This is a genomic window from Congregibacter sp., from assembly GCF_047617445.1.
Taxonomy (GTDB): Bacteria; Pseudomonadota; Gammaproteobacteria; order Pseudomonadales; family Halieaceae; genus Congregibacter.
In genome coordinates this window covers 1-45236 of sequence record NZ_JBLGBE010000023.1, presented here as the reverse complement: position 1 = coordinate 45236, position 45236 = coordinate 1, and the positions used below count along the sequence as shown (strand labels likewise).

Here is a 45236-nt window from a genome sequence, read left to right as displayed (position 1 = left end):
CGCTAGGAAAGCTCCTAAGGCATCGAGGAAACGTCGCGATCATTAACCGTACTGCAGGCACCCTTATGATTGCCGTGGGGCTTTGGCTCATTTTGCAGGGGCGCTGACTGCGCAAAATCCTGGGTGATTGTAAAAATCACGGCTGACATTACGCTATGGCATGCAGTATGTTGCTCTGTAGTTTGATGGATTCCGCAGGAGCAAGCACATGAGCGATATTCGTGACCGCGCAAAAGAGCATTTCCCTTCGGTGCTGTTAACTCTACTCAGTATGGTTCAGGCCCTGGCGCTGGAATTGCTTTGGGCACGACTGCATGAAAACGCTTACCCATTCGAGCTTAGCTGGCCCGCAATAATCGCCTGGATGCAAGTCGCTGCGACGGTTCTCGGCCTGGTAGTGATCTGGGTCGTGTACGCAAGCAACGCGATGCGGTTTCGCTGGGTGCCAAGTACGAGTGATTCCCTATACCCGTTCTTTATTGGCTTTATGCAATTCTTATTGATCGACAACATGCGTTCAGACAGGACAGGATGGTGGTTGATTTGCATGGCGGTCATTTTTGGATTGATGGTTTGGGTCTCTCACTCAACCATGCGGCGGGCCCGGTTGGACGGCAGTAACGACGACTACTTCAAGAACTCCGCACCCGCAAAACGACGTGACTTTTATCCGCAATTTACGTTAATCGGCGCACTTTTTCTTGGTGGCGGATATTTGATTAGCAGCATTGACCAAGGGTTGATTGCATTCTCAATGATGTTGTTCGTCCTAATACTATTGGCCTGGCAACTCTACGGCGCAGCCCGCTTCTGGGAGAAATCCGTGGCTGTACTAACTGACTAACGGGTCTTTGACCACCCAGGAGCAGGCTTAGCTTGGGTCTAAGCGATCGAATCCTGACTGAACATGATGTTTCAATTTAGTGACATACTCCCAGCCCGACAGGCGTAGCGACAGACTGTCGAACGAACACAATTTTTTAAAAGGATCTCTTCCATGCAATCTCCAGTCTCGAGCTATACCCACTCCTTGCGCAGTCTGGCCGCCATACTAAAGACCGCCGCGACCCACTGTGATGATCGGAGCATTGATCCCGACATTTTGCTCAACGCACGACTCTTTCCCGATATGCTGAACTTAATCCGCAACGTCTTGATTGCCTGCGATACAGCAAAGGGCCTTGCAGCGCGACTATCCCAGACTGAAAACCCGGTGTTTGAGGATACCGAGACCACCTTCGACGAACTTCAGGAACGCATCAGCAAAAGCATTGAGTTCATGGAGTCAGTTCCAGAGGCCGGGTTTGAGGGGGCGGAGGAACGAGAGGTCGTTCTAAAGTTCGGACCTGAGGAAGCAAGGTTTATGGGTTCTACCTATCTCAGTAACTTTGCAGCACCGAACTTCTATTTTCATATGTCCACCGCCTATAACATTCTGCGTCATAACGGCGTAGAAATTGGCAAGCGAGACTTTCTCGGGGCAGCCTAAGTGGGACCGTCGCGCGGTTTGTCGGCAGGGCACTAGGAAGCGATAGCTAAGCAATGGCTGATACCTTTGTTTTTGAGGCGCCCAGAGATTGTCCTGCGCTGCCTCTTGTATTCGACTCTCCCCACAGCGGGCAGCTATTTCCACCAGACTTTGTGTCCAGCGTTCAACCAGAACAATTACGTACCGGTTGCGACTTGTTTGTGGATGATCTGTGGGGAGCGGTGCCGAGCATGGGCGGGCAGCTGCTGCACGCGCTTTACTCGCGCATGTATATCGATCTAAATCGCGCGCCTGACGATATCGATCTTTTACTACTGAAGGGCCCGGTGGGCGAGGTTAATCCTACCGCCTACAGCGAGCGCGGCATGGGATTGATACGGCGACTCGCCCTGCCCGACCTGCCCATGTATGAGTCTCGATTTTCACTTTTTGAGATACGCGCTCGGATTCAGCAGTATCACAGTCCCTACCACCAGAAACTCAAATCAACTCTGGACGCACTACATCAGCGATTTTCTGGCGTGTGGCATATTGATTGTCACTCCATGAAATCCCGCGGCAACCTCATGAATATTGATAGCGGCGCGCTACGCCCCGATGTGGTGCTTGGCGATAACGATGGCCGCAGCGCGGGAGCAGACTTCGTTGACGTGATTGAGCAAGGATTTGTGCGTCTTGGCTACAGTGTGGTTCGCAACTCGCCCTACAAAGGCGGCTACCTCGTGCGCCATTATGGCGATCCAGAAAACAACCGTCATAGCACGCAGATAGAAATTAATCGCGCGCTTTACATGGATGAACAGCTCTTTTCACCCAATCAGAATTACGCGGCGTTCAAGAAAGACTTGTGTACGATAAGCCAACAAATCGCTGACTTTGTCGGATGTGCAGTTGCCTAAACCCGGTGGATTTAGCATAGAGTCATAAAAAGTAGAACGACTTATGGAACAGCTCAAAGACGACAAGAAACCCCTCAACCCCATCATCATATTGCTTGGCATTCTGCTCCTCGCAATGGGGCTAAGCTACGTCGTGGACTCCGGCGAGTTCGAGAGAAATGGTCGACTCGTTGTGCCCGGCAGCTATAAGCTGCTCGAGAAAGATATTTCTCCTAAGGCGCTTTTTGATAGTAGCGTCGAAACCGCAGGCCTCTCCGCAAAACCGGTAAGCCTCTCGGGGGTGCTTTTATCAATTCCCGAGGGATTGGAGAGAGGTTCCGGACTCATTTTCATGGTCTTGATCATTGGAGGGATGTTCGGGATTTTGCGAGATTCGGGCACCATTGATGCCGGACTCGAACGTTTGCTTGGCCTGGTTAAGGGCAATGTCTACGTTCTCGTGATATTGCTGATGACTGTCTTCTCAGCGGGCAGCTCCTTTTTGGGGCTCGCATCCGAGTATTTGTTGGTGATTCCGCTGATGGTCGCCATGGCTAAAAGGCTGGGGCTCTCGCCTATCATTGGCTTTGCCATTGTTACCATATCGGTGAAGGCAGGCTATTTGGCCTCGGTAACTAACCCATTGCCGTTAACCATCGCTCAGCCCTTGGTCGATCTGCCAATTTTCAGTGGCGCGCTGGTGCGCTTCTATTTCTATCTGGTTTTTCTCGCTCTTGGAATTGGTTTTCTCTGCTACGTCATTCGCAAGCATGCCCGGTCAACGGATGTTGATTTAGGGTTTTCGGGGTCCGCGCTGAGCGCGCGGCATTTATCGATGCTGTTGATTCTGTTGGCTGGTATCGGTGGACTGGTATTCGCCTCGACGCAGTGGGGTTGGAAACATCAGTCACTCAGCGCGTACTACATCGGCTTATGCATGATCCTCGCAGCCTGTAGCGGTTTGGGCCTCAATGGGTCGGCTGACGCTTTTGTCTCAGGCATGAAAAAAGTTTTGCTGGCCAGCTTTCTGATTGGTGTGGCGTCGGCAGTTGCAATAACCTTAGAGAAGGGCAAGATTCTCGATTCAGTCGTGCATAACTTGGTATTAATGATTGGTCAGGACAACCCCAGTATCTCCGCCTTAGGCATGTTTTTTTGCCAGCTAATGCTGGACTTCCTAATCCCCTCCACCTCGGGTCAGGCGGCGGTCAGCATGCCGATCATGGGACCTATCGGTCAGCTCTCGGGAGTTTCAGCGCAAACAACGGTAGTGGCCTTTTTGTTTGGTAACGGCATAACCAATATGCTCACCCCCACGTCCGGCACATTACTGGCTTACCTGGCCACAGCCGAGGTGAGCTGGAGCAGTTGGGCAAAGTTCATTTTACCGCTGTGGGCGATCTACATAGTGACGGCGATGGTCTTGTTGTTGCTCTGCGTCGAGTTGGGTTACTAGCCTGTAAACATGAGCTCTTGTCTTAGTTACAGGTCCCCAAATCGCCGGACCCAAGGTTGAAAATTGGCAACACGCGGTCTATCTTTATCTGCCTCGACCCGCATGGCGTAGCTCCCGTAAAGCACCAGATACTGGCCAGTGTCGCCCTTGCGTCGCCGCTGCACGCTTGCCTTGCCGGCCAGTGAATGCTGGTCGATAAAAGATAAGGCTGAATCCTTCGTACTAAACGCCCCCAGTTGTAAGGTGAAGTATTCCGGAGGCTGGGCCGTCGGACCGTTTCCTCCCGATGCTTTAGTTCTTTTTGAGGACCCACGACTCGCGGTAGCAGATCCGCTAAGGTCGCCTCCAAGGCAGTGCGACACCGCTAGTTCGTCGCCAGCCGCCACCTGCTGGTACTTTTCCCAAAACGCGGCATCGACCTTTTTGCCATAGGCGGACGCTTCGTCGCTGCGATAACGCGATGTTTTGCTGGGACCGCCGTTGTAAGCAGAATAGCTAGCTCGCGCGAGATTGACGGCGCCACCGGGTTGTTTGTGCTCTCCCCGGCGGATGGCGTACTTTAGCAAATAGTCGATCAAAACCTCTGCACCTGCAGCGCTGTTATAGCCAATATCCCAGCGCAGCTGCTGCTGACTATAGAACCCTCGCCACACCCGCTCATTGATCTGCATTAGTCCAACATCGCCCGTACCTGAGCGCAGCGGTACCAGCTTTCTGTCGTCACTCACCACGTAATGCCGCCAACAACTCTCCTGCCATGCGGTGGTAAGCACCAAGCGCCGAAACAGCTCCTCGTACGCCGGGTCAAGATTCCTTTTGGCCATTGCTGTACTGGCCGACGCCTCTAGTAGCTCAGCCACCTGCGGAAGGTACTCTGACAGATCCTCGCGCTTCGGCGCCCAACTGTTAAGACTGTTTGGAGTGGCCGCCATCGCCTTCGGGAACAGTGAAAAATCCAGCCTCCAGGCTGACGGTGGCGCAGTGGCCTTGACGCTTCCTTCCAGCAAGTCCCGCAGCTGGGGATCAACCTCATCGGAGTACTGCAGCAGCTCATCACCCGCTTCACTATTAATCATTCTTGCCAGCCGTCGCAAACCATCTGCCGATATGTCCAAACCGATACTCGGCCCGAGTTGATCAAGCGCTGTCAATGCGTCGGTCGAGGCAACAACGCTGAACAGCAGAAGAGGCTCCTGGCCCTGCTGCTCCAGACCGATGCGTCTGATAACCGGAGCAAGCGCTTGCCAGCTTTGCAAAAACCAATCGCGCACGGCATCACCCTCTGCATCGGGCGACTCAATAAGTGCGTCGCGAAGTCGATAGCGGCTTTCTATGAGCACATCCAGGAGCGCGTCGCGCAGCTCCTGTAGCTGCGTCGCGGCGGCATAATGCTTTACGGTCAACACCAGCACTGAGTCCATCAATTGCCAGCGCTCTTCCCAACGGGCAAGTTCTGCATCGTTAAGCGCATGCTCCACAGGCAAAGCCTCGGATGCAGGCTCGACAACAAACACAATATTTGCTTCCAGTGCTTCGTCGCTCGCCCGCAGATCGCTCAGGCGCAGCGTGTCCAGCAGAGCCTGTATTTGCTGGCGGGAATGTCGCGGCAAGGCCTCTGGGAGCAAGTCCTTAACCGACTGTAATTGTGGAGTAAGATCGACGGTAAAGCGGCTGAACAATGTCCGCACGCTGCTCTCCGCCATCTCCTGCATTCGATCATTACTAATACGCACACCCGCCTGATTCATTAGCCATACCTGCTCTGGCACAAAACCCAACACGGTGCCGTTGCTCTGCGTCTCGGGCATCCCAGCTACGCCAACGCGGCCCTCCCAGCTAAAGAGCGTTGCGCAAGCACCCGGGGCACCCACACCCACGCGGGCACGAAGATCAGCAAGCACCTGCAACTGCAAATCTTTAGGTGACAGCACTGGCTGACTCACAACAACTTCACTGCAGGTACTCGGGTCGTTAAGAAGCTCCCTGCTCTGCCCGGGGCCCTGAAATAGCCCCGCAACAAGCAGCTGCTGCAGCAGTGGATAATCAAAGCGAAGGGGAACAGCCACCTCAGTGGTCTGAACCGGCGGCGCAGCGGAGTCCGGTGCCATAGATTCATCGGCATTCTTCTTGCCAGAGATACCGATGTGGCGGACCGCATCCAATCCCGACTCCGGATCGATGACGCGGCCATGATTAATAGCCAGGGTGTAGTCTCCAGCCACGGCAGGGTGGGCGGTAAAGAGCAAGATACAAAATAGCGCGCGATGAATTATTTCCATTGTTATAGGCGTTACTTCTATTTATGGGCGACAAGCAGTATCCCGTATAAATTCGGATTGTGCAGTAGCGAGATTCTCTCGGTGGTGGGGGTCGGTGCCTGCGCTATCATAGCCGCGGCTTACTGAATCGTCCGACAAGGTTGGTTTAAAAATGCGACTGCCCACGGCGCTCGCAATGCAAAGGGAAACACGACATGCACACACCGAAGACAAAGAATCTGGCCCGCGCGATAGCCCTTTGCGGGACCCTGTACGGGACCTTAAGCGGAACAACGGCACTCGCCGAAGCAACTGCCGATTGGGCACACTTCGGTGGAGATATTGGTGACACGAAGTATTCTGCGCTTGATCAAATTAATGCCAAAAATATTGATCGCCTAAAAGTTGTCTGGCGCGCGCCCGCCCTGGACCCTGCATTACTTGCAGAGAACCCAAGCCTCCGGCCGTCTAACAACTACCGAAATGCGCCGCTTGTGGTCGACGGCGTTATGTACATGAGCAACCAGATTGGACAAGTCGAGGCCCGCAACCCGGGTAGCGGCGAGCTCATTTGGCGTCAGACCAATGCCGTTGGCGAGTCTACGCCCAGACGAGCCAGCGCGAGCCGTGCCATCACACTTTGGGGCAGCCGTGATGCGGCCCGTGTAGTCACCATTCGCGGCTCCTACCTTTATCTGCTGGTCGCCAAAAATGGCGCTGTGGTCACCGATTTTGGCGACAACGGTCGTGTGGATCTTCGGGAAAATCCCAAGAATGTATTTGCCTGGAATGCGCCGGCACCCATCGTCGTCAACGATGTCATCGTGGTCGGCGGCCAGCCCATCGCCACAGGCACCGGCGACATCAACAAGGCATCGCTTGCCGGTGACGTGCGCGGCTATGACGCACACACGGGCACGCTTTTGTGGACCTTCCACACCGTTCCTCGGGAAGGCGAACCCGGTACAGAAACCTGGGAAAACGAATCCTGGCGTCAAGGCGGCAAGACCAAGGTCTGGTCCGCGTTCAGCGCTGACGAAGAACTAGGCTACGTATACCTGCCTCTGAGTGCGCCCTCAAACGACTATTACGGTGTGGCGCGTCCCGGCGACAACCTCTATTCCGACTCCATCGTCGCCCTTGATGCAAAGACCGGCAAGAAGGTCTGGCACTTTCAAACCGTTCACCACGACCTGTGGGATTATGATCTGCCAACGCCGCCAATGCTGGCGGACATCAAGGTCAACGGCGAGCTACGCAAAGCGGCTATTCAGGTCACCAAGATGGGCTACGTCTTTGCCTTTGATCGAGCCACCGGCGAAGCACTGTTTCCAATCATCGAAACGCCCGTGCAAGCATCCAGCATGCCCGGCGAAAAGGCGTCGCCAACGCAACCTATCCCCGTAAAGCCTAAGCCCTTTGATCGCCAAGGCATGAATGAGGATCAGTTGATCGACTTTACACCACAGCTGCGTGCCGAAGCTGTCGAGATCCTCAGTCGCTACGTGCATGGAGAGATATACACACCACCCTCTGTCGCGGGAGGAGCGGACGGCAAGCTAGGCACACTCTACCTACCCGGCTGGGTTGGGGGAGCGAACTGGACCGGTGCAGCGCTCGATCCACAAACAGGCGTGGCCTACATCCCCTCGGTCACGGTGCCCTGGGTTGGCAGAGACAACTATCGTCGCCCTGCCGAAGACAAGCTGTATTTAGAAGGCCCGAAAGGACTGCCCATAGTCAAACCGCCCTATGGCAGGATTACGGCCATCGACATGAACAGCGGCGAACATCTATGGATGGTTCCCAACGGCGATGGACCCCGGGACCACCCACTGCTCAAGGATCTCGACCTCCCGCCCCTCGGTCAGGCGGGCCGCGCTGCGCCCCTGCTGACCAAGTCCTTCCTGTTCCTGGGTGAGGGATCCCCGGTGGGCATCAGCATGCCCAAGTTTAGTGGCGGCAACATGTTTCGCGCCTATGACAAACAGACGGGCAAAGTGGTTTGGGAGACCGATCTCGGTGCGGGTACGACATCCCCTCCAATCAGCTATATGTTCGAAGGAAAGCAATATATTGTCGTGGGTGTCGGCGGCGTGGATCATCCCGCAGAACTTGTCGCAATGAGCATCGACTAAGCAGACAGCGCCGAGCGATCACAGCCGCCAGCGCAACACCCAATTTACGGAGCAGACATGATCTCTAGGCTTTCCTTCACCATTGCTGTTGCAACTTTGGCAACGATGCCCCTTGCCAGCATCGCCCAAACTGTCGACACCCCGGGCGTGACATCACCGCTCACCGAGGCCCAGATCGCCCGCGCCTATCCACAGGACGCGCTTACCGGTGCGGCGGTCGACGGGCCGGTACTTCTCAAGAGCAAAGGCGGTATGTCTCTTCGGGTCGTCAAACTGGCCGAGGGTCTGTCGCATCCAGACGGATTGGTGTTTCTGCCGGATGGTCGCAGCATGCTGATCACCGAGCGCCCCGGGCGTTTGCGAGTCGTGACCGACGGCGTGCTCGACCCGGTGCCTGTCGCTGGTCTGCCCGCCTTAAACAACGTTGGACTGGGCGGTCTGCACGATATCGTTCTGCACCCCGACTTTGCGAACAACCAGCTTCTTTACATCTCCTACACAAAGGACAGAGAGCCGCAAACGGGAACAACGCTGGCGGTTTTGCGCGCTCGCTTTGATCAAGGAAGATTAAGCGACGTTGAGGACATTCTTGTGGCTGATGCCTGGGAAAGCCCGCTGGGCACCTACGGCGGACGCATGGTCTTTGGACCCGACGGTATGCTTTATATCAGTGTCGGTGATCGCGATGGCACAACCTCGAGCGACCAATCCAGCGCACGGCCCCAGGCGCAAAACCTGAACAATCACATTGGTACAATTCTGCGCGTGCGTGCAGATGGTTCCGTTCCACCTGATAACCCCTTTGTGAACGACCCCAACGCAAAGGACGAGATCTACAGCTACGGCCATCGCAATGTGTACGGCATTGACTGGGATCCAAAAACGGGAGACATGTGGGCCTCCGAATTCGGCCCCGCAGGTGGCGACGAAATCAATCGTGTGATCCCAGGGCACAATTATGGATGGCCCCTTGTGTCTTTGGGCAGGCACTACTCCGGCAGCCTCGTCTCCGATCAGCCCTGGCACCGCGACGGTATGGACGATCCACTGTTTTTTTGGAACCCACCCTTCAACCCCGAAAACATGTTCTTTTATACCGGCGACAAGTTCCCTCGCCTGAAAGGCAGTTTGATGGTGGCGGGCGCGGGCTCCAAAACAGTTGCGCAGATGGTCATCCGAGGCGACTTTATTAAGCAGGGCGATACGATGCTGAACGAGCTAAACCTGCGCTTTCGTGACATTCGCCAGGGCCCGAACGGCTACATCTACGTCCTGACCGAAGGGCGACTGCGGGGACCCAAAGACACCGACGGCATGTTGCTGCGGCTTGAGCCTCCAGCGCTAGCGGTCGCCCCCTCCGTTAGCTCCACAGCTATGACCAACAGCATGACGCTACCCGAGGCACCGGGCCGAGAGCAGACCATGGAAGCATGCACTCGCTGCCACGGCATCGACCTCACTCTTGCCCAGCGACGCTCACCCGATGAATGGATGCAGGTTGTCAGCGTAATGGTCGGCAACGGCATGGCACTCACGGACGCGGATTACACAACGATCGTGAGCTACCTGTCGGAGAATCTGTCCGACCTGACAGCCAGCCCACATTAAATAAGAGCGGGATTCTTATCATGAAAAAGACCATAGCTGATCTGGTGAACTTCGCAGCTAGCGCCGCGCCCAACGAAACCTACCCAACTCCCGCAGAGAAGTGTGTTCAGGGGTCGCCCATGCAAAACGCCACTACGCACTACGCGGTAGATGACAAGTTCGCTGCGGGCGAATGGGAATCAGAAGTAGGCCGCTGGCGCGTGGACTACAGCGAGCATGAGTACTTCGAGATTCTCAGCGGCCATTCAGTACTCTATGACGATGCCGGCAACAGCATGGAACTCAAAGCCGGCGATCGTGTTTGCGTGCCCGCAGGGTTTAGTGGCGAATGGGAGGTGATCGAGCCGACGCGCAAAGTGTTCGTTATCTATGAACCGTGAATTTTCGAACAATGTCGTTAAACGTGGCTGGGGCGATCTCTTACTCTGGCCTGTAGTCACTCATCGTTGGACCCTGGACCACCGACGCTATTTGCAGCACCAATAATAAATAGAAGGACGTACCCATGAGCAACGAATCCCCTTCAATAACTATCCAGCCATTACAAAAATCTTTTGGCGCCGTAGTGACCGGTGTTCGACTCACGGAGCTTGATGACAATCGCTTTGATGAAATCTATCAAGCCTGGCTGAAATATGCCTTGTTGATATTCCCGGAGCAGCACCTTAGCGACGAGGATCAAACAAGCTTTGCCCGACGTTTTGGCAATCTGATCGAAGGTCTGGAAGCCGCTGAGATTAGTAACGTTTTAGCTGATGGAAGCATGCGCGATGCACCCGATGACGACATGATGAAAATCATTCGTGGCAATTTACATTGGCATCAAGACAACACTTACATGCCCATACAAGCCAAGGGCGCCGTTTTTAGCGCTAAGGTCGTCCCCAAGGCACAGGGTGATACAGCGTTTGCAGACATGCGCGCAGCCTGGGATGCACTGGACGAGACAACGCGTGATCGTCTCTCCTGTCTATCGGCCCATCACTCTCTTGCTCGCAGCCAGAAGGCTCTCGGCGAGGAAACAAAAAGCAAGGACAGCGAGTACATGGGTTATGGCCTTATCGTGGAGGACATTCCCCGTCGACCGCTTCTAAAAATTCACCCGGAAACCGGACGTAAAACACTGGCCGTAGGGCGACACGCTTTTGGTGTTACCGGTCTTTCTCAGGAGGAGTCAGCTTCGCTGCTCGATAAGCTTATCGAGTTTTCCGCGAGTGACGATAGGCGCTGCTATCAGCACCGCTGGACCCAAGGCGATGTCGTGGTATGGGACAACCGCTGCCTGATGCATCGTGGCTGTGCTTGGGACTATTCAGAACCGCGAGTCATGCTGCATTCGCGCATCGCTGGAGATCCGATGACAGAAAGCGCCGAACAAGCATAAAGCTACTATCGAACTGTGCGACATCGCTACAACCGGTTACTGTCATCCGTACAAAAATTTCCTGTGGCATACCGCTGAGTATGGTCTACCTTAGAGAGGATGCTTCAATTCGTCGCATCATTCCGCGAAGCCTTCGAAAAGGCCCGCTACTCAATAACAGGAAAACAATAATGAAAAAAATCTTTGTCGGCGCTATTGGCGCACTCGCGACGTCCGCTGCCCTTGTTGCCCATGCAGATACTGTGAAGGTCAATAGCACCGCTCACTGGGTACAAATGGACGCCGGACAGCCGGTAGAGATGCCGAACGGTGCTAAAGGTAGAACCACAATGAGAGCCCATGCCACTGTAATGCAGGCCGATGGCAGCTTGAGCAGCCAATGGTGTACGGGGCACCAAGGCGTCGGTCCATCTGGCGAAGCCGGCGGAGCCGGCTATTGCACAGCATTCTCCGACAACGGAGACATGCTCTATATTTCCTACGTTCTCGGCGGACCTGATCAAGGCGGAAAGTGGATGGTCATGGGGGGCACTGGCTCATACGCAGGCGCCACGGGCAGCGGAACCACAAAAGTGGTGTCGCGCAGATCCGACGGCCAAGCCTGGACCAGTCAGTCCATGGGAAGCATCATGACTCCGTAGTAAGCCCCATCGATAGTGAGCCCCATCGATCAAAGGCGTCTTCGGGCGCCTTTTTTATCCCCGTAGTAAAGGCGACGATCAGTTGGATTCATCTCTCTCACTAGCAAAGCGCGTTTTGCTAACCTCAGATAGTTCCCAGTGGTACCGAATCCTTGCTTGGGCTATCTTCTATATGCTGAAAATCAATGAGCATAAGTTGTGAGTCTTCTCGGTGAGTTAAAACGTCGTAATGTATTTCGCATAGCTGGCGTTTACTCCGTCGTAGGCTGGCTGCTGGTACAGGTTGCTGCCTCGTTAGAAGAGGCCGTAGGCCTGCCAGCCTGGTTCGACGGCTTTGTCGTGTCACTCCTGGCCATTGGTTTTCCCGTTGCTCTGGTGATTGCCTGGGCCTTTGAGTTGACCCCCGACGGCATAAAACGCACGGTATCGATCGATGCGGATGAAAGCATCACCGCACAAACCGGCAGCAAGCTGGATATCGTATTAGTGCTTGCGCTGCTGCTTTTCACTGGCGCAATGCTTGTTCCCAAGTTATTCAATTCTGAGCAATTACCGGGACTGGTTGCAGGCTCCGCCGCTGCGGAGGCCTCCATTGCCGTACTCCCCTTTGCCGACCTGTCACCCGGTGGTGACCAGGAGTACTTTGCTGACGGCATCTCCGAGGAATTACTCAACGTTCTTGCCAAAGTCAGCGGCATGAAAGTCGCAGGCCGGACCTCGTCCTTTGCCTTTAAAGGCCGCAACGAGGATCTGCGGGAGATAGGCCGCGTGCTGGACGTTGCGCACATTCTCGAAGGCTCCGTGCGCTCCCAGGGCAACAAAGTGCGTGTGACTGCACAGCTGATTCAAGTGAGCGATGGGTTTCATTTATGGTCCGAAACCTATGACGGTGACCTGAGCGATATTTTTGCCGTGCAGGACGATATAGCCAATCGAATACTGGTGGCCATGAAGAGCCAGCTACAAGTCGAAGAGGCTCCTACCCTGGCACCGGTGCAGCGTACTGATGTAACCGCCTACGGCCTGTTTTTGGAAGCGCGAGACCTGATATTTACCCGAGACCCTGCGGGTATGGAACGCGCCCTTGATCTGCTTAATCGAGCCATCGAAATCGACCCAAGCTACGCGCCGGCCTACGCATCCCGGGCAAAAGCCCTGGTGCTGTTATCTGATCGGCCCGGCTCTTACGGCAAGCTGCCAGCAAAGGAGTCATTCGTGCAGGCCAAGACAGACGTGGAGCAAGCGCTTGGGTTAGATGCGGATCTCGCCGATGCCTACGCCGTGCGCGGCCTTATCAATAGCGATACGGGTCGCGCAGACTACGCGATTACCGCGCTACGTCGTGCGATTGAGCTAAGCCCGAATTCCCTGGATGCGCGAAACTGGCTGGCTTTGGCACTGGCAAACGACGGGCGGCTCCGTGATGTGGCAGCCCAACTCAAGGCGCTGGTAGATATTGACCCGCTGTACAAGCCAGGGGTTAACAACGCGATTCTATACAGTATTGATATTGGCGACCTGGACACAGCACGCCGCGTGGGCGAACGCTTTATTGCCGCCACGCGGGACGAGACCGAAAAAGTCATTACGCGCAGCACGCTGCTTTACCTCATCGATGGAAAGATTGCCGAGTCGATCAAACTGCGTGAAACCGTATCGGAAGTCGTGGTGAACAGTCTGGATAATTCCAGCTTGCGATCGGCGTACTATGATTTGGGCGTGATCGAAGAGTATTCCGGATCCGCAGAGATACTCTCGATCTTCAAGCCTTGGGAGTCGGTGCGTCGTGGAGACCCGCAGACGGGCAAAGAACTCGCGCTTGCTACTGTGGAAGAGAACCCTGATTACTATGCGGCGCATGCTGTATACATTGGAATTCTCGCTCAGCTAGGCCAAGACCGCGAATTGGTCGACTACTTTGAGCGCGAGTATCGAGGCAGCCTTGAGGCCTACGCCACGCGCCTTCGCCCTGGAGTAAACGCTGATCCACCTCCCTATCTGGAATTGGCCATGGCGCTCCGTGAGGTGGGAGAGCAGCGTTTGTACGAAGAAGCGATGCAGCGCATGCGCTTTGCCATCGACATATTCAGGGCAGGCGGTGACGTGTCTGTGGGCCGCGACATGGATGAGGCCCAGTACTGGGCAATTGTAGGCGCCAATGACAAGGCCCTGGGGTTCCTCGAGCAGGCCTTTGCCAAAGCTTCGCTTCTCAATATTTTCGACTTTGTCACGCGCCCCTTTGAACCCTTGCTGCAAGAGCCGCGTTTTATCTCGCTGCGCGAAGCCAATATCAAACGGATCAACGAGGAGCGTAACATCCTTGGCTACAAACCTTTGACCACTGCATTCTATGACCGGTATGCGTCCATGCTTTGAGCGTTACCCTTTGAGCTGAGTCACCGCTGATCTCACTCAATAGCCGGAAAGCCTTTAGGCGGCCGCCGATGCTTCGTAGCCTGCTCGTAAGCATAGGCCAGCGAGAACAGCAGTCCTTCGCTGTAGGGCCGACCCAAAATCTGCAATCCCGCGGGCAATCCACCGTGGCTGTATCCCATGGGCACGGTCACTGCGGGCAGTCCGGTAGCCGGGGCAAGCAGTTGACTGTTATCACCCAGGTACTCCTCAATGGCATTCGCCAGACGCGCCGGTGGGTTGGTCCAAGTTGGATAGACGATGACATCTACCTGCGCTGCATCCATGGACGCAACGACGTCCTCAAGATAAGCCTGCCTCCCGGGATGGTTGGGGAATTCCGGGCAGGGCGGATCGAGCTTCGCGGGGGGAATATTGCGCGGATACTTGCCAAAGTAATCGAGTCGACCCTCGATGTACGGCGAATACTCCCCGCTGCTTCTCACCTCCATCACATCTTTAATCGGCGCCCACTCTCCCAATGACTCCAGATACACATGCATGTCGTAACGAAAACGCGAACAAAAATAATCACCCTCTAGGTGTTCGTCAAGATTGCGAACGGCAAATGGATCGACCAGCACAGCACCCTGCGCGACAAGATCATCCAGCGCGTGCTCGAATACAGCAATGACCTCAGGATCAGCATCTTCTGTATCGACCAGCGCACGCAACACAGCGATGCGTTTGCCACGCAGGGCATTTGGATTCAGAAACGTGGTGTAATCGGCCTCGCGCCGCCCTTTGCCCAGTTCAGTAAGACGATCTGCAGCATCAAATCCTGCAATGACATTAAAGACCTTAGCGGCATCTTCCACCGTTCTCGTCATGGGTCCTGCAATGTCTCGATCAAACGCCAGGGGAATCACACCGTCGCGACTGGTGAGTCCCATCGTCGAGCGAATACCAAAAAGCGCTAGGTGCGAGGAAGGCCCACGAATAGAGTTGCCGGTATCCGTGCCCATGCCGACGACGCCAAAACTTGCCGCGGTAGCCGAGGCCGTCCCGCCACTGGAGCCTGCGGGCACCCGATTGAGGGCATAGGCGTTTGCTGTAATGCCGTAGCTAGAACTCACCGTTTGCTTGGGGCTGAACGCCCATTCGGCCATATTGGTTTTTGCGATCACGATAGCGTCAGCCGCCCGCAGCTTCTTGACCATAAAGGCATCGTCCGGCGGCACGCTGTTCTTGAGCGCCACAGAGCCTCCGCTGGTGGGCATATCGTGGGTATCAAAATTGTCTTTTAGCAAAACCGGTATGCAGAACAACGGCCCGAGGCTGTCGCCCGATGTAAGTCGCGCATCGATACTCGCTGCTTTTTTTATCGCGGCTGGGTTAGTGAAAATTACAGCATTGAGCCCCGAGGGTTGGTCATATTGCTCGATACGCCGAAGGTAGCCAGTTACAAGATCTACACAGCTCATATCACCACCTTGCAACGCACGGTGCACATCATTAATGCTAGCTTCGACGAACCGAAAGTCGCCGCTGACACGGTCATCACTGTTTTTATCAACGCCGTGTGCAGCGCAAATAGCGAGCGTAAAACTCATAGCGACAATGAGGCGTCTAATGAAGAACCCTGAATTCACAACGGCAGTCCTCTATTACTACTTGCTTGTTGGGATGTGTTTTTTTCGGCCAATAAAATAATTTTTTGGGCCAATAAAATAAATAGTCACTGTGATAAATGTCCAACGAGAACATCTAGCTTACTATGTCTGACCTGATGACTCTTATGACTCTTATGACACTTTCATGCAAGCAACCGCGGACGGCGTAACACAATGCAACATGTGATTTTTGGTGCCGGACTCATTGGTGGATATCTTGCCGGTGCAATGCTCGACAAGGGCTTGGATGTCAGCCTGGTTGCCCGGCCGTCGGTACAAGACAATCTAGCGAATGGTTTACGCCTCACCGATTACCAAGAGAATACCGCGTCCATTCGTGAAGTTACGTTTATCGCAGATGAAGACTTACGCGATGCACCGCAATCGCAGTGCTGTGACTATTTATGGCTAACGGTTAAGTGCACCGCTGTCGAAAGTGCGCTCGAGGACCTACCCGCTCTGGTGGGGCCTGACACGGTGATCTTTTGCGTACAGAATGGCCTGGGATCAGATAGCGTAGTTAAGCAAAAATTTCCGCGCAACAAGGTCATGCGCGCAATGGTTGTGTTTAATGTAGCGGAGCCCCGCGCGGGTCACTTACACCGAGGCTCCGAGGGCCATCTGTGGATCGAAGAACTGCCTGAATGCCCGGACATCGCACGCAATCTCGCCGACACGATCGACTCTCCCTTACTACCGACAAAGAGCTGTGACCATATGCAGGCTCTGCTCTGGGCAAAACTGCAGTTGAACTTGGCGAATGCGGTAAACGCCCTGGCCGATATTCCGGTGAAGCAAATGTTGGAAGATAGAGACTATCGTCGTGTGATCGCCTTACTTATGCGCGAGCTGCTAGCGGTGTGCAAAGCCAAAAACATCCAGTTACCGGCTGTCGCGAATTTGCCCGGACAGCTAATCCCTTTCTTTATTGAACTGCCGGACTTTGTGTTTAAACGACTGGGACAAAAAATGATCGCCATTGACCCGACCGTTCGTGCATCCATGTGGTGGGATTTAAGTGCGGGGAAGATAACTGAAATAGATTATCTAAACAGTGCTGTGGTCAACGAAGGCGACGCACTCGGTTTACACAGCCCGGCCAATAAAACACTGACGGCAATGATCCATGACGCAGAGCAAGGCAAAGTAGCTCAAGGTATCAGCGGTAAAGACCTACTGGCATTGTTAGTTCATAGCAGTTCGCAGCAAAGCGGATGACACTACCCCATAGCGGTGATTTGACTCGCCCTATACTTCAGTCGACGTGCTACTTAGAATAGGCCGAAGAAAAATTACTGATCACACCGAAAAGCCCCGGATTTTGATGCTTATGAGCCACAGTTCAACGCGCTTACGCGCGACCTGCTTTTTGGTGGGGGGTCGCCTGTGCGCCAGTCGGTTGCCAACGTCGTTTAGATCCCCATATCGCCTATCACCCCTGGGTTGGCTGCGAGACCCTGAGCCTTGGCCCAGGACTTCGGCTGGCTGCCCGACAACGTTGTTACAACGATGAATATAGAGCAGCAGTTTCAAGCCTACGCCGCGGACTTTGAGCTAGCCTATGTCGATGATGACTGGTCCCGGGTGGCAGATCACTTTACGAAGGACGCAAGCTACGATTCCGGAGACGGTTCTGATGCAGCCTTGGGGCGTGATGCGATAATGCTGAAATTGAAGGGTGCCGTGGATGGCTTGGACCGACAAATGGAGCAACGGGAATTACAACTACACAGCCTTTCAAGCAGCGGTGATGTAGTCACAGCAGAATGGACTATTCGCTTTATAAGGAAAGACCTTCCAACCCTAGAGATCTCGGGCAGTGAAGTGGCGCGTTTTTCCGGGATTCAAATAACTGAATTGCGAAGCGTCATTAAGGACGAATCCCTAGTGACCTTTGCTGCATGGATGGAAGCCCACGGCGCACATCTGTAGGGCGACATCCGGACTCACCCTGCACAGGCCAGCGATCCTCAGACGGATGCAGTCGATAGCTGTGGCGCCGCTCTTAACGAAGCGCTAGCATCAACGACCTCTTCCACACGGACGGTATCAATGATCACTCTGCATGGCTTTGCCTACAGCAACTACTACAACATCCCCAAACATGTGCTCCTGCACAAGGGCGTGCCATTCACCGAAGACCTTGTCTACGCCAGCGCCGAAGGCTATGAACGCCTGAACCCCGCCCGGAAAGTGCCGTCGATGACGACCTCAGATGGACAGTACCTTGCCGAGGCTTCGGTCCTGTGTGAATACATCGAAGACATGTTTCCCGAGCCAGCTCTGCTCCCCGCCGACCCTTACGCCCGCAGTCACGTGCGACGGATCATGCGTTGCGCCGAGCTCTATCTGGAACTGCCCTGCCGACGTCTGCTGCCGTTTGTGTTCACAAGAGAAACACCGCCCGAGTCGCTGTGCGAAGAAGTGAACGCTATGGTCGACCGGGGCGTAGCGAGCCTGGCTGGCTTGTGTTCTATAGACCCGTTCCTAACCGGGAGCGACTTCAGCATGGCCGACATCTACGTTCGCTATGTGCTCTCTGTGGTGGATGCCGGATCTGCCGTCTTACAACGTGATGTGGTCTCCGAAGTGGACGGACTCAAGGCTTGGCGGGCACGCTTGGCGGAGGACACGGTGTCCAAACAAGTCGATGCCGATACCGAGGCGAACAAGGATGACTTCTTTGCCTACATCGCGTCGCGGAGCTGATCTGTAAACGTCGCGGCGAAGGAGACGCCGTCGCGTCGAGCTACCCCGAGTTATCGACGGCATCCTGCCACGCGAATGCATTGATCACCCGCTCAAACCCAAAGCCGGGTTGGGCGGAGAGGCGCAGCAATTTACCCGTGATCGGATGCTCAAACTCAAGACCGGTACAAGCCAACAATAAACGCGCGCAGTCAAAACGCCGTGCAAAATAGCGGTTATGCACCCCCTTGCCATGGGTTGCGTCGCCGATGATTGGATGCGCAATGTGCTTCATATGCCGACGTAGTTGATGCTTGCGACCTGTACGCGGCCGCAGCTCTACCAGTGAGTATCTTGCTTGAGGGTAACGATCCACTGCCTCGGGCCACTCTACCTCGGCGAGTTTTCGGTAGTGTGTAAGCGCATCCTGTGGCGCTTTATCCAATCTAGCTTGCCGGTCGACGATGCGGTCGTGTTTTTCTTTGAGCGCGTGATCAATTTCGCCTGCCTCGGGACAATGGCCTCGAACCACTGCGAGATATCGCTTGGCAATCTCACGATTCGCGAACTGCTGTGTCAACAACCTTGCTACATCGCTTGATAGCGCAAACACCAATAAGCCAGAGGTAGGCTTATCAAGGCGGTGTACAGGAAACACATGTTGGCCTAATTGGTCCCTCAGCATTTGCAGGGCAAATCGTGTTTCGTGGCGATCAATGTTACTGCGATGCACGAGCAAGCCAGGCGGCTTGTCGACGACTACGACGTCACTGTCCTGAAAAATGATATCCAGCATGGGCTCAATCAAGACTTTGGAAGCAAAGCAGCACTACCCGGTCGAGCGAATTACCGCAGGTGATAGGTCAGCGCTGCGTCCCCAAAAATTCGGCAATAGCGTGCATCACCATCGGCGTTTCGCTATCAACACGGTCGTTCTCCGCGTCCGGGTCTGAGCTTTGCTTGACGATCACCACATCATGTTCAGAATTTATATAAATAAACTGTCCGTGGACCCCCAATGCGGCCACCGCGTCAACGCCGGCATAACTCCACCACTGATCGTGGTAGCCCTGAGCGACACTGCCGTACCATGCGTCCTGATAGTAGCGATTGAAGGTGGCTTGATTGCGCGGGGTCTTGATTCGCTGCGCAATGTCGGCAGACAACACTTGCTCACCGTTGGCCTGGCCATCGTCAAGAATCATCTGACCAAAACGTGCCGCATCGCGCAGGGTCATCGACAAGCCGCCACCGGCCATTTCGACACCCGTGGGATCTACCCAATAATGGGCTTCGAACTCTGTACCGAGCTTCGACCATAAGCGTTGGTATATAACATCGGCCAGCGTCTGGCCCTCGATACGCCTGATAATCCAACCGAGCACCTCGGGGTCAGGTGTTACGTAGTGAAAAGCTTCGCCGTGCTCAAATCCAAGCTGCTTGCTTGTAAGACTCTGCAAATGAGAATAAAGGCCTTCCCCGCCCAGATACATTGATGTAAGGAAGTTGGCGATATCTGAATTAGGATCATCATAGGTTTCGTCGTAGGCAATAGAATTCGTCATATCCATCACCTGCTGCACAGTCGCGTCCCCAAAGGCAGTCTGACTCAACTCCGGCACATAGGACGCCACAGTTTTCGTTCCATCGATCGCACCCTGCTCCATCAGCTGTAAAATCATGGCACCCGTAAAAGACTTTGTGACTGAGAACATCAGGTGCTGAGTTGATGGCGTCTGGCTATTCTCGTATTGCTCATGCACGACAGTGCCGCGATCCAAAACAATAAATCCGTCGGTGTAAGCGGATGCCAGCCACGTCCCCACCGTCATTGAACGCCCCTCGTCAAAATCGACCACAACATCAGCAAAATCGATGGCTTTTGACGGCAAAATCCAGGGGGAGTGAGAGGCCGGCACAGCCCGGGTGGGAAACAGTTCACGAAGGTGTTGAAAGCTCCAGCGGTTATAGGGCGGGATCACAAAATTCTCTGCCGTCACAAGCTTATCTGCTGTCGGAGGCGCACCCATCATCAAGCCGAGTTCGCTGGCCGTTGGAGGCACTGCTGCATTTATGCGAATCGAGACCGCAAGACTCAGTCCACCCACGATTAGCAGTGTCGTTTGCTTCCACATATCTAAAGACTCCCTTGGTCTGATCGCTAGCGGAGCTTAGCGTATTCCGCAGGAGAGAAGGATGGCTCTGCGATACCAACATTATGCGCCCAAAAGCATGCTCCGGATAAAACACCGCGGTCATTTCTGGCCATGTGCCTCTTAGCGTGCATGCGCATCGGAAGGGTCTACAATAAAAGTAGAGGGCGTATGATTGGTTACGTTGTTCTGGGCACTAACGATCTTGCTAAATCATCGGCGTTTTACGATGCACTGCTGGGGTCGATTGGTGTGGCGCGCATGGTGGACTTCGGCGATCGGGGTTACGCCTGGGGCGCCAATATGGAAAGTCTCATGCTCTGCATTATGACGCCGCACAACGGCGAATCTGTCACGGTGGGAAACGGCACTATGGCGGCGAGCTCTGTCGACAGCCGTGAAAATGTCGATCGCACCCATGCCAAGGCAATGGAGTTAAGTGGGTGCGATGAGGGCGCACCGGGATTGCGCGCCGAGGGCGGAGAGGGATTTTATGCCGCGTATTTTCGCGATCTCGAAGGCCATAAACTTGACGTGTTCGGCTACGGGTAGCTGGGGGAAAATGCGATGGTCACAAGCTTAAGCCTGGGCGTTCTCAATCCGACGGATCGGCGCTCCCAAAGTAAATCATATTGGGTGCATCCGATCGCGCTACAACGATGTCCATAAAGCCATCACCGTCCAAGTCGTTCACGGCAAAACCATAGGCCGTACCTTTGGCTTCGCCGAAGGACACGGGTGTGAAACCGCGCAGGCCCTCGTTAAACCAAACTACAGGGCGAGCCTCGACGTGGCCCACAACCAGATCGATTCGGCCATCACCATCCACATCTTTGGCAAGAATAGAGTAAGGGCGCTCTGCCGATTCACTCAGGAGCGTAAGACTCTCAAAGCCCGCATCGGATCTTCCGTAGAAAACCCCCCTACGAGGCGCGGCAATCACGCCACTGCCACCATCCGGGCCCTGGGTTTCAATTCCAGTGCGTGAACCCGGGGCAATAACGGCAATATCCATAAGACCATCGCCATCGAAGTCTGCGACGGCAGCAGACCGATACCCAACGCCCTTGGGCCCGAACGTCTCTCGCTCCATAAACGCGCCTTCGCCGTTGTTCAGCCGCAGCTCACTTTGGCCACCATCTCGGTGTGGAATCACCAGATCGAGATCGCCATCCGCATCCATGTCTGCGGGTGTGATAGTAGTCGCTGATCCCCGATACACAACGGTACAGGGATTTTGAAGCAGCCCGCTGGCGACACCAAAGCAAACAAAGCTCTCGGTACCCATGGGACCGCCGCGATTCGCAGCGATTACGTCCGGACGCCCGTCGCCATTCAAATCTGCCACGGACACATGGCGGGTATTCCAGTCTGGGGTGCCGAACTGCTGAACCTCGGTGAAGCTGCCGTTGCCATCATTGTGTAACACCCGCTTGGGATCCGGCGAGTCGTTGCTCACGATCATGTCCAGGTCTCCGTCCCCATCCAGATCAACAAGCGCCCCGGTGTAGGACCGATCCGGGCCCGGCCCTACGGATGCAGCCGCGGTAAAGACACCTTTGCCGTCACCCAGTCGGACTTGATTTTGAAGCGGCCAGTGACGGCCTTTCACAAGAATCACATCTAGATGACCATCACCATTCACATCCCCCAAACTGACGTTAGCCGAGGTATAGGCGGCATCCTCCAAGGCCAAACTCCGGTTAAAGGATCGCGCGCCAGCCTTCTCGGCTGCGATCACCCCCGAAATGTCATAGGCCGTGACTAGCATGACGGCAAATGCCAGCGTGAAAACAGCAGGTATACGAATTTGTCTCATGGGCTTTAGTATAAGCTGCCAGTAAACCAGACACATTCCTTGGCGAACTGTGCGCCTCATATGGACAAAAGGAAGAAGGCATGGACGACTCTATAATCCTGCACCACTACGAAAGCTCCCCTTATGCGGAGAAGATACGCCTGATGTTCGGCTTCACAAATAGTAGTTGGTGCTCTCTCATCTCTCCGGCCTGGCCACCCCGGCCCAATGTGGACCCCCTGTCCGGGGGCTACCGCCGGATTCCTATTGCGCAACTTGGCGCTGATATCTTCTGTGACTCGGCGTTGATCGCACAGGAGATTGCCACAGCGACCCAGAACCCGTCCCTGGACCCCTACCGTGCAAGTGGCTCCTCTCTTGAGCTCATGAAAAGAGCAGAGGGCGATGGGTTTTTTGCGGCCATTATGTCAGTGCCGAGACTAAGTCTTCTTGGCACCATGCTTCGAGGCTTTGGACCACTGGGCGCCTATCGTTTCGTAAAGGATCGCAGCGGTCTTTTAAAAGGAGGCACGAGCAAACCCAAAGCCGCCGCCGATGCGAAAGACATCATGCTCGGTATCTTTGAAACCCTCGAGGGCATTCTGGCCACACAAACCTGGATCGGCGGCGACACACCCAGCGTCGCTGACTTCGCTGTGTACCACCCCATCTGGTTGCACCTAAGCTGCAGCGGAGACCTGCCGCCATCAGCCACAAAAGTCCGCCACTGGTACGAGCAACTGGGCCAGTTTGGTCACGGAGACCGGCACGAGATCACCCAAGACGACGCCTTCGAAAGGGCCCAAAGCTCAGCTCCACGCCCTTTGCCCACAAGTGACGCCATCGATGACCTGGAACTTGGTCAGTTTATTGAGATTCAGCCTGAAGATTACGGTGTGGTTGCGGTGAGCGGCACGTTGGTGGCGGTCACGACTGACCGGGTCATCATTGCTCGTGAAACAGAGATGTTCGGCGAACTGCATGTACATTTTCCACGCAGCGGTTATGCGCTACAGGCCGCCATTAAAACGTAGTGGTGCCACTCAAAGCTGCGCTGAGCAACGCCATTTTGTCGCTAGCTCGGCCCGGCTAAGGCTCCTTAACAGGAGACTGGAGCAATTGATCCAGCACGGCTCGAACTTCGCTCGCCCATATCTGGGACACTTTTTTTCCCGCTGGCAGGTTCGTGCTGCGACGGCGGTAAGCAATATTGCCGCTTCCGTCCACCACCAAAAGACCGGGGATAAAGTCGATGGCCCAGGCGTCCCCGATGGCATCGGCATCAGCAATCGCAGTTAGCGGAAACCCCAGAGACTTGGCGTAAGCCGCTGCATCACCGTAGCCGCGTTCTTTATGATTCAGACCGATAATCTTTACCCCCGCCTCTGCATACTCCGCCTGAATCTCCTGGGCCCGGGGCATAAATGCCTTGCAATAGGGGCACCAGGTAGCCCAGAACAATATCACCGCCGGCTTTCCCTCCAGCACTTCGGGGAACACCACGGTATCGCCCGTAATCAGGTCCTTGCCTGACCAGGTAGGTGCAACGTCACCTTGGTTGACGGCGAGAGTTTGACCGGCCAGCAGCATCAGCAGGGCCAGGGTGAGAAATCGTTTCATGAGCTGTTACCTGATTGCTCTTTAGCGATGATCCTAAACCATCCTCAGATTATTATCGCTGCTTATGGCAACAGGTGTAGAGCCACGCTGATACTGCGCAACAATCTGCACGCGCATTTACTCTTGAATGCCATCAAAGATGACACGCGCCACCTTAACTCTGGGTGTATCACTGATGTCCGTCCACGACACATAGACGGTGTTTTCGACGCTCTCGATAACCGGAAAGCCACTGCGGCGAGAGGCGCTGGTCAAAGCAACATCGATGCTGTCTATTGGCTGCCCCGCAGGACTAAAGCGAGAGAGCATGATTGTGGCCTCAACCCGGGTATCCAACCAACTAACAACCACTTCACCGTTGTCGAGGATCTCGGCATCGACGCGACCATTGGTATCCGGCCCCGCTACCAGCGTGGGGGGCGCAAAGCTTGCACCACTATCTGAGGATATGGCCAGCTGCACCTTGGGTGAGTCGTTCTTGGCGGTGAACCACGCCACGGCGACTACATTATCTCTAGCGGCTACAGCAGGCCCGTTGACCGGACAACCCATGACCTGCCAGTCGTCCTTATGAATCACTTCAGGCTGCGTCCAAGCCTCATCAATCAAGCGCACAATGGCGATGTCTCGCACTTCATTTGCAGTGCGATCACGATAGACTACAACCGGGCCGGCATCCGTCATTGCGGCACTGGTTTGACAGCAGTCGCAGCTTGCCTGATCAAGCTCCCATTCACGCAAATTATCGCCAGCGGCATCGAACACGGCGGCTCGTAAGGTCATAGGGCCGGCCTCCGGTTGGTTCTTGGTGTTTCGACCGTCCAGCCAGGCTATCAGTGTTTGCTGCCCTGCCATCGGGAGCATCGATACAAATCCGTTCTCCGCCGCGATACCGCTACGGTTTATAACGATACCTTCGCCCCATTGCGCCTGAGTTGGGTTGTAAAAGCTCGCCACCACGTCGTAGTCGTAAGCGCCCTCGCCACTGGTTTGCAGCCAGTGTGCAACACCAGTGCCCGCGTTCATCGAAAGCACAGGGAAGTCAGCCCAATTAACAAACCAATTCGTACCTTTGCTAATGCTTTGCGGCACGCTCCAGGCATCATCAATCAATTTTGCGTAAGCAAGCTGCGCCTGGGGCTCGCCCTGAGTCACCCAGGACAGATACACGCTCCCAAATTCATCACTCGTTACCCGCGACAGCTCACTATTAGGCGGAGCCGGTGATGGCAGCTGCACAATCTGGTGCTGAACGTTAACTGGAGCCGCATCAGCAACAGCCGTAAGACCAGCGCTGACAGCCACAAGGCAGAGTAGTAGTGCTCCTTGCAGAGATCCAAGTGTTAAACGTCTCATAGTCGACATGCCACCCTCACGGTTTATCACTGAAGAGGCCTAGCTGGGAGAGCCTCTGGACGATTTGCTCCCGGGACTGCAGGCCAATGAGCGTACCCGCCACCTCATTAGCCGGCGACACAATGTAGGTTGTAGGCATAACACTAGGCGCTGGTAGCTCGGAGTCGATGATCTGCTCGCGAGTCAATGTGGGAAAATTGATACCCAGGGATTTCGCAATCTTAAGCGTGACATCCCGAGGATCATCATCAAAGTTTACTCCGACAAGCTGCACGCCGTTCAATGCAAGCTCCTCGCTCAGCGCGTTCAGCATGGGTATTTCTTTACGGCAAGGCGAACACCACTCCGACCAGTAATTCACCAAACGCCAGCTGCCATTCTCCTCGCTGTCGTCTGCTGCCGTGGCAAACACCGAAGCCAATAGAGCTACCAGTAGCACGAACGATCGAGTCTGCTGCTGTTTGGTTTTCAACGCATCACCTTTATAAAAGCCTGCAAGGTACTATAGCATATCGCTATCAGCTCAGCCTCGAACTCAGCTCACGCTACGCGCCTGATCATCCCAAAAGGGCTTGCGTAGCTCTGTCTTGAGTATTTTCCCGGCCCCGGATAATGGAAAAGGCTCGCTGCGGAAACTCATGGAACGTGGCCGCTTGTAGTTGGCAATAATCGGGACCGTATGTTCCAGCAACTCTTCTACTGTCACGCTCTGACCCTCGTGCAGGATCACGATTGCATGAACGGTCTCCCCCCACTTCTCGTCGGGAATACCGATCACCGACACAGCGGCCACGGCGGCGTGCGTGGAAACAGCACTTTCGACCTCCGCCGAAAAAACGTTCTCTCCGCCGGTCACAATCATGTCCTTCAAGCGATCCACGATAAATATAAAACCATCATCATCCCGGTAAGCGCCATCGCCCGTATTAACCCAACCGTCTTTCAATGTCTCGGCCGTTTGCTCGGGTCGATTCCAGTAACCCAGCATCGAACCCGGAGATCGCGCGACAATTTCGCCGACCTCGCCGTTGGGAAGATCCTTGCCCTCATCGTCGCAAATTCGAATCTCGACACCCGGTCCGGCTCGACCGGCGGAGCGTAGTTTGCCTGCCTGCGGCCCCTCAAGAGTGTGATTCTCTGCGGCAAGCAGCGTGATGATTGGCGCCATCTCCGTCTGCCCGTAACCCTGCGTCCAACCCATCCAGGGCAGTATTTCTAATAACTTCAGCATGAGTCCCTCGGGCATCGGTGAGGCGCCGTAAGCTACGCTGCGCAGCGTGCGCAAGCGCTGGGGATCAAAATCCGAGTGATTCACCAGCATGCCCAACATGGTGGGCACCATGAGCGTGTGCGTTACCTGCTCTCCTTCGATCAACTCCATCACTTTTACCGGATCGAAACCTGGCAAGAACGTGTGGCAGAGTCCGCCGGTACAGGCCGCACCAGAGAACGCACCGTCGGCAAGGTGAAACATAGGCCCAGCATGCAGATACACATCGCCTGACAGATAGTCAGAGCCACTACTCACGCTCAGATTATTGAACCAGATCGCCTGCTGAGACAGCATCACCCCCTTGGGAAAGCCAGTGGTACCGCCGGTGTAATACAGACCCGCCAGATCATCACCACTGCGCCTGGCATCCTGGCAAGGCTCATTCGAGGCAATTAAGGTCTCGTAATCCAGCGACCCTTCGGGTCTGTCACCCTCACCCGTAAAGACAACACTCTTAAGAGGCATTTCTTGGGTAATCGCGTCCAACATCGGTGCAAAGGCATCATCGATAAAAAGCACCGTCGCGCCAGCATCTTTTAGCGCGTAGGCATTCTCTGCCGCGGACCAGCGGGTATTCATCGGCACGACGACGGCACCGGCCCACCAGACGGCAAAGTAGTATTCCAGATAGCGATCGCTGTTCAGCGCCAAGATCGCCACACGCTCGCCAGCTTCAACGTCCATCCCCCGAAGCGCCGCGGCAAGACTCGCAACCCGTGTTTGCATATCGAGCCAACTGTGGCTGCGTCCAAGATGCCGTGTGGCGGGCGCACTGGGTATTGCACGCGCATTGGACGTGAGGAACTCTGTGACTGAATACATGTACTTATCCTTATAATTCTGGCTTCGATACCCAAAAATCGTTGAGCCCAACGCTAAAGCTCCGCCAGCTATACTAGACATCCGGAGCAAGCGAGGGAATCACGTGCCCAAATTCAAAAACCTCATGCCGATTTTACTTTGTGCGGGGCTTATGCTGCCGATACTGTTCGCTAACGAGGTGGTACTGGCTGATCGGGGATTGCCTCAGGCCTATCCAGACTATACCGGCTCCTATGCGGGATTTTCACTGGTATTGGATGAGCGCTTCGATACCTTCGATGATGCCGTATGGGCCAAGGGCGACGGAGCAGTGGGCAAAGAGTCCATGTGTCGATTTCAAGATCTAGGTGTGCAAATCAACCACGGCACCCTGGAGCTACTCATCGATGAACATCATGTCCCCGGCGGTTGGTCACAAAATCACCAGGAAATAAAAGAGGCCTATGACTTTGTCTGTGGCGAAGTGCGCACTCGATCGGAGTTACGCATGCGCTATGGCCGCATCGAAACACGGATGCAAGCACCTGACCGACGTACTGCATCGGGGTATATCTCTTCTTTGTTTACCTATGTCAACGAAGGAAACGAGCAGTTTGACCGCGAATGGGAAGAGATCGATATTGAACTCGAAGGCGGTCGTCCCGATAAATTTCAGGCCAACCTGATTTATGGACTAAACACCATCAGCTGGTTGGAAACCCGACGCTTTGGCGCTTGGGAAGACAAAATCGATGTCGGCCCGGTAGATAGCTGGCGCGTGTTCGCCATCGAGTGGCTGCCGGATCGTATTAACTGGTATGTCGACGGAGAACGGGTCAAATCGCTGACAGCCGATGACCTGGACTGTGATCCAGCCTGCGTAGACCCACAGCGAAGGCCCACGCCCATACCCGATCAATTTACAGACGTGATGATGAACTTCTGGATTCCCAACGACGATATTCAGGACGTGTTTGGCGGTAACAAACGGGGCAACCGCTATCCCATGCGCGCACGTTACGACTGGCTGCGAATTTATCAATACGACGCTGAGCCCCTGGAGAACTGGTCACATATCGCCCAACAACACTCCAAACACCACCGATGAATCGCGCTGGTCTTCGCGCCGTGATCTTTGATCTGGACGGTACACTCGTGGACTCACAGCTCGACTTTGCGGCCATGAGGCAACAATTAGGCGCGCCCGAAGAAGTGGGCCTACTTGAATACATCGCCGACCTTTCATCACAGGGAGACCGTGACCAGGCAATGGCAATTATTCATCGGCACGAAATCGCCGGCGCTCAAGCTGCACACTGGATGCCCGGTGCGGAGCAAACCGTTCACGCCCTCCGTCAGCAACAAATCCCTATTGCCATCGTCACGCGCAATAGTCGTCAAGCTGCACAGTTGACCATGGAGCGATTAGGTATGCCGGCGATGCCCCTAAAAGCCCGCGAAGATGCAGCACCTAAACCTGACCCCGAAGCACTTCTCGCGCTAGCTTCTGACTGGCGTATACCACCAGAGCACTGCGCTTACGTCGGTGACTTTCGCTACGATATTGAAGCGGCACAACGTGCCGGCATGCTTCCCGTACTGTACGTAGGTGACGGAGAGGTACCTACAGAGTATGGCGCGGGAGTCCGCGTACTCAGACAGTTCAGTTCATTAACGTTGTGGATCGAGAGCTCAGCAATCTAAGCAGCGCTCCGCGCCGTATCCCCATCGACAAATAGACACGCAGTTCTAGCTAAAGGCCCTACCATGCATAAGGTTTATATCATCCACGAAAATCGTGAGTGGAGCAGTCCTCTGATGGATGCACTGGACGCTTTGGACGTGCCCTATGAGGATTGGTTTCTGAATGAAGGCGAACTCGACCTATCGGCGGCGCCGCCAACCGGTGTGTTCTACAACCGTATGAGTGCCTCCTCACATACCCGAGGCCATCGTTATGCACCCGAGTACGCTGCAGCTGTGTTGTCCTGGTTAGAATGTCATGGCCGCCGTGTGCTTAACCCCGGACGGGCCTTACAGTTAGAACTGAGCAAAGTCGCGCAATACTCCGCGCTTGAAGCGCAGGCGATAAAGACACCGCGCACCATAGCCGTTGTCGGTAAAAAAGGACTCGCGGCTGCCGGCGCGAGTATGGGAGCGCCATTTATTACCAAGCACAATCGTGCAGGAAAAGGCTTGGGCGTCCGGCTGTTCCAATCTGTAGAAGAACTCAATGACTATGTAAACAGCACATCCTTCGAAGAACCCATCGACGGCATCACACTCATACAACAATACATTGACGCACCCGAGCCCTTCATTACGCGCTGCGAGTTCGTGGGCCAGGAGTTTGTCTACGCCGTGCGCGTCGACACCTCCGATGGGTTTTTGCTCTGCCCTGCGGATGAATGTCAGGACGAGGACGCGACGGTGTGTCCGGCAACATCGACTGCCAAGTTCGAAATCCTAGAAGGCTTTGACGATCCAATCATTGAGGATTACCGCCGCATGCTGATCGCCAACGACATACACGTGGCCGGAGTCGAGAACATTGTCGACGCCGATGGTCAGCGCTATACCTACGACATTAATACCAACACCAATTACAACCCGAGAGCGGAGCACAAAGCTGGGGTATCGGGTATGCAAGCCATCGCTAGCCTGCTGCAAACCGAACTAGCAGTCATCGCCTAAAAACGGGCATCAAGGGTTTGCCAAGAACGCTTAACCGAAAGCTGCAATTCGCGAATTGCAGTCTCTTACGTTTGTCCAGACGCCCCGCCATTAATCACAAAGCCTAAAAGACCGATCCAGAAGGCCGATATGCGCAAGCGATCGTGCAGCCCATCAATAGAATCTCTGCTCGTTCTAGGGTCAATATTCATCGGAGCAGACTATCCCCTCGGCGACTTTATTCCTACTCCAGCGCAGGACAATTCCTTGATTTGAACTAATGTACACTTGAGCGATAAAAACATTCTGCCGTCGCCCCAAGGGTATTTATGCGCTGCTTTCTTACTCTACTGGCTCTGAGCTGTGCCGCAATCGCAGGGCAGTTATTTGCCTCTGAGTCCCTCCCGCGCCCCGAGGGCACAGCAGTAAAGCTTGCCAATGCCCCTCTACTTGACGGGCGCGTGCAAAACGATCCAACCTGGCTAGGTGTGCAGCCCCTCAGCGGATTCTTGCAGATTCAACCAGACGAGGGACGCGCCGCAAGCCAACGCACCGAAGTGCGTGTCGGCTTTACAAAAGAGGCACTCTATATCGGCGTAATCGCCTTCGATGATGCCCCGGACTCGATTCTCGTAACCGATAGCCGCCGCGATTCGTCATTGGCACAAACGGATGGTTTCCAGGTCATTATCGACGGACTCCGCGATCGTCAAAATGGCTACGTCTTTGGCACAAACCCCGCCGGCATTGAATACGACGGGCAAGTCGTCAAAGAAGGCGAGGTTAATCTCGACTGGGACGGGAGCTGGCGCGTGGTCGCGGCTATCACCGAGTTGGGCTGGAGTGCCGAGTTTGAGATTCCCTTCACCACCTTGCGTTATGGGAGCAAGCCGGATGCTGCCTGGGGCATGAATTTTCAGCGCAACATACGACGCAATAACGAGATAGCATTCTGGGCACCTCTTGATCGGCAGCGCAGTCTCAATCGCGTATCGGAAGCAGGCACGGTGCGCGGAATCGAAGCTCCTCGCCCGCGGAACCTGCAAGTCACACCCTACGCTCTGGGTAGCGCCCGGCGCGGCGGCGCCCTCGAGGGCACATCAACCGACGAAGAAGTCGGTGTGGATGTGAAGTACTCCATCACACCCAGTCTGACCTTAGATGCCACCTACAACACGGATTTTGCCCAGGTCGAGGTAGACGATGTTGTCATAAACCTCGATCGCTTCAGCGTGTTTCTTCCCGAGAAGCGACCCTTCTTTCTGGAAAACGCCGAGCAATTCAACGTGGGCGATGCGCAGGAAGTTGAGCTGTTCTTCTCGCGGCGTATAGGCATCGTAGACGGAGCGCCGGTGCCCATTGACGGCGGCCTGCGACTGTCCGGCAAAGTAGGCGATAGCACCAACGTGGGCCTTCTCTACATGAGAGATGAGGGCCTTCCCGGGATCGCACCACAAAACGACTTCCTGGTTGCTCGCATCAATGAGGAGCTACCCAACCGGTCCGCAATCGGCGCCATGGTCGTGCAACGACGAGGTGACGGAAGCCTCAAGGCAGACGGGTCGCCCGACGAAAATGACGCCTATGCCATCGACGGACGCATCGGCATCGGTGACAACTTACTGCTCTCGGGCTGGGCCGCCAAGACAAGAACCCCCGGGCTTGATGGCGACGATCATGCCTTCGCGCTAAACGCCAATTACGACGCCGCTCGCTGGTCCTCCCGTCTCGAATACTCTGAGGTCCATGAGGACTTCAACCCCGAAGTTGGATTCTTGTTACGTGACGACTACAAACGCGTCGAAGCCTTTGTTATGCGGCGCTTTAGACCGAACGATGTTCTAGGACTCCTCGAAGTTCGTCCCCACTATTCTGTACGCAATTATTGGGATCTTGACGGGTTTTTGGAGACCGGCTTTCAGCATCTGGATACACACTGGGAGTTCCGCAACGGCTATCGCGTTGATACGGGCGTTAACTATGTGAAAGATGGCGTGCAGGAGCCTTTCGAAATTGTGGACGACGTCTTTGTCCCCGCGGGCACCTATTCGGGACCGGAGGCGCAGATCTCTTTTAATACAGATCTTTCCAAACCATTGAGTTTTCAAACCCGACTCAACGTTGGCGAAAAATTTGGTGGCGACCGCGTACGTTTTGCACCCACGCTTGCCTATCGTATCGGTGAAACTTTCAGTACCGAGCTGTCAGTGGTTTACACCGAGTTTGATCTGCCGGTGCCCGGAGGCGACTTCTCGGTGGCGCTAACGCGCTTGCGCCTATCTTATTCGTTCTCACCCAAGGCGCTTTTACAGGCCGTCATCCAATACAACGATTCCACTGAAACACTATCCACCAACCTGCGCTTTTCACTACTACGCACGGCCAACTCCGGTCTATATGTGGTTTACAACGAGTTTGACGAGCGTCTGCCGGGGGCACTCCCGGCGGACCGCCAATTTGTCATCAAGTACAACTATCTTTTCGATGTTTTCAATTAAACAACTGGCAACTCTCTAATGCCCCTTTGCGAGCTCCGCGACCAAACACTCTTCGATCCAAGGTAGGTGTTGACGCCCCACAAATACCTGCGATGCAATAACAAAGCATGGCGCATCAACCACAGCGCGTTCCTGTGCAGAGTTTTGAGCAATCGCTAATGCTGCACGTGCAGACGGTGCTGAGAACTCATGATCAAAACCTGACTCACTCAGCAGATCAGCCACCACTTTTTCATCGTCCAGGTCGGCGTGAAGCCGCCAGTAAGCATTGAATGCTGCTTGTACAAACACAGTCTTATCACCGCCCAGGAGTGCCAATGCACCTAAGGCAAGATCTGCCTCCACGGCGACTGGGGGGTAATTTAGATCTAAGCCCTGTAGGGCCGCATACATCTTGTCCGTCGCGCGCTGGGAGGCTAGCCGCACCTCATGATGCCTTTTTGTCAGCGCAACATCATGAGTTTCCAGTGGAATATCTCGCTCCCAGGTGAGAAAGGGGCACCAGTCTATGGAGACGCTATAGCGGCTTGCCATCTCCAGGGCCGGTTTTAAGGCCAGACACGAGGGCAGAGATTTAAAATCTATATATACAGTCAACATGCGGGCAACTCGTAGGCAATGTCAGGAGCTTCTCCAATGGAACCAGACAAGCGCCAACGCAAATAAGGGATATGCTCTCGCCCGCGAAGAACTTCTCCATCTAGAACATAGCTCGGCACACCATATAGTCCATGCTCGTGAAAAAGACCCTGCAGGGAATCATGCGCCTGTCCCCCTTCGGACGTTACGAAACCCTCAAAACCGATTGTGCTTATTCCAGCGCGGCTGAGACATTCTTGGACTACAGCAATATCTTCGATATCAAGCTCGCGCCGCCAGAACGGTGGGAAAACTGTATTTAAGTAATCAGGAAGCTTCGATCGGTCCGTCTTCATGGCCCAGAGTATGGCAATGTTGGCAATGCGCGAATCCCAGATTTTTTCAGTGCCTTTGAGCATCAGACCCTGACGCTCGGCATAGCGACGAGCGTCGAGGTAAGAATAGCGAATAGCCCTCCAGATACGATCACTGCGTCCGCACGACTGCACGACCTTGCCATCACGCTTCTCGGCGGAGCCAAGAAAACTGGGGATGTCGAGTGTTAAAGGTCGCCAATCAAATGCTAGACCCAACTCAGACTCAAGCGCGAGTGTCGGCTGTACCGCGACGAGGGCATAGGGGCTCTTGACGTCTAGATAGACGATCAAGGGAGCGTCACTTTCGAGTGGATGCATACGGCCTCCAATTAACCATTTGCCGAAGCTGTATCTTCGCAGTATTGAGGGCAGATAAAACACCCCGGACGCGCCCTATAGGCGGCTTCAACAGAAATTCACTGAAAACCGCTTAACAAGATCGCACGCAGCGCAGTAAGATAAAACAACACGTCGTTACCATAAATTGAAAAGTACAATAATGAATCAGGTCGTTGTACCTCGCCGCGCCAGCTCCTCGGCCCTATGCTTCGGTGGCTTAGCGATACCCTTTCTGTCATTGATCGCCTGTACCACTGGCCTCGCACCCACACCAGACTCATCAACGACGGTATGTCTGCACGGCACGCAACAATTTGATCTGTGCCAGTACGATACGCAGAGCGAAAAGGTAGCAGCACTAGTCGGCGAGATGACGCTCCAGGAGAAACTCGGCCAGATCACCCAATCAGTCTGGCATAACAATGTATCTCCCGCGGTGATTCAGCAGTTTGGAATTGGCTCCATCATTCACACCGAAGGGCCCACCCCTGGCGCATCACCACTGGATTGGATCGACAAGTTTGATGAGTTTCAAACGGCCGCGCAGCATACCCGTTTGGGCATACCACTGCTGGTGGCTGTGGATGCGGTGCACGGTCAAAACACCTTCGAAGGTGCGGTCATTTTTCCGCACAACATTGGCATGGCAGCGACCCGCAACCTCGAACTTATTCAACGCTCAGCGCAGATCACAGCCTTAGAGGCAGCCGGCACTGGTTTTAACTGGACCTTCTCTCCCTGTATCGCCATGCCAAAGCATGAGCATTGGGGACGCGTCTACGAGGGTTTTAGCGAGGATCGCGATCTCACCACGGCTGCGGTTATTGCGTCAGTGCGCGGCCACCAAGGCGAGGACCTTTCACTCCCCCACACAATAGCTGCCACCGCTAAGCACTACATCGGCGACGGCGGAACTGACGGTGGCATCGAAGGTGGTAACACCACGATCTCAGAGCGGGAACTGCGCCAGGACTACCTCCCCCCCTATGCCGCAGCCGTTGAGCAAGGCATAGCGTCAATCATGGTTGGCTTTAACTCGGTGAACGGCGTGAACATGCACCAGAACGGATATCTGGTGAACGAGGTGCTCAAGAATGAACTTGGCTTCGAGGGCGTAGTCATCACTGACTGGAATGGCGGCCTACGATGGGGCGACCCGCATCTGGTTTTGAATGCCGGCATCGATATCGTCATGCAACCTGGGAACCACGAGGAGTTCATAGCAAAGCTTGGAGCATCGGTGACCGATGGCACCGTTCCCATGAGCCGCGTCAACGACGCGGTCAGTAGAATCCTGCGCATGAAGTTTGACCTGGGTTTATTTGACAATCCTCTTGGCAATCGCGAGTACGCTTCGACCATAGGCTCCACTGAACATCGTCAGATTGCTCGCCAAGCCGTGCGGGAATCTATGGTATTGCTCAAAAGCGAAGGTGGTGTCCTGCCGCTGCAAAGAGAAGAGCCCCTCGCAGTGGTCGGTAAGCATGCCGACAATAGCGGCCTGCAGAGTGGCGGCTGGTCAATACACTGGCAGGGAAAAAGTGAAAGCTATGCAGGAGCGACGACTATTCTTGAAGGCATCAACGCCGTCGCACAAGACGTGGAGTACGCCCAAGACGGTTGTCACAGTGCTATGCGCGCCAGAAAGGTCGTGGTGGTCGTGGGCGAAAGCCCCTACGCGGAGTTCAAGGGCGATAGCGATCAGCTATGGATTTCCGATGAACACAAAACCCTGATCGCAGAGTGTCAGTCGCTGGGCAAACGGGTCGTCGTGGTACTCATATCAGGCCGAGCGCTTGTGGTTACTGACGTACTGCAGAACAGCGATGCGTTTATTGCTGCATGGCTACCCGGATCAGAAGGAGCCGGTGTTGCTGACTTTCTCTATTCCGTGGACGGCTTTAAGCCTGCCGGAAAGTCACCCTACGCATGGCCGGCGCGTATTGAGGACATCCCTTTGGAAGCAAACGCCGAGCATGCGTTGTTTAAGTTTGGATTTGGACTTAGCGACTACTGAGGGGCCGCGGTGCAGCCCCCATTATTCTTACTCACAATACCGCCTCAGGCACGACGCACGGTGTCGCTGAACATACCCGCCGCTACGCGCTTACCTCTGATGGAGTCGCCTTTTCCGTTGTCATACTGGATGATCATATCGGTATAGCCGGCGGGGAAAAGTCACCGGAAAACGTTAGGTCTACTGTTGGACCACCAGTTATAAGTGTGGCGTTAACGCTTTTACGTTCGAGGAACGTGATGCGCGTAGACCTGTTTAAACGCGCTCATTGTCGCGTCGCAATCGTCAAACCTAAAAGAACCTGACAGTAAACGTCGGTTAGTGGGAAAGGGTCGCTATGGTGGTACTTAGTCGCACTAGACTGCGGGGTCGCCATGCTTCGAAATTTCGGCAACCGTCAAGGTCAAGGCCTCCATCGCCATGGCATGCCACTGCCGGTAATCCATTACCGGGCCGATCACGTGATGGCGCAAGCTGACGTAACCATGTAGCACGGCCCACACTCGCAATGCTGCACGCTGGCGCAGCGCTTGACTCGCATCGCGCCGCAACAGTCGCGTAACGCCCAGAACCAGCACATGAAATGCTTCCCGCGAGGCCTCTACCGCCTCATCCGAGGGAGCATAGCTACTGCCTGTCTCGCCAAAAATAAGTCGGTAGTGGCCTTCGTTATGAAGCGCGATGTCCAGGTACTTTTGGCTACCTGCCATTAAGGCCTCAACGGGATCTTCAATATCTGCGGCCGACACCATGGCATCGCGCACCAGTCCAAAACCTTCGACATAGAGCGCATCGAGCACACCCTGCTTGCCTTGGAAATGGCTGTAAATCGCGATTGTAGACAGTCCTGCTTTTTGACTGATGGCACGAACACTCAGTCCCTCAATACCTTTCTCTAGTAGAGTTTGCGAAGCCGCCATCAATATTCGTTCTTTGTTACTCACATACTCTTCCATTAGAAGCCATGCTTGACAGCATAGCATAACGCCGTTATCTTAATGCATAACGCTGTTATATTGCAAGAAAACCACTGCCCTGGTTACCGGCCAGCGCTTAACAAGGAACACTGTGATGCCCGAAACCGTTATAGAAGTCGATTACCTCGTCGTAGGAACCGGCGCAGTAGGTATGGCCTTTGCCGACGTCTTGCTCAACGAGTCCGATGCCACCATCGCTATGGTTGACCGCTACGCAAAGCCCGGCGGCCACTGGAACGCGGCCTACCCCTTTGTACAGCTTCACCAGCCTTCGCAGTTTTACGGTGTCACGTCCCGCGAACTAAGCCGTGGTCGTGTGGAACAAGGTGGCTTAAATGACGGCCTTAATGAGCTGGCCAGTGGCGCAGAAGTCAGCGCGTATTTTGACGATGTGATGCGGCATCAGTTTTTACCCAGTGGTCGCGTGCAGTACTTCCCCATGTGCGATTACCAAGGCGATGGACGCTTTGTTTCCAAGGTCGGTGGCAATGAGTACCGGGTAAAGGTAAGGAAAAAGATCGTCGATGCGACCTTCCTAAAAACCAAAGTCCCGTCCACCCATACACCGAATTTTTCTATCGAAGACGGCGTGAAATTCATGCCGCTCAATGACCTACCCAAGATCACCCATCAGCCTGATCGCTATGTCATTGTGGGTGGCGGAAAAACCGGTATCGATGCCTGCTTATGGTTGTTACAAATGGGCTGTGACCCCGACAAAATTCAATGGATTAGACCCCGCGACGCCTGGCTGCTTAATCGACGCAACACACAGCCTACTGAAGATTTCTTTTTCGACGTGTTCAACGCGCAAGCCGGACTTATGGAATCCGCAGCTGCCGCCGAGTCCTTTGACGATCTGTTCACAAAGCTTGAAGACTGCGGCTATTTCCTGCGCTTAGACGAAGGCCACCGGCCTGAGATGTTCCACGGCGCAACGATCTCCATCGCAGAACTCGCGGCATTGCGTGCTATCAAGGATGTCGTGCGCCTGGGTCGTATCACCCATCTGGGCACCGAACAGATTGAGTTCCAGCGCGGATCACTTCCGGTGAGCAAAAACACACTGTTCGTAGATTGCTCGGCGCGTCCCGTTGACGAACTACCAGACGTTCAGGTGTTCGCCGCTGATGTCATCACCCCGCAAATGGTACGCTCCTATCAGCCTGTTTTCAGCGCCGCACTGGTTGCTCACGTAGAGTTACACTATCACGGAGATGGCGAAAAAAATCGACTCTGCGCGGTAGTCCCGCCGCCGGAGGCCGATACAGATTTCGCACACTTCACTGCGATCTCTTTTACTAACCAGTACAACTGGTCTCAAGATGGGGATTTGTCCGAATGGATACTACAAAACCGTCTAGATGGGTTTAGTCAAATGGTGAAGACCGCCGAAGGCAACCCCGAAAAGATAGCGGTTTTAAAACGTATGCGTAGCAACGGTGTTGCTGCGGTAATGAACCTTATGAAGCTAGATCAGGAATACAAACAGGCGGAGGCCCAATAACAAGCCATGCAAAGATTCGAAGTCAATAAAGCAGCGTTTGCCCAGCATCGCATCTCAACCTTAAATGAATCGGCGTTAAAGGAAGGCGAAATCCGTGTCGCTGTGGATTTTTTCGCTTTCACAGCCAACAACATGACCTACGCCGCAGCGGGAGACACACTGGGCTATTGGCAGTTTTTCCCGGTCCCCAGCGATGATGGCTACGGCGTAATCCCGGTATGGGGCTTTGCGAATGTGGTTGAGTCACGTACGGACGATGTTGCTATCGGCGAGCGACTCTATGGGTACTTCCCTCCATCAGACTCCCTGGTAATGCTTCCAGTTAATACCGAGGAAAAGAGCCTCTTTGATGGCACGGAGCATCGCCAGTCATTGCCGCCTCTATATAACCGTTACCAACGCGTAACCAACAGCGGATCCGTCGAATCCGAGCACCTTCAGGCACTATTGGGGCCCTTGTACAACACCGCCTATTGTCTCTGGGACCAACTTCAGGACAATGATTATTATGGGGCGCAGCAAGTACTGTTGTTAAGCGCATCGAGCAAAACCAGCATTGGCCTTGCCAACGCGCTGGCGGACGACGATAACGCGCCATCCATCCTTGGTCTCACATCTGCGGCTAACCTCGATTTTGTGAAAGGCTTGGGCTACTACGATGACGCATTGGACTATGGCGCACTGAACGACGTTCCGCAGATCCCCACCGTCATCGTTGATATGGCGGGCAATGCAACCACCGCGCAGGCGCTACGCGATCACCTCGGTGACAATCTCACTTACTTTATTAGCGTAGGCCTCACGCACTGGGACCAAGCGGATACTCAATTGGACAGAGGCCGGGATCGCCATGAATGGTTCTTTGCCCCTTCCTATATACTCGAGCGCAGCAAAGCACTAGAACCCGGGGAGTTTGTCAGGAACGCTCAACGCTTTGTTATGGGCGCGGCCGCGAGCGCGAGCAGCTGGCTTAGCCTACAAGAAGTCAGCGGCGTCGAGGCGTTCAGCGAACACTACGCCGACATTTGTGCAGGCGCTATGAATCCGGCCGAAGGATTGATTTGCAAGCTGTGAATTATATAACGCGTTTATTAATGTGATACGTCGCTACTTGCGAACCACATCGTCAAAAGCCCGCCGAAAGGCGGGTCGAGAAGCCAGTCGTCTCACGTAGTCCTTGAAGGCCTCGTCCTGACACAAGCCGTACATTCGGGCCCAATTGACGTTGTGCCCCACCACAATATCTGCGGCACTAAAGCTCCCACCACACATGTAGTCCGACGCAGTCAGACGCCTTAGCAACTGAGGCTCGACCTCGCTTGCGAATTTTTCTAAAGTGCGGTCAACAGTGCGCTTATCCCGCTCGCTCTCAGGCAACAGCTCGCGATGCATGCGAATCTGCCACAACATCGCATCCATCCAGCCACCCCCAAATTGCAACATCTGAAGATAGTCGGCACGCTCGGCTGACAGGACAGGTGCCGGCGCCAACTGCTTATCCGGGTAGGCATCGGCGAGCCACTCCACCATCGCGGTGCTCTCGAGCATATTTTGAACCGAACCATCCTCCCAGCTAATCTCAAGCACCGGTACAGCATGGTTTGGATTCACCGCCAGAAACTGACTCGCGTACTGCTCCCCTTCCAGCAGCTTCATGGTCTCTAATTCATAATCATCCCCAAAGGTCTCATAGAGCGCCCAGCGCACACGGGCGCTGCGGCTGCCAGGAAAATGGAAAAGTTTTAGCGCGTCAATTTTCATGGGCATCAAATCTCTACAGAGAACAAAACAGAGCTAACATACTAACCAAACTTCTGAGCTGAGTGACTCCAATGAACGAAACGACCGACTCCGCCGGCATGGCCCAATCCAGTGGTGAAGCCGTGGGTGGAGTGATCTCCGGCATACCGGGGACTCTGGGCGACTTCTTTACCGGCGTTGGTAAGGGCGCAGGCGTCAACGGCATACTCGATTGGGCTGCGCTGATTATCGGTATTGCGCTTTTAGTGTCGGTGGTTAGAGGACTCAAACGGGGCCGTATCGTCGGACCGGTCGTCAGTGGTTTTATCGCCGTTGCGTTAATGGGGTGGGCGGTCTCTTGAGTATTTAGGAGGCAGCTCTACTTCATCAACCATACAAGCGAGGCTCGCGGCAGCCTACTCGGCGCGAACAAACACTTTATCGATGATCTTCCACTGCCCCTGAAGCCTAGCGAGAGTAAGAAAATCGACGTAGGCGCCATCGTAATCAAACACGACCAGCGCAATGGGGCCACCAGAAAGATCAATGGAGAGGATTTTGCCGCGCCGCTGCACCGCATCGCTTTGCATCCAACGATCTATGGCGTCGGCAATGGGCTCAACGACCAAAGTACCGGACGCATCCACACTCTTTAACGCGGCGTTCGCATCAAAAGCCCGCTGCAGGTGATCAAGACTAAGCTCATTGATGCCCTCAAAGTAATCGAACACGGTGGCACGAATAGCTGTGAACTCATCATCTGCTGCCACGGGACCCGACAGGCACAAGCTAAGTCCTAACAAAGCACTCGCAAGCCACCTCTCAAAAGGCCGAGGCGACACGGATGTGGACCTGCGAAAAACACTAACCGCATTGCGAAACGGCCCGTTCAAGAAAGTCATTGATAACCCCTGTTGTCACTGCGGGCACCTTAGCAAAGCCCTGTGAACGCCACCAGTGACTCCAAAGGCAAGGCGGTCAATCAACATTCTCACAGGGCGCGCAGCCGGAACCCATAATGCTTAAATACTAGGCTAAAATCTGCCTACAGTTCTCTTGATGCACATTGATAAAGGAACGCTGAAATGAATCAGCTCTTCATGGCGCTCTCGCTAACATCAAAGCTCATACTAGTTGTAACGGGCGCCGTTTTTCTGGCCTCCTGCACTAGCCTAGCCAACCCCGATCTTGATCCGCAGATAGTGCAGATAGTGCATAAGGTTCCAGACGGCCCCAAACCTTGGACCGATGCTGCGCCAAATTACGACCCTGACGCTGTACGCTTTGCAATCTTCTCTGATCTGACAGGTGGCGAAAGAGAAGGCGTGTTTGAACTCGCGGTGGAACAGTTGAATTTATTGCGTCCTGAGTTAGTCGTGAACGTTGGCGATCTAATTGAAGGCAGTACAGAGCGGGCTGAGATTGATCGACAGTGGACATCCTTCGATCAGCGTGCTCAAAAATCGGTCGCCCCACTGTTCTACACAGGGGGTAACCATGACTTACTGAATCAGCAACTCAGAACAGCATGGAAAGACCGACTCGGTCCTCGCTATTACCACCTGCGCTACCGGAACGTGCTTTTTTTAGTCTTAGATACCGAAGACCACTCACCCGAGAGACTTGGAGAAATAGCCACCTTACGTCAGCAAGCCATCGCGGTCGCCAAGGAGTCTGGTTGGGACGAGTTTGCCAAAACGGCGTACGCGAATCTCCCGGAAGACGAAACCGGGATGATCTCGCAGGCTCAGGCGTCCTACATGCGAAGCGCCATCGCGGACAACAGCGACGTTCGCTGGACTTTTCTGCTCATGCATAAGGCGCCCTGGACGAACAACGATATGCCCACCTGGCAAGCCATTGAGGACGCCTTAGGTGAACAAGCCTTCACGGTGTTTCATGGGCATCGACACAGTTACCGGCATACGGTGCGCAACGGTCGGGACTACATTCGTCTGGCAACAACCGGGGGCGTGTTCCTACCTGACTCGGGCTCGTCCATGGATCACCTGGTTTGGGTCACGGTAGACAAATCCGGCGCGTACATCGCCAATCTAAAAATGTCGGGTATTTTGGATAAGAGCGGCAAGCGTCCACTGAACGGTGAGGATCTATGCTTAAACCCAGAAGATTGCCCAAGCCAATAAGCCAGGGCTTTAGTTGCCCGCATCCCACAAAGGCTTGAGTGTGGAATACGCACCGGCGTTCATCGCCTTGCTAAAACCCGCTTCGCTCAGACTAGTAGTAGCGATACCAGAGCGGTTGCCGCTTCGACAATACAGCACGATATCGGTCGACTGAGATACATCAAGCTCAGCTATGCCCTCGATGATCTCGCCGTGTGGGATGTTGATCGCGCCGGACAGATGCCCACTGGCGAACTCTTCGGCAGTACGCACATCAATAAGGACCGCGCCGTCTTTTACCGCGGAAAGGGCGAGTGTCCCGGTATCACTACTGTTGCCGCAAGCGCTGAGCAGCGCGCCAAAAAACAAAAGGACAATGACTCTAATCATATTCAAGACTCTAGGTGTCCACTCTTCAGTTATACAGCATTCATTTGCATCTCATAATATTCAAAAATACGCACCTTATAAATAACTCATAGTCTCCAAGCGGTTTTCGTTTGGGCGCCCAACACGTATTATCGAGATTGGACCGGTAAGCGAACCAGCGTTGTTACTATCGCTTCGCAACGGCAGATCACGCGGCATCCAATTCCCGAGGTTTTTATGTACGTCCAAAGATTATGTCTTACGCTTGTTGTTAGCTGCACTCCGCTGATCGCCATCGATGCACTAGCGGGCTCCGCCACCATGACATCCAAGGAAGGCGGCTCCACGGTATTCGAGTACAGAGAGCAGCTCCTTCGAGTGAACATTCCCGACCAAGAGAATAGCTACATCGTGTTTCGTGACAATACGATCTACACAGTCATGCAGCAAGAGGACCACACGATCGTCATGGACGCAGGATCAGCCATGAAGTCCATGGGTTTTAACGCCAGCTCTGCCGTACCCAGCGACATTAATGCGGAAGTTGTTTCTCTAGAAAAAACCGGTCGCACAGAAAACGTGGCCGGGATCAAAGGAGATGTTTATGAGCTCAACTTCGTGGACGAGGATGGCCAGAATCGGACCGAAGAACTCGTGCTCTCAGACGACGCTCGAGCTCTTGAATTTCGTGATGCTCTATTTCAAATGCTGGAAATCGCCGCAACGCTAACGTCCGGCGCCACCCCGGAAAACGCTCAATCGATGCGCGACCAGCTTGAGGGACTAGATGCCGGCATGCTGCGCTTCGGCAGTGAATTCACGCTCACAAAAATCGATGACGAACCCGTGGATGCTAAGCGCTTCGAACTACCGGCGGCTCCTATGAATCTGGAGGGCATCGGGGCCATGCTCGGTGGCTTCTCACAGCAGGCACCAGTAGACGTCGAGGAAGGCGAAGGCAGCGCCAAGAAGCCCGGCCTTTTTGGCAGTGTCATGGGCGCTATTGGTAGCAAGGTTAATCGCCAGGTCGACCGTATTGGCGATAGCGCAGACCAGGAAGTCGATGAAGAGACCGACGAGCAGGTTGATGGTGCTTTGGACAAAGCGTTTGGGAAGCTATTTGGCCGCTAGTCTGCCCACAACAGCGCGCCACAGTAATTCGCATCAAGTTCTTCAAAAGCGGCAAGCTTGGCGCAAGCACTGCCCTGCAGTCCTTGTCATCGCGTTACTCTCTCCAATTCCCCCCGTGGCAAATCATTGATCGTAAATCGCCATAGCGGGCGATGGTCCGCTTAGTTGAAACCTTACCCCGCTCTCGCTTGTCGGGCTACAGCAGCAGCGTTGCAAATTTCTTAAGTTCCCACCTATTCCTCCCCAGTTTCTGCACATTCTCAGTGTCTACTATCCCAATTGAATAAACGGGAGAACGGTAGTGAAAGAGATTGCGTGCTTAACGATAGCTATCATTCTTGCAGGATTGACCGCCTGCGGGGGCTCAAGCAGTTCGAGTGATACCTCGGTCGAGGAAGTGGCGTCAGAGGCGGACTCGGGCGGAGACGCCGGCGATGGCGGAACTACTGCCGGCGGTACGGATAGTGGCGACGCATCGACTGCTGACGTGTTCTGCGACTACGAGGATGTAACGCTCAACGCCCAGCCGTCGTTGAACTTCACCAGCGAATCCACCTGGACCTGCACCGACACGACCCGACAGCTCACCGCCAACGGCATACCTGATCACGAGGTCGGCACCTTCCCCAATGCCGCGAACCCCAACACCATCTCCGAGCAGACTGTCTCCACAAGCTACACCCTAAGCCCGGTATCCACAGGCAGCGCCAGCGAAACCGGCGGACCACGCGGAACCACCGGCTACATACTCAACGGCATAAAAATCGATGCCGGAACCGGCGGATCCTGCGACGACACCGGCACTGCCTGCAGCCTCGGCGACCCTAGCGGCAGTTGGAGCATCGAGGCACTTGGTCAGACGAGCTTTGATTTTGGCACCGACGGCAACAACGCTCACGTACAACCCGGCGGGGCTTATCACTACCACGGCATGCCTGAGGGTTTTATCGCCAAGCGCGGTGGCGACGAGTCAACAATGACCCTCATAGGCTGGGCAGCTGACGGCTTCCCTATCTACGCTAGATACGGTTATAGCGTCGCCGACGATGCCCAGTCTTCGCTTAAATCAATGCAGGGCAGCTATCAATTCTTATCCGAGCTTAGCAGTAGCCGCCCCTCGGTAGAGACCTATCCTCTGGGCGCTTTTAGACAAGATTGGGAATACGTCGCGGGCTCCGGCGATCTCGACGAATGCAATGGTCGCGTCGGTGTCACACCAGAATTTCCCGGAGGGATTTACCACTACTACGCTACGGACAGCTATCCATTCTTCCAACGCTGCGTCACCGGCGCTCTGTGATTCATTGAATCGAGGATATCGAGATGACCACAAACCT

General features: G+C 54.6%; 41 protein-coding genes. 26 read left to right on the top strand and 15 right to left on the bottom strand.

Translation table 11 applies throughout. From position 1 onward, the window contains the following. The first annotated feature begins 208 nt into the window (after positions 1-208). From ACI9KD_RS07695 to ACI9KD_RS07680, 4 genes are all read left to right on the top strand, one after another. Complete coding sequence (locus ACI9KD_RS07695) at positions 209-844, top strand: hypothetical protein (RefSeq protein ID WP_414980579.1); 636 nt, start codon at positions 209-211, stop codon at positions 842-844. Positions 845-997: 153 nt separating this feature from the next. Then, a complete protein-coding gene (locus ACI9KD_RS07690; protein WP_414980578.1) occupies positions 998-1489 on the top strand; it encodes a DUF1993 domain-containing protein in 492 nt (163 codons plus the stop codon). Between the two features lie 53 nt (positions 1490-1542). Next, positions 1543-2388: an N-formylglutamate amidohydrolase gene (locus tag ACI9KD_RS07685; RefSeq protein WP_414980577.1), complete on the top strand. Its 846-nt coding sequence runs from the start codon at positions 1543-1545 to the stop codon at positions 2386-2388. A gap of 43 nt (positions 2389-2431) precedes the next feature. Further along, complete coding sequence (locus ACI9KD_RS07680) at positions 2432-3823, top strand: YfcC family protein (protein ID WP_414980576.1); 1392 nt, start codon at positions 2432-2434, stop codon at positions 3821-3823. A gap of 26 nt (positions 3824-3849) precedes the next feature. Here the strand turns inward: ACI9KD_RS07680 and ACI9KD_RS07675 are convergent, their stop codons facing one another. Next, positions 3850-6102 carry an SPOR domain-containing protein gene (locus tag ACI9KD_RS07675; RefSeq protein WP_414980575.1) on the bottom strand — a complete coding sequence of 751 codons (2253 nt, stop codon included), beginning with the start codon at positions 6100-6102 and terminating at the stop codon, positions 3850-3852. A 194-nt stretch (positions 6103-6296) separates the two neighbouring features. Between ACI9KD_RS07675 and ACI9KD_RS07670 the strand changes: the two genes are divergently transcribed. The 6 genes from ACI9KD_RS07670 to ACI9KD_RS07645 all read left to right on the top strand — a co-directional run bounded on the left by ACI9KD_RS07670 (position 6297) and on the right by ACI9KD_RS07645 (position 14228). Further along, positions 6297-8219, top strand: coding sequence for a PQQ-binding-like beta-propeller repeat protein (locus tag ACI9KD_RS07670; RefSeq protein ID WP_414980574.1), 1923 nt, complete (start codon positions 6297-6299; stop codon positions 8217-8219). A gap of 57 nt (positions 8220-8276) precedes the next feature. Then, positions 8277-9827: a PQQ-dependent sugar dehydrogenase gene (locus ACI9KD_RS07665; protein ID WP_414980573.1), complete on the top strand. Its 1551-nt coding sequence runs from the start codon at positions 8277-8279 to the stop codon at positions 9825-9827. A 20-nt stretch (positions 9828-9847) separates the two neighbouring features. Next, on the top strand, positions 9848-10207 hold the full coding sequence (locus ACI9KD_RS07660; RefSeq protein WP_414980572.1) for a cupin domain-containing protein: 360 nt from the start codon (positions 9848-9850) through the stop codon (positions 10205-10207). A gap of 125 nt (positions 10208-10332) precedes the next feature. Then, positions 10333-11211 (top strand): TauD/TfdA dioxygenase family protein, encoded by an 879-nt coding sequence (locus tag ACI9KD_RS07655; protein ID WP_414980571.1) that lies wholly within the window; start codon positions 10333-10335, stop codon positions 11209-11211. A 170-nt stretch (positions 11212-11381) separates the two neighbouring features. After that, positions 11382-11852 (top strand): hypothetical protein, encoded by a 471-nt coding sequence (locus ACI9KD_RS07650; RefSeq protein WP_414980570.1) that lies wholly within the window; start codon positions 11382-11384, stop codon positions 11850-11852. 198 nt (positions 11853-12050) lie between these two features. Next, positions 12051-14228, top strand: coding sequence for an adenylyl cyclase (locus ACI9KD_RS07645; RefSeq protein WP_414980569.1), 2178 nt, complete (start codon positions 12051-12053; stop codon positions 14226-14228). 32 nt (positions 14229-14260) lie between these two features. Here the strand turns inward: ACI9KD_RS07645 and ACI9KD_RS07640 are convergent, their stop codons facing one another. Further along, entirely contained in the window at positions 14261-15856 is a 1596-nt protein-coding gene (locus ACI9KD_RS07640) for an amidase (protein ID WP_414980568.1), read from the bottom strand. Between the two features lie 195 nt (positions 15857-16051). On the opposite strand from ACI9KD_RS07640, the gene ACI9KD_RS07635 reads away from it, so the two are divergent. The 3 genes from ACI9KD_RS07635 to ACI9KD_RS07625 all read left to right on the top strand — a co-directional run bounded on the left by ACI9KD_RS07635 (position 16052) and on the right by ACI9KD_RS07625 (position 18586). Beyond that, positions 16052-17095 carry a 2-dehydropantoate 2-reductase gene (locus tag ACI9KD_RS07635; RefSeq protein ID WP_414980567.1) on the top strand — a complete coding sequence of 348 codons (1044 nt, stop codon included), beginning with the start codon at positions 16052-16054 and terminating at the stop codon, positions 17093-17095. A gap of 246 nt (positions 17096-17341) precedes the next feature. Then, on the top strand, positions 17342-17809 hold the full coding sequence (locus ACI9KD_RS07630; RefSeq protein WP_414980566.1) for a nuclear transport factor 2 family protein: 468 nt from the start codon (positions 17342-17344) through the stop codon (positions 17807-17809). Positions 17810-17929: 120 nt separating this feature from the next. Next, a complete protein-coding gene (locus tag ACI9KD_RS07625) occupies positions 17930-18586 on the top strand; it encodes a glutathione S-transferase family protein (protein WP_414980565.1) in 657 nt (218 codons plus the stop codon). A gap of 40 nt (positions 18587-18626) precedes the next feature. Here ACI9KD_RS07625 and truC read toward each other — a convergent pair whose 3' ends face one another. Together truC and ACI9KD_RS07615 are read right to left on the bottom strand one after the other, a co-directional pair. After that, a complete protein-coding gene (gene truC / locus ACI9KD_RS07620; RefSeq protein ID WP_414980564.1) occupies positions 18627-19361 on the bottom strand; it encodes a tRNA pseudouridine(65) synthase TruC in 735 nt (244 codons plus the stop codon). A 67-nt stretch (positions 19362-19428) separates the two neighbouring features. After that, positions 19429-20700, bottom strand: coding sequence for a serine hydrolase domain-containing protein (locus ACI9KD_RS07615; protein ID WP_414980563.1), 1272 nt, complete (start codon positions 20698-20700; stop codon positions 19429-19431). Positions 20701-20889: 189 nt separating this feature from the next. Between ACI9KD_RS07615 and ACI9KD_RS07610 the strand changes: the two genes are divergently transcribed. After that, the gene (locus tag ACI9KD_RS07610; protein ID WP_414980562.1) at positions 20890-21270 is read left to right on the top strand and encodes a VOC family protein; all 381 of its coding nucleotides are present in this window, start codon (positions 20890-20892) and stop codon (positions 21268-21270) included. A 43-nt stretch (positions 21271-21313) separates the two neighbouring features. Here ACI9KD_RS07610 and ACI9KD_RS07605 read toward each other — a convergent pair whose 3' ends face one another. After that, a complete protein-coding gene (locus ACI9KD_RS07605) occupies positions 21314-22537 on the bottom strand; it encodes an FG-GAP repeat domain-containing protein (RefSeq protein WP_414980561.1) in 1224 nt (407 codons plus the stop codon). Positions 22538-22617: 80 nt separating this feature from the next. On the opposite strand from ACI9KD_RS07605, the gene ACI9KD_RS07600 reads away from it, so the two are divergent. After that, entirely contained in the window at positions 22618-23550 is a 933-nt protein-coding gene (locus ACI9KD_RS07600) for a glutathione S-transferase family protein (RefSeq protein ID WP_414980560.1), read from the top strand. Positions 23551-23605: 55 nt separating this feature from the next. Here ACI9KD_RS07600 and ACI9KD_RS07595 read toward each other — a convergent pair whose 3' ends face one another. From ACI9KD_RS07595 to ACI9KD_RS07580, 4 genes are all read right to left on the bottom strand, one after another. After that, entirely contained in the window at positions 23606-24136 is a 531-nt protein-coding gene (locus tag ACI9KD_RS07595) for a TlpA family protein disulfide reductase (RefSeq protein ID WP_414980559.1), read from the bottom strand. A gap of 117 nt (positions 24137-24253) precedes the next feature. After that, on the bottom strand, positions 24254-25492 hold the full coding sequence (locus ACI9KD_RS07590) for a hypothetical protein (protein WP_414980558.1): 1239 nt from the start codon (positions 25490-25492) through the stop codon (positions 24254-24256). A 16-nt stretch (positions 25493-25508) separates the two neighbouring features. Then, the gene (locus ACI9KD_RS07585; protein ID WP_414980557.1) at positions 25509-25964 is read right to left on the bottom strand and encodes a TlpA family protein disulfide reductase; all 456 of its coding nucleotides are present in this window, start codon (positions 25962-25964) and stop codon (positions 25509-25511) included. Positions 25965-26027: 63 nt separating this feature from the next. Further along, positions 26028-27587, bottom strand: coding sequence for a long-chain-fatty-acid--CoA ligase (locus ACI9KD_RS07580; RefSeq protein ID WP_414980556.1), 1560 nt, complete (start codon positions 27585-27587; stop codon positions 26028-26030). A gap of 103 nt (positions 27588-27690) precedes the next feature. On the opposite strand from ACI9KD_RS07580, the gene ACI9KD_RS07575 reads away from it, so the two are divergent. From ACI9KD_RS07575 to ACI9KD_RS07560, 4 genes are all read left to right on the top strand, one after another. After that, entirely contained in the window at positions 27691-28674 is a 984-nt protein-coding gene (locus ACI9KD_RS07575; RefSeq protein WP_414980555.1) for a family 16 glycosylhydrolase, read from the top strand. After that, entirely contained in the window at positions 28671-29270 is a 600-nt protein-coding gene (locus ACI9KD_RS07570; protein WP_414980554.1) for an HAD family hydrolase, read from the top strand. The genes ACI9KD_RS07575 and ACI9KD_RS07570 overlap by 4 nt, the downstream gene beginning before the upstream one ends. 63 nt (positions 29271-29333) lie before the next feature. Next, positions 29334-30260 carry an ATP-grasp domain-containing protein gene (locus tag ACI9KD_RS07565; RefSeq protein WP_414980553.1) on the top strand — a complete coding sequence of 309 codons (927 nt, stop codon included), beginning with the start codon at positions 29334-29336 and terminating at the stop codon, positions 30258-30260. Between the two features lie 308 nt (positions 30261-30568). Next, entirely contained in the window at positions 30569-32737 is a 2169-nt protein-coding gene (locus tag ACI9KD_RS07560) for a DUF5916 domain-containing protein (RefSeq protein ID WP_414980552.1), read from the top strand. A 15-nt stretch (positions 32738-32752) separates the two neighbouring features. Here ACI9KD_RS07560 and ACI9KD_RS07555 read toward each other — a convergent pair whose 3' ends face one another. Continuing rightward, positions 32753-33337, bottom strand: a complete 585-nt coding sequence (locus tag ACI9KD_RS07555; protein WP_414980551.1) for a DsbA family protein — start codon at positions 33335-33337, stop codon at positions 32753-32755. Continuing rightward, the gene (locus ACI9KD_RS07550; protein WP_414980550.1) at positions 33331-34011 is read right to left on the bottom strand and encodes a DsbA family protein; all 681 of its coding nucleotides are present in this window, start codon (positions 34009-34011) and stop codon (positions 33331-33333) included. The genes ACI9KD_RS07555 and ACI9KD_RS07550 overlap by 7 nt, the downstream gene beginning before the upstream one ends. A 181-nt stretch (positions 34012-34192) precedes the next feature. Here ACI9KD_RS07550 and ACI9KD_RS07545 point away from each other — a divergent pair, with 181 nt between their 5' ends. Next, a complete protein-coding gene (locus ACI9KD_RS07545) occupies positions 34193-36049 on the top strand; it encodes a glycoside hydrolase family 3 protein (RefSeq protein WP_414980549.1) in 1857 nt (618 codons plus the stop codon). 356 nt (positions 36050-36405) lie between these two features. Here ACI9KD_RS07545 and ACI9KD_RS07540 read toward each other — a convergent pair whose 3' ends face one another. Then, positions 36406-36993, bottom strand: coding sequence for a TetR/AcrR family transcriptional regulator (locus tag ACI9KD_RS07540; RefSeq protein ID WP_414980548.1), 588 nt, complete (start codon positions 36991-36993; stop codon positions 36406-36408). A 127-nt stretch (positions 36994-37120) separates the two neighbouring features. Here ACI9KD_RS07540 and ACI9KD_RS07535 point away from each other — a divergent pair, with 127 nt between their 5' ends. Then, positions 37121-38533, top strand: a complete 1413-nt coding sequence (locus ACI9KD_RS07535) for an NAD(P)/FAD-dependent oxidoreductase (RefSeq protein ID WP_414980547.1) — start codon at positions 37121-37123, stop codon at positions 38531-38533. A gap of 6 nt (positions 38534-38539) precedes the next feature. Continuing rightward, entirely contained in the window at positions 38540-39607 is a 1068-nt protein-coding gene (locus tag ACI9KD_RS07530; RefSeq protein ID WP_414980546.1) for a DUF2855 family protein, read from the top strand. Between the two features lie 33 nt (positions 39608-39640). Here ACI9KD_RS07530 and ACI9KD_RS07525 read toward each other — a convergent pair whose 3' ends face one another. Then, complete coding sequence (locus ACI9KD_RS07525) at positions 39641-40294, bottom strand: glutathione S-transferase family protein (protein ID WP_414980545.1); 654 nt, start codon at positions 40292-40294, stop codon at positions 39641-39643. Positions 40295-40365: 71 nt separating this feature from the next. Here ACI9KD_RS07525 and ACI9KD_RS07520 point away from each other — a divergent pair, with 71 nt between their 5' ends. Further along, complete coding sequence (locus ACI9KD_RS07520) at positions 40366-40635, top strand: hypothetical protein (RefSeq protein ID WP_414980544.1); 270 nt, start codon at positions 40366-40368, stop codon at positions 40633-40635. A 54-nt stretch (positions 40636-40689) separates the two neighbouring features. On the opposite strand, the gene ACI9KD_RS07515 is transcribed toward ACI9KD_RS07520, so the two are convergent. Beyond that, entirely contained in the window at positions 40690-41175 is a 486-nt protein-coding gene (locus ACI9KD_RS07515) for a nuclear transport factor 2 family protein (protein ID WP_414980543.1), read from the bottom strand. Positions 41176-41358: 183 nt separating this feature from the next. On the opposite strand from ACI9KD_RS07515, the gene ACI9KD_RS07510 reads away from it, so the two are divergent. Next, a complete protein-coding gene (locus ACI9KD_RS07510; protein WP_414980542.1) occupies positions 41359-42420 on the top strand; it encodes a metallophosphoesterase family protein in 1062 nt (353 codons plus the stop codon). A 9-nt stretch (positions 42421-42429) separates the two neighbouring features. Here the strand turns inward: ACI9KD_RS07510 and ACI9KD_RS07505 are convergent, their stop codons facing one another. Further along, positions 42430-42789, bottom strand: coding sequence for a rhodanese-like domain-containing protein (locus ACI9KD_RS07505; RefSeq protein ID WP_414980541.1), 360 nt, complete (start codon positions 42787-42789; stop codon positions 42430-42432). A 216-nt stretch (positions 42790-43005) separates the two neighbouring features. Between ACI9KD_RS07505 and ACI9KD_RS07500 the strand changes: the two genes are divergently transcribed. Continuing rightward, on the top strand, positions 43006-43899 hold the full coding sequence (locus tag ACI9KD_RS07500; RefSeq protein WP_414980540.1) for a hypothetical protein: 894 nt from the start codon (positions 43006-43008) through the stop codon (positions 43897-43899). 301 nt (positions 43900-44200) lie between these two features. After that, positions 44201-45199: a YHYH protein gene (locus ACI9KD_RS07495; RefSeq protein ID WP_414980539.1), complete on the top strand. Its 999-nt coding sequence runs from the start codon at positions 44201-44203 to the stop codon at positions 45197-45199. The last annotated feature ends 37 nt before the right edge of the window (positions 45200-45236 follow it).

Coding starts and splice junctions, on each gene's coding strand:
- ACI9KD_RS07685 (WP_414980577.1), top strand. CDS start 1,543: ATGGCTGATACCTTTGTTTTTGAGGCGCCCAGAGATTGTCCTGCGCTG.
- ACI9KD_RS07615 (WP_414980563.1), bottom strand. CDS start 20,700: ATGTGGAAGCAAACGACACTGCTAATCGTGGGTGGACTGAGTCTTGCG.
- ACI9KD_RS07665 (WP_414980573.1), top strand. CDS start 8,277: ATGATCTCTAGGCTTTCCTTCACCATTGCTGTTGCAACTTTGGCAACG.
- ACI9KD_RS07500 (WP_414980540.1), top strand. CDS start 43,006: ATGTACGTCCAAAGATTATGTCTTACGCTTGTTGTTAGCTGCACTCCG.
- ACI9KD_RS07610 (WP_414980562.1), top strand. CDS start 20,890: ATGATTGGTTACGTTGTTCTGGGCACTAACGATCTTGCTAAATCATCG.
- ACI9KD_RS07520 (WP_414980544.1), top strand. CDS start 40,366: ATGAACGAAACGACCGACTCCGCCGGCATGGCCCAATCCAGTGGTGAA.
- ACI9KD_RS07525 (WP_414980545.1), bottom strand. CDS start 40,294: ATGAAAATTGACGCGCTAAAACTTTTCCATTTTCCTGGCAGCCGCAGC.
- ACI9KD_RS07660 (WP_414980572.1), top strand. CDS start 9,848: ATGAAAAAGACCATAGCTGATCTGGTGAACTTCGCAGCTAGCGCCGCG.
- ACI9KD_RS07675 (WP_414980575.1), bottom strand. CDS start 6,102: ATGGAAATAATTCATCGCGCGCTATTTTGTATCTTGCTCTTTACCGCC.
- ACI9KD_RS07515 (WP_414980543.1), bottom strand. CDS start 41,175: ATGACTTTCTTGAACGGGCCGTTTCGCAATGCGGTTAGTGTTTTTCGC.
- truC (WP_414980564.1), bottom strand. CDS start 19,361: ATGCTGGATATCATTTTTCAGGACAGTGACGTCGTAGTCGTCGACAAG.
- ACI9KD_RS07545 (WP_414980549.1), top strand. CDS start 34,193: ATGAATCAGGTCGTTGTACCTCGCCGCGCCAGCTCCTCGGCCCTATGC.
- ACI9KD_RS07550 (WP_414980550.1), bottom strand. CDS start 34,011: ATGCATCCACTCGAAAGTGACGCTCCCTTGATCGTCTATCTAGACGTC.
- ACI9KD_RS07565 (WP_414980553.1), top strand. CDS start 29,334: ATGCATAAGGTTTATATCATCCACGAAAATCGTGAGTGGAGCAGTCCT.
- ACI9KD_RS07560 (WP_414980552.1), top strand. CDS start 30,569: ATGCGCTGCTTTCTTACTCTACTGGCTCTGAGCTGTGCCGCAATCGCA.
- ACI9KD_RS07510 (WP_414980542.1), top strand. CDS start 41,359: ATGAATCAGCTCTTCATGGCGCTCTCGCTAACATCAAAGCTCATACTA.
- ACI9KD_RS07530 (WP_414980546.1), top strand. CDS start 38,540: ATGCAAAGATTCGAAGTCAATAAAGCAGCGTTTGCCCAGCATCGCATC.
- ACI9KD_RS07655 (WP_414980571.1), top strand. CDS start 10,333: ATGAGCAACGAATCCCCTTCAATAACTATCCAGCCATTACAAAAATCT.
- ACI9KD_RS07570 (WP_414980554.1), top strand. CDS start 28,671: ATGAATCGCGCTGGTCTTCGCGCCGTGATCTTTGATCTGGACGGTACA.
- ACI9KD_RS07695 (WP_414980579.1), top strand. CDS start 209: ATGAGCGATATTCGTGACCGCGCAAAAGAGCATTTCCCTTCGGTGCTG.
- ACI9KD_RS07625 (WP_414980565.1), top strand. CDS start 17,930: ATGATCACTCTGCATGGCTTTGCCTACAGCAACTACTACAACATCCCC.
- ACI9KD_RS07670 (WP_414980574.1), top strand. CDS start 6,297: ATGCACACACCGAAGACAAAGAATCTGGCCCGCGCGATAGCCCTTTGC.
- ACI9KD_RS07595 (WP_414980559.1), bottom strand. CDS start 24,136: ATGAAACGATTTCTCACCCTGGCCCTGCTGATGCTGCTGGCCGGTCAA.
- ACI9KD_RS07535 (WP_414980547.1), top strand. CDS start 37,121: ATGCCCGAAACCGTTATAGAAGTCGATTACCTCGTCGTAGGAACCGGC.
- ACI9KD_RS07635 (WP_414980567.1), top strand. CDS start 16,052: ATGCAACATGTGATTTTTGGTGCCGGACTCATTGGTGGATATCTTGCC.
- ACI9KD_RS07505 (WP_414980541.1), bottom strand. CDS start 42,789: ATGATTAGAGTCATTGTCCTTTTGTTTTTTGGCGCGCTGCTCAGCGCT.
- ACI9KD_RS07590 (WP_414980558.1), bottom strand. CDS start 25,492: ATGAGACGTTTAACACTTGGATCTCTGCAAGGAGCACTACTACTCTGC.
- ACI9KD_RS07580 (WP_414980556.1), bottom strand. CDS start 27,587: ATGTATTCAGTCACAGAGTTCCTCACGTCCAATGCGCGTGCAATACCC.
- ACI9KD_RS07605 (WP_414980561.1), bottom strand. CDS start 22,537: ATGAGACAAATTCGTATACCTGCTGTTTTCACGCTGGCATTTGCCGTC.
- ACI9KD_RS07650 (WP_414980570.1), top strand. CDS start 11,382: ATGAAAAAAATCTTTGTCGGCGCTATTGGCGCACTCGCGACGTCCGCT.
- ACI9KD_RS07680 (WP_414980576.1), top strand. CDS start 2,432: ATGGAACAGCTCAAAGACGACAAGAAACCCCTCAACCCCATCATCATA.
- ACI9KD_RS07555 (WP_414980551.1), bottom strand. CDS start 33,337: ATGTTGACTGTATATATAGATTTTAAATCTCTGCCCTCGTGTCTGGCC.
- ACI9KD_RS07600 (WP_414980560.1), top strand. CDS start 22,618: ATGGACGACTCTATAATCCTGCACCACTACGAAAGCTCCCCTTATGCG.
- ACI9KD_RS07690 (WP_414980578.1), top strand. CDS start 998: ATGCAATCTCCAGTCTCGAGCTATACCCACTCCTTGCGCAGTCTGGCC.